The following is a 47,615-nucleotide window of genomic DNA, read 5'->3' as shown; positions in this document are numbered from 1 at the left end:
CGTATGCGCTGAAAGGTGCACGTACGGTTCGGGGAGGAGAAGCAGGGAAATAGTGCGACTACGTCCTGCTTCTTACTCTACTTCGATTGGCGCGGCTTCGCCTACCTGGTTGCCATCATCGATTGGTACAGTCGCAAAGTGTTGAGCTGGCGGCTTAGTAACAGTCTGGATGCCAAGAGGTTGCCCTGAGGCATAAGGATGGATCTGTTGTATGGGGTTCTATTAACGCACATTATTATCGTAATAAAGAGGGCAGAATTCTTGGCGTCGAAGGGATGATCAGGGATGTTACAGAGTTCAAAGAATCCCGCTTACAGATACATATTATGTCCAAGGCATTACAGCAATCTGCAGATATGGTCTTGATCACAGATTGTGAGGGCGTAGTGGAATATATTAACCCTGCCTTTGAAAAGATAACGGGTTACAGTATCGATGAGGTGATTGGTGGTTCGCCTGGAATTTTGAAATCAGGTAAACAGGATTCTGATTTTTACTGTAAGGTGTGGGACACCATTCTGTCAGGTGAGGTGTTCAGTGATGTTTTTGTCAATAGAAAAAAGAATGGTGAACTTTATTGATGATGTCGTTGATAACTCTGATGCTGCGGCAATTACTACCGCTATTATTGTTATGGGGCATAGTCTGAATATGCATATTATTGCAGAAGGTGTCGAGACCCGGCAACAACTGGATTTTCTTCATTCAAATAATTGTTACCATGTGCAGGGTTATTTATTCAGTCGTCCTTTACCCGCAGAAGAAGTAACCGCTTTGTTATTGGAACAGGCTGTGGGGCAGACCTAAGGTCAGTTCCCTTAAATTTGTCCTCGGTTTGGCCCTATATTAATACCAATGGAGAGTCGCATCTTGTCGCTTCTGTTTTCACTAACAGCGTGAGGTAGTGATGGACTAAAAAAAATAGCATTGCCCTCAATCGGGGTAATCTTTTGTTGGTTTTTTCCGTCTTCAAGAATTAATTGTCCTGATTGTTTCGGCACCTGAAGATAATAGGCGCAGGATAATAATTCATCATCATCGTCATGGCGATGCAGGGTTGTGGTATGTCCAGGCTGCATTTCATTAAACCAGAAACCGATTTTTAGTTGTTCAATGTTGATGTTCAGGATTTCTGCGGCATAATGTTTGACCTGTAACAGGACTGGTTTCAGTGTCGGGATTCTATCGAGTGGGACATAGATGTTTTCATAGCGACCATCAAACAGGTGGGTTTTTTTAATCGCTGTATCGTCCCGTATACTCAGATAATCGGCAATAATAACCGGGTTGATATCAGTTGCATTGGTGAAGGATGCGATCCAGTGCTGGTTGAATTTTTGGACGGGCATTATTGCGGTCTCTTGAGTTTCGGGTTCCCACGCAGGAGCATGGGAACCAGGTTACGCTCTTGCATTTAATCTCGTTCCCACGCTCCTGCATGGGAATGCAATATCGGAACAGTTAGGCTCCCGGCGGCTCTCGTTCCCACGCTCCTGCGTGGGAACGCATACATTATAACTCCTGATGCCGAAAAAGGCTGTTCAAGACCGGCTGTTGCGGTTGTCCTCTGTGCTTGACGGGAGTCTGTTGTTTAAAGGCCTGCCATAGCACCTGACCTTGCCAGTGAAGGTCTTCTCGATTATACAGGGATTTTTCCAGTGTATAAATCTGTTCTGCCAATGCGTTATTACAACAAGAGGCAAGTTGTCCCAGGTTGTTGATATTTTGATCCGACCACTGTTGTCTGCCCCAGTCAATCAGGGCTGCACTTGCCTGCTTGTTATCGTCTGTCTGGCAGGCCTGTTTGAGTTGTTTTATTGATGAGCCCTGTTGTTCAGGTTTTGATGTTGGTACAGGATTATTAGATTGTTGATGTCCTCGTCGCCACAGGATCAGGGTGCCTAGCCAGAGCAGGGCGAATAACAGAGTAAGCCAGGGCCACCAGGCTGCCTTGAGCGGGTTTTTGAGGGCGGGCTGTGACGGGGTGTCTGGTTTTTTTTGTGCCAGCACTTGTTCAGGTTCTGTCATTATGGGTGTGACTTGACCCATGTTTGTGTCACTTGCAGTTATCTGTAATGCTCTTGTCGGGATACGTGCTGTTTCCTGTCGATCAGTGCTGGTATTCCACCAGATGATTTCAATGGCTGGTAGCTGGATAGTGCCGGTTTTATTGGCAATTAGAGCTAGTTTTTGTTGTCGTGATGCGTGTATTCCATCGTAGCCGGGTTCATCATTCAATACTGCCTGATCGGGGTATTGTTTGAGATCGGCGGATACCTTGTATTCAATGACAGGTATCTGGGCAGAGCTTAGGCCAGCGACCTCGATGGTCAGAGTCTGGGTGATGGGCTCACCTGTTTTGAGTTGTATGATATCCCCTGACCAGGCCTCTTGCAGACTAAGGTCACTGGCGGGTAGCCAGTGCTTGCCCTTGAATCGGGTGGGTACAGGTTTTACCTCAACATTGATGCCCCTGGAACGGATACGCTTAATCTTTGTTTTTTGCTGGAGGTTGGCAAAAGGAGAGAAACGACGATTACGACTTTGTGTCACTAGTCGTGCATCAAAAAGTAATGGTTGAATATCAATAGTACCGCTTTGTTGCGGGTAGATACTATAACGTCGTTCGATGACATTGTAGTGTCGTCCCCGCTGTGTCACTTGATATTGCCGGTCATCTCCCAGGCGTTGAATGACGGCATCGGTATGACTGAGTACGGGTTCTGACAGGGTACTGCCATTTGCAATAGTGATGCCGGCACTACGATTCTGGAATATTTTGATGATATAAATAATCTGCTGTTGCACATAGACGCTATTATTATCAACCGCAACCTGCATGAATATATCGGCTGTTGTATTCACGCTGTTATTGATGGATCGGGTTTTAGTAATGAGAACCGCTATGGCCTGGCTATGTTCTATACCGGCATGGATGACAGGGATGAACAGTTGACCGCTGTGCTTTGCTATCAAGGTCAGCTGCCATTGTATGGAGCGTGTGGTTCGTCCATTGATCATCTGAATACTATTACTCTGTTGGCGGTTGAGGATGTCAAAATCTTTTTCCAGCACAGAAAAATCGGGTTGCCCATCAAGACTTTGATCGCTACTCAATGTGAGAGTGAAGGATTCATTGATCGATAAGGTAGTGCGGTCGATAGTGCTGGTGAGTGTGGCCTGTGCAGAAAATGTAAAGAGGAACAGGGTCATTAGCAGTAATCGTATATAAGATTTATTTACCATGATCGTTTTTCATCGCCCTGTTGTTTTTGTTGCTGGTATTGATAAAGGAATTTTCTACGCCATAGACCAGCTGGGTCATCCGGGATGCGGCGTAACCATTGTTCAGTCGCCTGTTTTGATTCATCGTGCTCACTGCTGGTCTCGGTCAGCTTGTTTTCCTGTCTCCTTTCTTTCTGCTCGCTATCTTCCTCGCTGGATTGATCTGATTCTTGTTGTGTTTGATCGGGTTCTGATTCGTTATCCTTTTGATTATCGGATGATTCTGAGCGCTTATTCTGATCCTTTTGTACCGGCTTGTCACCGTCAGGTTGACGCTCCTGATCTGAATCCTGTTGTTCGCCGGATTGTTCATCAGAACCTTCGCCAGCGTCCTGCTTATCCTTCTTGCCCTGTTTTTTCTGTTCTTCCTGTTGTTGCATCTGTTTCTTTAATAACTCACGATTATAGAGGGCATCGGGCATCTCCGGTTGTTTTTTGAGGGCCTCATCGTAGGCCTGTATTGCCTCGGGTAGGCGCTCCAGTTGCGCCAGTGCGTTACCTCGGTTGTATAGGTCCTCGGCACTATCCAACCCCTTCAGTGCCTCAAGGCTGGCTTCATAATCTTTCGCCTTATAGTATGCACTGGCACGCCATTGCGGGTTCTGAAATTGTTGTGCAGCCTGTTCTGGCTGACCTGCATCGAGTAATCTTTGTGCCTGTTGATCCTCGCGTAACCATAGTTGATCCCAGTCGATGGCCTGTGCTGGTTGTGGTTGTGCGATACCTGCGACAATCAATATGACCAGATAACCCCGGCGGAATATCAGTAGAGACAACAGAATAACAGGGAGTAGTAACCAGGGGCCCTGTTCCTGCCATTGATCACTCTTGATGGATTCAGCCTGTTGTTCCTGCTGGGGTTGTTGATGGTTATCTATAGCGACAAGCAGACGGTTGATATCGCTATCATTGGCAGTAATCTCGCTGAAGATGCCATTGCCTTGTTGGCTAATTCGGGTGAGTTGCCCTGGATTCATTACTGGAATCACAATGCTACCCTGGGCATCCTTGAGAAAGCCGCCTCCAGTTTGTGGTATCGGTGCACCTTGTTGACTACCGACACCCAGGATTAATAATTGATGCCCCTGCTTGCGGAGTAACTTCAGTTGCTGATCCAGTTCCGGGTTATCGACAGCATCAATGCCATCGGTAATTAATAGAATGCTGCCTTGATGGACGGCGGCCTGTTGTAACAGCTTTATCGCCTGCGCCAGGGCACGATCCGCCCTTGACCCCTGGCTAGGCATGAGTTCACTATCAAGCCCGCTCAGTTGGCTGGTAATGGTGTGGGTATCCTCGGTGAGTGGGGTTACAACAAATGAGGTGCCTGCATAGACGATCAGAGCAGTATTCCCCTCCTTGCGGCGATCAAGAATATCTCTGAGTTTAAGACGTGCCCGCTCAAGGCGGCTGGGTTTAATGTCGCTAGCATGCATCGACCAGGATAGATCAAGGATGACGACCAACGCTGATTGTTCACGGAATACCGGTTGTTCCAGTTGTGTCCAGACCGGGCCTGCCAGTGCCGTAACAAGCAAAAGTCCACTGATAAGAAAGGCTATAGGTGACCATAAACTTTTTTCCTTTTTACTGTCGGTTAACAGATAAGGCATCAGCGCAGGGTCAATCACCTGTTGCCATGAACGGCTCTGTAACTGTTGTTTAAGCAATAGCCAGAACAGCCCTGCCAATGGTAACAGTGCCCAGAACCAGTAAGGGCGCAGGAAGTGAAATTGTTGCAGGAACTCATTCATTGACGATATCCTCTGGAATATCGAATGAGTAACAAAATACTGCTGATTAACAGTGCAGCAGCCAACGGCCAGTAGAAGATGCTCTGTTGAGGACGGTAGGTCTTTTGTTCTTTGCTAACAGGTTCAATCTCATCGAGTAGATCATAAATCTGATTGAGATCATCGGTATCACGGGCACGAAAATAACGTCCTCCGGTAGACTCGGCAATCTTGCGCAGGGTGGTTTCGTCCAGGTCACGTGATGGGTTAATACGCTGCCTACCAAAAAATGAGCGCACTATCATTTCATCGGCACCAATGCCAATGGTATAGATCTTCAGACCTGATTCAGCGGCCAGTTCAGCGGCCTTGAGCGGGGTCACCTCACCAGCAGTATTGGCACCATCAGTGAGCAGGACAAGAACTTGATTATTGATATCTTCAGCGCGTAGATGTTTAACCGCCAGACCGATGGCATCACCAATAGCGGTCTCCTGACCTGCTAGACCAATAACAGCCTCATCCAGTAAGGCACGTACCGTGGTGCGATCAAAGGTAAGTGGTGTCTGCAGATAGGCATTACGACCAAACAGAATCAGGCCCAGACGATCACCAATACGACGCTTAATAAATTCACCAGCGACCATTTGAGTGGCCTGTAGCCGATTAATGGCCTGCCCCTGATAAATAAAGTCTTCAACCTCCATGCTGCCGGAGAGGTCGACTGCTAACATTAGGTCGCGACCACTGACAGGGAGCTCAATAGGGTCTCCGACCCATACCGGACGTGCTGCTGCCAGTAGTAGTAATGCCCATGCGATCCAGATCAGTAACAGCCGGCTACGAGAAGAAATATGTGCTGTATTTTCAGGGCCAGTATTACTGTGAAACAAATCTGCGTCAGGGACTCGCAAGGCGGCTTCATTATTATTTGCAGCAGCGGGTAGCCAGCGATAAAGAATCACTGGGATTGGCAGTAATAACAGTAACCAGGGCCATTGGAACTCGATCATTATTACTCTCCCTGTACCTGTTGTAACCAGCGTTGGCATAGCGCTAGCAGGACATGAGTGTCTGTTACAGTGGTCTGCTGGTAGGGGGCCGTGATTAACAGTCGCCCCTCGCCCTGTTGAAAGGGTTTTTCTTGGTCCATAGTCTGATCAAGGAATTGCAACCATGCCTCTCCGGTTAATCCAGCTACCTCCTGTTGTGGAAAACGCGTGATGGCAACACGGCGTAGCAGTATGGATATTCTGCTAATTATCTCAGTCTGTCGTTGTGGATCATCCTGTAATACCTGTATCTCACGCCATTCCTGTAATGCGCTTTGACGCCAGCGGTTTTTTATTCGCCGGGAGTAAATAAGACGTAGAACAATAATTAAAATCAACAGGCCTGCCAGCAGTAGCCACCAACCAATAGCGGGTGGCCACCAGCCGATGGCATCAGGTAGATGAATATCACGTAACGGATCGGCTGGCATCATCAACCCCGGAAATACCGACTTAGTATCGTTGCTGGATTATCACTGGTAGTCATCGGCAGTAGATGAACACCAGGACGTTTGGCAAAGCGTTTGAGAGTTTGTAGCCGTTGTTCAAAGTGTTGCTGGTGAGCCTTACGTTGAGTATCGGAGCTTGTATCAAGCATAAGCTCTTGCCCCGCTTGCTGGATTCGATATTGTCCTGCAGGAGGGAGCTGTTGTTCAATCGGGTCGTAGATAAAGATCAGTATTAATTCATTGTGTCTGGATAACTGGGCAATCTGGGCGTGATTCTTTTCTTGTAGATGTGAAAAGTCACTAATTATAAAGATCAGGCTGCCGGATGAGGCAACCCGTCGTATCCGTGTCAGTGCCTCGGTTAGGGCGTTGGCAGATTGTTCTGACGAGGTTGTTCCATCTTGCCAGGCGGGGTGTTCGGCTAATTGTTTGAGTAGATGGATAAGTGCCGGTTTACCATTGCCAGGACGAAATTCCTGATGTTGATGATTGCTGAATAACAGACCACCAACACGATCACCACTATGTTCTGCGCTCCATCCTAATAAAGCCGCCGAGACACAGGCGCGCACTGATTTAAAGGCACCCTGGGTGGCAAACATCATATTGTCGCGTAGATCAACACAGAGTAGTACGGATCGTTCACGTTCTTCACAAAAGAGTTTGGTGTGTGGTTTACCGGTACGGGCAGTGACGCGCCACTCGATGCTGCGGATATCATCGCCTGGTTGATAGGGGCGTACCTCATCAAATTCCATGCCGCGCCCACGCAGGTGGGAGCGATAACTACCGCTCTGTAAGGAACGTATTTTTGATACTCCGAGTTGTATGCGTTCGGCATCATGGTGCATGCCAATCAATTGATCGGTAGAAATATGGGTCAGCCCTTCACCATTGTCAGTTGTTGTTTGTGGCGCTGAACCTGAAGATTTAAACCAGCGTTGAAACATCAGGGTACCGGGATGTGCTGGATCAGGTGGGCAATGCATTGATCGGTATCAATACCATCCGCCTCGGCCTCGTAGCTTAGCAGTATGCGGTGACGTAGGACATCGTAGGCAAGGGCTTGTATATCTTCCGGTGTAACAAAGTCGCGTCCTGCCAGCCAGGCATGGGCTCTGGCGCAACGATCCAGTGCAATGGTAGCTCTAGGACTAGCTCCCCATTGTATCCAGCGCGCCAGCTCGTCGTGATAGGGTGCCGGGTTACGAGTGGTGAGTACGATCTCGATGAGATAGCGTTCGAGATTATCTTCCATGTGTATGTTTAATACCTCCTTGCGGGCATCAAACAGGGTTTTCTGGTTCAGCTGGGTAAGGGCTTCGTTATTTGCGCTACTGATACCCAATGCCTCATTACGTGCCAGATGCAGGATAGCCTGTTCGGTCTCTGCCTGGGGATAATCAATCTTGACGTGTAGCAGGAAGCGATCCAGTTGTGCCTCGGGTAAGGGGTAGGTGCCCTCCTGTTCAATCGGGTTCTGTGTCGCCATGACCAGGAATAGATCGGGTAAGTGATAGGTCTTGCTACCCACGGTAATCTGGCGTTCACCCATGGCCTCAAGCAGGGCGGATTGTACCTTGGCAGGTGCTCGGTTAATCTCATCAGCAAGGATCAGGTTATGAAACAGAGGACCTTTCTGAAACTGAAATGAACTGTCCTGGGGACGAAATATATCCGTACCGGTAAGATCAGCAGGTAACAGGTCGGGGGTGAATTGTATGCGGTGAAAATCACCCTCGATACCCTCGCTCAGTGCCTTGATTGATCGTGTTTTAGCCAGACCGGGAGCGCCTTCTACTAATAGATGACCATCCGCCAGTAGTGCAATCATTAAACGATCAATAAGGTATTCCTGCCCCAGGATCTGTTGAGCGACCTGTTGCTTGAGTGTCAGGATGGCCTGTCGTGCCGGGGTGTCAATCATAATACCTGTTGCCTGTTGCTATTAAGTTGGAGTAGAGACTTGTTATTTTAATAAAAGTTCATGCCGAGTGGTAGTGATTACTGATTTGTATGCATTCCCACGCAGGAGCATGGGAACGGGATATAGTCTTTCCTGGTTCCCATGCTCCTGCGTGGGAACCTCTGCTTGAAGCTATCAAGGCCTGATTATCTCGGTAATATCATGTTGCTCATTTATCTTCAGCACCAGATCTGCCGTTTTTGGAAGTGTTTTCATGCAATGACGGCTAATGCGTTCATAATGCATCATAAATCGCTGAATTTCCTGGTCAGACATGATGCGTGATGAAGGGCTATCATTTGCCGTCCTGAGTTTCTGTTCTTGCAACATGCGCCACTCAATACTTTGAAAAAAACCGGGTATCTGTAAGTAGACCTGTTGATCAATATAACTGAATAATTCAGCATAGGATCCTGCTAATTGCTGATTGATGAATTGACGCCAGCTATGGTCAGGGTCTTCGTCTTGCTCCAGGGTGTTTATCGGTTGTATCAGGTTGGCTTCATCCTCAGCGGTAGCGCCTACACACCAACCCTCGAATAGAATAATATCAATATTGCCACGCAGTTGAGTCCATTGATCTCTATGGTATAGATCATCTATTGCCTTGTTGAAGCGAGGTATTAGCAGAGATGTATTCTGTGCCTGTTTTAATTGTTCAAGGATCTGTATGCCAAGTCGGGTGTCGTGGGTTCCGGGTACCCCGCGGGTCTGTAACAGGGGATGAATATCTCTTGCCAGTTGTTTTCGTTCGGTATGTGTCTTGTAGAGATCATCAATCGACAGTATCAGGGTGCGTTGTGAAAACCCCTGTTCAAGTAACGATGCCAGAATATGACAGAGTGTACTCTTGCCTGATCCTTGGGCACCATTGATGCCAATAATAAGGCATCCATTCTTTTTTTGTGCCAGACACCAGGACGCTAATGGTAGATAGATAGTCTCCAGCATCTGTTCCAGTTCAGGACTTGTTTCTATTGTCTGTTCAATGAGGGCGGCATGATAGATCGGGCGTAGTCTCTCCAGTTTATCCTGAAGACCATCGTTTTTCTGTATCAGGGCTTTTTTTTGTTGTCGGTTAAGGGCCTTTATCGCCAATTCTCTTTTTAATGCAGCTGATTTACTATCCACTGTTTCCTGATATAACAGTGTCACCGGGCGGCGTGATCGAGTGTATTTTGCCGCTAGGCGGTTATTGTTATTGTGTTCCTCAAAACGTCGATTAACATCTGTGGTGATGCCGGTATAAAAACTGTGATCGGCGCATTGCAGGATATAGACGTACCATTCGACAGACATTAAGAGAGCCTATTGATCCAGATGACCTTCAATCTTTTTGATGGCAACGCCGACATCATCCAGCAGTTTTGCCAGTTGCTGGCGCAAGAAGATATTTTCGATATTCATTTGCATATGTGAAGCAAGTTTTTCCAGGATCTCGCAGTCATCATGGGTGAATTCAGACCCCGGTTGTTTATTTAATACCTGAATGGCTCCTGTTACGGTGTTTTCTGAACTGCCTTTTACCGGGACGCAGAGTGCATTATGTGTCACAAATCCGGTTTGTATATCTATCCACTCATGCACCCCTGCACGTTGATTCATATTATGCTCAAACAGGGGGCTTGCGCTTGAGATAACGCGTCCGACCATGGAGTCATCAAGATGGACGCTAACCGCACGCTCCTCCAATCCAGTTCCGCATTGTAACCAGATATCATTGGCTTCTGGATCCAGGATAAAGATGCTACAGCGCTCACAATCCAGTACCCGTGGGATGAGTTCGATAAAGAATTCCAACAGGGGCTTGTTACCGGTGTTCTTCCAGGTGTCATCAATCTTTTTTTGCCGGCTGCGTAGATCATCCAGGCGTTCCATTAAAGAGTTTGTGCTCATATAAAATCCCTGATTGTCTAGCAGCATCCACCAGCGGTTGGTTTGATTGCCTCAATAGTCGCAGAGACGACATAATCCGTTACATTATGATCGGGTGCCCAATCACGAATAAATTCTTTGGATTCATCTTTCGGTTCAATACGGATAGCGGTAAAACCGGCAGTAGCCATGATGGCCTTGAGATCTTCAATCAGTGAGGCATTACCCATACAACCGGCAATGAGTGCGGCATCTTCACGCATCTCCTGGGGTAATTCGACGGTGGCAACGACATCAGAGATGGCCAGTCTGCCACCGGGTCTTAATGCACGAAAGGCATCCCTGAATACCTGTGCCTTATCAGGTGACAGGTTGATGACACAGTTGGAGATGATGACATCAATGCTGGCATCGGCAACAGGCAGGTATTCGATCTCACCAAGACGGAATTCCACATTGGCATACTGTCCTTTGATGGCATTATTGCGTGCCTTGCTGAGCATGTCAGGCGTCATATCGACACCAATTACCTTGCCTTCGCTACCAACCTCATGGGCTGCCAGGAAGCAATCAAAACCACCACCCGCACCAAGATCCAGTACCACCTCGCCGGGTTTGAGTGAGGCAATGGCACGTGGATTACCACAGCCCAGCCCCATGTCCGCGCCACCGGGTACCTTATCCAGATCTTCTTCACTGTAACCCAGGCGGGTTGAGATCAGTGTATTGATAGCCGCATCATCAGAAACGCCACAACAACTGGATTCGATGCCACAACATTCATCATTGTTTTCAGCACGGGCTACATCAGCATAGGCATCACGTACCGACTGGCGATGTTCATCATGACTGGATTGGTCTTTACAGGAATCACTCATTGTTTATATCTCTTTAGGGAATCTCCGTTGTAAATATATCATTTTTACACGTGGAATGCGCACTACGGTGCGACACTATGTCACATTCACGGATTATGAACAATCAAGTATTCTTTTGCCATTGGCTGGTATTGGGAGTCAATGGAATATTACTTGATCCTTCAGATGAACTCACAGGATGTGAGGGAGAGGGGATGACAACAGAATAAAGGGTAGTTTATATGAAAATATCTGGATTAAATACGCTATTTTCAACAACGATAATTATGCTTGCTATGGGGAATACAGCTTATGCAGAAGGAATCAATCTGGGGGATATCACGGTTACCGGGACACGTGAAGAGGCACTAAAGGCAGAGATCCCTGCATCAATAGGTTCTGTTACTGAAAGACAGATTGAAGAGCTTCGACCCTCACATCCCTCTGAGATCATGAATCAGATCCCTGGCGTCCATGTGAACGTTACCGGTGGTGAAGGTCATATGACAGCCATTCGTCAGCCAATAACAACCAAGGCACTTTATCTTTACCTGGAAGATGGTATTCCGACGCGTTCAACCGGATTTTTTAATCATAATGCATTTTATGAGGTCAATGTGCCTCAGTCAGGTGGTGTCGAGGTCTTTAAAGGTCCGGGCACCTCGCTCTATGGTAGTGATGCCATCGGTGGTGTGATCAATGTTATGACGCGTTCTGCACCCGCTGAGGCTGAAGCTGAAGCAAATCTGGAGCTGGGTGAATTCGGTTGGCGCAGGTTGTTATTGAGTGGTGGTAATAGTTGGGATGATGAAGGTGTGCGTGTTGATCTGAATATTACGCATACTGATGGTTGGCGTGAGGGTACCAGCTATGATCGTCAGAGCGAAACATTACGTTGGGATCATTTTTTTGATAATGGTGCATCATTGAAGACTTTGATTTCCAGCTCAAATATTGATCAGAATACGGCAGGTTCTTCCAGGTTATTGAAGAATGACTATGAAACAAATCCTACTCTTAACTATACGCCAATCTCGTTTCGTAAGGTGACAGCGCTGCGTGCATCGGTAGCTTATGAAAAAGAGGATGTTGATTCATTGCTGAGTATTACACCCTATGTTCGTGATAACACCATGGAGTTGTTGCCAAACTGGTCGCTGAGTTATGATCCTGTAACCTATAAAACAGATAACCGTTCTATCGGTATGTTAGTAAAATATCGTCAGGACTTTAAACCGAACCGAACCCGCCTGGTGCTGGGGGCTGATATAGACCATAGTCCTGGTAGGCGTCTTGAGAAGGAGATTAGTCCAACCAGGGTGGGTAATGTCTATACGTCCTATACTGTGGTTGGTGATATCTATGATTATGATGTGACCTATCAGGGCGTCTCTCCCTATGTTCATGTAGAGACATCACTGAGTGAACGTATTCGTCTGACAGGTGGTTTGCGCTATGACATGATGAGTTATGATTATGATAACAAGCTTTCTGTATTAACAGGTGATCCTCATAATCGTCCGGCAGATATCAAGGTGGACTTTAGTCATCTCAGTCCCAAGCTGGGTATAACCTATCGCTTTAATCCGGGTATTAATGCTTATGCCTCTTACCGACACGCCTTTCGAGCACCTTCGGAGGGACAGTTATTCCGTCAGGGTAAGGCGGTGAGTACTGTCGATCTGAAACCAATCAAGGTGGATAGTTATGAGTTGGGTGTGCGTGGCAACCTGGGGCAGGTAGCAAGCTATGAGTTTGCTGTATATCGTATGATAAAAGAAGATGATATTCTGACCTACCAATATTCTGATGGGACACGTGAAACACTTAATGCTGGTGAGACATCACATCGCGGTATTGAGTTGGGGCTTGGTACGAAGTTTGCCGAGTATATCAGTCTGGATGTTGCCTACAGTTATGCTATTCATCAATATGAAAAATGGGTGCCAAAGGGCACAGTTGATTATAGTGGTAATGAAATGGAATCTGCACCTCGAACCGTTGCTAATACACGTCTTGCTTATCGCCCCCCGATACTGAATGGTGGTCGTATAGAACTGGAGTGGACGCATCTGGGTGAATACTGGATGGATGCAAATAATACCACTAAATATCCTGGGCATGATGTCTTTAATCTGCGTGCTAACTATCATCTGGGTAATGGCCTGGAGTTTTATGCTCGAGTTGTTAATCTGAGCGATAAACGATATGCAACAGCCGCTTCATATAAGGCGGCTGCCTGGGGTAATCCAGAAAAGTTTGAATATGCACCTGGTATGCCGCGAACAGTCTATGCCGGTATGAATTACAGGTTTTAATTATGTTGGATAGATTGATTAAGAGCTTTGTTATATTGGTATTATTTATAGTAGTGAGCGGTTGTTCTTTGCATACGCTTAATACCGATCGTAAGGAGGTTGGTGCCAGAGATCCCTGTGCAGGTGTAAAGATATTGCCATCACTGCAATGTGCTATGACGGTCACAGCAGCCTTTGATTATCAGGGAAGATTGTGGTTGGTATGGTCTTATGCCGGGCATGTCTATGTTAATCATTCAGATGATGATGGTCAGACACTCAGTAGACCAGTGGTCGTCAATCGGGTTCCTGAAGCAATCTCGGCAGGAGGGGAGAATCGGCCTAAAATCGTACTGGCAGACAAGGGGGATATCTATGTTTCCTGGGTCACCCCGCTGGCAAATCGATTTAGTGGACATGTCCGCTTTGCTCGATCTATTGACCAGGGGGAACATTTTTCCGAACCCATTATAGTCAATGATAATCTTGATATAACAGGTCACCGCTTTGAGGCTCTGGCCGTTAATAACAGGGGTGATATTTATATCGCCTGGCTTGATAAGCGTGATCGGCTCAGGGCAGAGCAGGAAGGACGTCGCTATACCGGTGCAGCACTTTATTACACGATGTCTGATGACGGGGGTAAAAGTTTTATACCCAACAGGAAGGTGATGGATCATACCTGTGAGTGTTGTCGAGTGGTAATGGCCTTTGATTCAGATCAGCTACCAGTAGTGATGTGGCGTCATATTTATGGTGATAATATCCGTGATCATGCCTTAACAAAATTTATTGATCGGGTGACTGCCGGTGTTCCAGAGCGGGTCAGTTATGACCAGTGGCAGATTGATGCCTGCCCCCATCATGGCCCTGCCATCTCGATTGCAGCAGATGGTATTTATCATCTAGCCTGGTTTAATAATGCACCACAACGACATGGCCTGTTTTATGCGCACTCTGAGGATAAGGGACGTCACTTTTCGAAGGCTGTGAGTATTGGTAATTATGATAATAGTGCCGCTCATGCAGATGTGTTGAGTCAGGGCGATCAGGTTTATATTACCTGGAGAGAATTTAACGGGGAACAGAGTCAGCTCTTTGTGATGATTTCAGTCGATGGTGGCTGGGAATGGTCAATTCCGCGCAGGCTGGCAGAGACCACAATGGCAAGTGATGTCCCCTTTCTGTTGGATAAAGAGGGTCAGGTTTATGTGTCATGGCATATTTCAGGACAGGCTTATCGTCTGTTAGCACTGGATGCTGAGTAGCATAATGGCAATGGGAAATCAGATTCGTTGTAGAAGAACCATGCTGGCAGCTTTGCTCTGTATATTTTTATCACTGCCGGTAATATCAGGGACACAGGATCAATTGCGTCATTTTGTGTCGGGTAGTTATTCAGATATTGTATTACGCTATCAGAACTCCTCTTTTATACTGGTATTCTGGTCAATTGATTGTCCACCCTGTTATGAAGAATTAACGATGTTAGGTGGATTGTACAAGCAGTATCCTGTGTTACCGGTAGTGCTGGTATCAACCGATGGTCTGGATGTTCGTACAGAGGTTGAAGTATTGATATCGGAGAAGGGATTGACCGGGCTGGAGTCCTGGATTTTTACCGATAGTCTTTCAGAACGACTCCGATTTGAGGTTGATAAATACTGGTATGGTGAATTACCACGCAGTTATTTCTTTTCAAAAAATCAGCCGAGGCATGCTGTAAGTGGACGTTTATCACATGCCTATCTGATGAAGTGGCTGAATGAAAATAATATGCTACATCGGTAGGTCGTAAATAGCCTATAATCAGGCAGATGAAATTACACAGCAAGTCAATTGACGAGTGAATACAGGCGCTCATATCCGGCAGACCCTCAGTCTCTCCATCCCCTTGATTTTTGGTCAATTAGCCATGCTTTCGATGGGCTTTGTCGATACCGTTATGGTGGGTCGTCTGGGCGCGTTGGAATTGTCTGCCGTGGGTATTGGTGGGGCAGTGTGGCTAACCCTGGCGCTATTTGTGATCGGGGTATTAATGATGTTACCCCCGACAATTTCTCATCTGATCGGTGAAGATCGTCGTGACAAGGTGGGTTATGTTGTTCATCAGGCCTTTTATATTGCCCTGGTGCTCGGTATCTTGCTGACCCTGGCTCTACGTTCCTGCGAACCGGTATTGAATGTCCTGAATATTGCCCCCGATATTATCGAAGTAACGATGCGTTATTTACGGGCAACCTCCTGGGGGGCACCGGCCTTTACCGTGTTTTTGATGTTGCGGATGACCAGTGAGGGTCTGGCGATGACGCGTACCAGTATGGCCTTTGGCATACTGGGCTTGCTGATTAATATTCCGAGCAACTATATCCTGATCTTTGGTCATCTGGGTTTTCCACAACTGGGGGCAGAAGGTGCTGGTTTTGCGACCAGTGTGGTGCAGTGGGTACAGTTGATCGCCTTGTATCTGTGGGGGCGGATTGCCTTCCGTGGTACCCGGATATATGAATCTCTGGCATTACCTGATTGGTCTAGAATAGGTGAGTTATTACATCTTGGGTTGCCGATTGGTATCGCTGTTTTTATCGAAGGGAGTCTGTTTGGCATGGTTGCTTTGTTACTGGGTTCGTTTGGTATTAATGTTGTCGCAGCTCATCAGGTGGCAATCAATTTTTCGGGTCTGTTATTTATGGTGCCCTTAGGTATTAGCACGGTGGTTACCATTCGTGTCGGAGAGGCCTATGGTCGTGGTGATCAGCAAGGCATCCGTGATGCTGCCAGGGCAGGGTTTATTATTGTGCTGTGTACTCAGATACTATCAGCTTCATTAATCCTGTTGTTTGCTGATAATATTGCTTCACTTTATACCGACGATCTTGTGGTTATTAATATCGCACTACAGTTTCTGTTTCTGGCGGCTGTATTTCAGATCCCGGACGGTATTCAGGTGGTTTCAGCAGGGGCATTAAGAGGGCTGAAGGACACGCGTATTCCTATGGTTTATACCATCATTGCTTATTGGCTTATCGGTATCCCCGGCGGGTATTTGCTAGGTATCACATTCGCCTATGGTGCTGAAGGTATTTGGTGGGGACTCATCCTTGGTTTAACGGTTGCTGCCGTGTTATTGTATCGGCGTTTCAGGCACAGACAGCAAGCACTTTGATCAAACCGCCTGACCGGCACAATAGCCGGATGCCCAGGCCCATTGCAGGTTGTATCCCCCCAGCCAGCCAGTGACATCAATGACCTCACCAATAAAATAGAGCCCTGGTTGTTTTTTTGCCTCGAAGGTTCTGGAGGATAACTCATGGGTATCAATACCGCCCAGGGTGACTTCGGCCTTGCTGTAGCCGGTGGTGCCTGAGGGCATGATCTGCCAGTGTTGGAAGCTATTAATAATCTTTTGTATCTCGGTTTTTTGATATTGACGGATGGGTTTATTCTCCAGATAAAGTGATATTAACCATTCCACCAGGCGTTTGCTGAGCAGGGTGCTCATCAGGGTCTTGAGTTCAGTATTGGGTTTATCCTGTTGCCATTGTTCAATTTGTTGTTGCAGATCGGTATCGGGTAACAGATTGATCTCGATGTGATCTCCTGGGGTCCAGTAGTTGGAGATTTGCAGGATAGCGGGGCCACTGAGTCCTTTGTGAGTGAATAGCACTGCCTCACGAAAGAATTGTGTTTTGTGGCTGACACTGGCATCGACCGAGATCCCTGACAGGCTAGCATAATTGTTCAGCTCGCTGCTGTTTAAGGTGAGTGATACCAGGCCGGGACGCAGAGCAGTGCAAGCAATACCAAATTGTTCGGCAATTCGATGACCGATATCAGTCGCGCCCATCTTCGGGATTGATAGACCACCACTGGCGATGACTAATGAATTAGCACAATAGTGATTGTTTTGTGTCTGTATCTGGAATGATTCATTCTTGTGTACCGATTGAATGTCTTGTTCGGTGTGGATATCAACCCCGGCGAGGCTACATTCATCCAGTAACAGGTCAACGATGACGCTGGCCTTGTCACGGCAGAATAGTTGCCCATGGGCGCGTTCTTCATAGCGGATTTGGTATTTGTCGATCAGGTTAAGAAAGTCATATTGACTAAAACGGCTGAGGGCTGATTTACAGAAATGGGCGTTGCCCGAGATATAGTTCTCGGCATCAACCCACAGGTTGGTGAAATTACAACGACCACCACCCGCAATCAGGATCTTCTTACCGACCTTTTCAGCATGATCGAGCACCAGCACCTTGCGGCCACGCTGCCCGGCACTGATGGCACACATGAGACCTGCCGCGCCAGCACCGATGATGACGACATCATATTGTTGCTCAACAGTCGCGCTGCTCACAATGTGCCTCTTCGAACTCCAATGTGGAATGATCTATTGCATAGCGTTGTAACAGATCGGTTTTTATTGCACCCTTTATTTCGTTTATTTGATCAAATCGTTCAATGACGATATGTGCCTCCAGCGCATTACGCTGTTCATCCAGTTGCCAGATGTGAACATGATGAATATTTAATACGCCGTTAATATTCTCTATGTGAGTAATGACATCATCAATAACAATGTTTTTGGGTGTGCCTTGCATCAGGATATGAATCGTCTCGGGTAATAGTGTCGAGGCCTGGTAGAGTACATAGCCAGCAATCAGCAGGGTGATTAAGGTATCCACCCAATACCATTGGTACAGCAAGATCAGGCTACCGGCAATAATAACACCCACCGAAGCGAGTGCATCAGAGACATTATGCAGAAAGGCGGCACGGATGTTCATACTGCCTTTTGACATGCTGAAGGTTAATATGGCGGTGGCAATATCAATAATCAGTGCCACAGCGGCAACGATTATTACGATCCAGCCTTCGATAATCTGTGGCTCGTGGATACGCCACAGAGCTTCATAGATCAGATAGAGTCCAATGATGACCAGGGTGACTAGATTAATCAGTGTGGCAATTATCTCGGCACGTTTATAACCAAAGGTCTTGAAGTGATCCGCTGGTCTTCGGCTGATCTTACGTGCAGCCCAGGCAATCCATAACGAGGCGGCATCACTGAAGTTGTGCAGTGCATCAGCAATTAGCGACAGGCTACCCGACATAAGACCACCAATAATCTGAGCCAGGGTTAGTAGCATATTGATGGCAATGGCGAGACCTAAACGGCGGTCGCCAACTGAGGCATCAATATTATGGTGGTGATGATCGGACACGGGTTGTATTCTCTGATTAATAAAAAATATTGAACCACAGGGGACGTGGAGGAGCACAGAGGTTTTTATGTTTTTTTTGTATCCATTATTTTCTCTGTGTACCTCTGTGCCCCCTGTGGTTTATGTTTTTGGCTTAATTTAGTTCCCACGCAGGAGCATGGGAACTAGATAGCTCGTTCTCGTTCCCATGCTCCTGCGTGGGAATGCATACATCCAAAGATGACTTGTTATTTCTCTATTATTTGTTTGGAAAACATCGGATAAAGCACCGGTAACACAAACAGGGTGAGTAGTGTTGAAGAGAATAGCCCACCAACAACTACGGTGGCAAGGGGTCGCTGTACCTCGGAACCGACACCGGTTGCCAATAACATCGGGATGAGCCCTAATGCAGCGATGAAGGCGGTCATCAATACTGGGCGCAGGCGTGACAGTGCTCCTGTGAATATAGCGCTATAGACCTCGACACCATCTTCAACACGCTGATTGATGGCATTCACCATCACTACTCCGTTTAATACCGCGACACCAAACAGGGCAATAAAGCCGATTGATCCGGGTACTGAGAGATATTGACCTGAGAAAAACAGGGCAGCAATACCACCAATCAGGGCGAGGGGGACATTGAGCATAATCAACAAGGCCTGACCCACGGAGTTAAAAGCGAAGTACAGGAGCAGGAAGATGAGACCGAGAGATAATGGAACAACAATCATTAGACGTGCCTGTGCGCGTTGCTGATTTTCAAATTGTCCACCAAAGACTATGGTATAGCCTGCCGGCAAATCAATTTCATCATCAATCCGTTGTTGTAGTTCAGCCACCAGGCCACCCATATCCCTGCCCTCGACATTGGTCTGAATAACCACTCGGCGTTGTACATCATCACGTCGAATTTGTGGTGGGCCGGACTCAATGGCAACCTCTGCGATATCACCGACACGTACCCAGGCACCATTGGGCGCCTGCAATATCAGATTGCGAATGGTATCTACATTATCACGATATTCCTTAGCCAGACGCACATAGATATCATAGCGTTCATTGCCGTTGATGACCTGTCCGGCAGCACGACCACCAATGGCGTCGGCGACCAGATCCATGACCTGGGCAACGGGTATGCCGTAGCGTGCCAGTTTGTCACGATCAGGGCGGATGGCGAGTTGTGCTTCGCCACCAATCTGTTCCATCGCAACACCACGGGTTCCTTCGATCTTCTTCACCAGGGTCTCGATCTCGCTGCCTTTCTTTGCCAGCATGTCGAGGTCTGAGCCAAATAGCTTGATTGCTAGTTGCGCACGAACACCGGAGAGTAACTCATCAACACGGGTTGCAATCGGCTGTGAGAATGAGAATAACAGACCGGGGTGTTCCGACATCTTCGCCTCCATCAGTTTTTGCAGTGCCTGACGGTTAGTCGCGCTGGTCCATTCATCGACGGGTTTTAAGCCAACGAAGATCTCAACATTAGATACTGGTTCCGGGTCACCACCAATCTCGGGTCTACCGATTCGACTGGTGGCATAGATGACCTCGGGAAAAGTGAGTAGTGCACCTTCCAGTTTCCCTGCAACCTCCAGTGAGGTCGCCAGACTGGATGAGGGGGCGAGGGTGATGCGGATATTCAGGGTGCCTTCCTCTAGTTCAGGAACAAATTCGGTGCCGAGGAAAGGTACCAGTGCCAGTGAGCCAAGAAACAGGCTGACAGCAATGCCGACGACGATTTTACGCTTGTTCTGAGCCCAGGGCAGTGTCTTGCGGTAGAACGACTCCAGCGGTGGCATGACGTAGCCATGTTTATGTTCCACACCCTTTTTAAATAGGTAAGTAGCGAGTGCGGGCACCACAATCAGGGCGACCAGCAACGAGGCCAGCATGGCGAGCACAATGGATATTGCCATGGGCTGGAAGAGCTTGCCTTCAACACCCTCAAGACTGAACAGAGGTGCAAACACGATGATAATGATCAGCACGGCAAAGAATACCGGTCGCCCAACCTCACACGCGGCTTCCTTGATGCGTAGCGCGATACCGTGGCTATCATGCGCTGAGTCATAGGGGTGTTCGACACCCTGTTGTTGCCTTTGTTGTTCACCATGGCGGGCATCGGCATGGGTGAGATGACTAAAGATATGTTCCATCATCACCACAGAACCATCGACCATCATGCCGATAGCAATTGCCAATCCACCCAGTGACATCAAGTTGGCAGAGATACCCCAATGTGCCATGGCGATGAGCGCCATGCCAATCGAGATTGGCACCGAGATCAGTACCAGAAAGGTCGCGCGGACATTAACCAGAAACAACATCAGGACAATAATAATCAGCACAAAGGCCTCCAGTAATGCCTTGGATACGGTCTCTACTGCCTGGTCAACCAGACTAGCCTGATCATAAAAAGGTTCCAGTGTAACGCCGTCTGGTAGAGCGGTTTGTATTGCGCCTAGACGAGACTTAATGCCTTCAATGGTTGCCTTGGTGTTGGCACCCAGACGTTTAAGCACGACACCGGCAACGACCTCGCCCAGTGGTTCTGGATTGCCTTCGGCATCACGGCGGGTTATAGAGACAGCACCTTGTCGGATCTCAGGGCCAAAGCTGACCTGAGCGACATCCTTAACACTGACCACGACACCATCCTCGTCTTTTAACGGGATGTTACTGATGTCGCGCAGACCATCGTTACCACTGCGTACCCAACCTACACCACGCACCACCAGTTGCTCGGCACCACGATCCATATACCAGCCACCGGCATTGCGATTATTATCCTCAATTGCCAAGGCAACATCATTGCCAGTCAACTTGTATGCCAGCAGACGTTGTGGATCGAGTTGTACCTGATACTGGCGCACTTCACCACCAAAGGACAATACCTCGGTGACACCACCAACAGGCATCAATAATAGTTTAACAATCCAGTCGTTATAACTACGCAGAGTAATGGCATCATATTTTTGCGGGTCATCAGCACGTAAGATGTACTGATAGACCTGTCCTAATCCTGAGCTGTTAGGCCCAATTCCCGGAGTACCGATGCCATCAGGGATTTCTTCGCGCGCTGTTTGCAGACGTTCAAATACCAGTTGTCGTGCAAAATAGATATCAGTGCCTTCATTGAATACTACGGTAATCACGGATAGACCAGTCTTGGATATTGAACGAACCTCTTCTACATCAGGCAGTGCATACATCACCGCCTCAATAGGAAAGGTAATCAGTTGCTCAACTTCTTCAGCCGCCAGACCGCGTGCTTCGGTATTGATCTGTACCTGTACGTTGGTGACATCGGGGAAGGCATCCAGGTTGAGTTTCGGCAAGATTAGAACACCACCAACAGTGATGGCAATCAAGGCAAGCACAACCAGCAGACGGTTCTTAACGGACCAGCTAATAATAGAATTTAACATAGGTGCATTCCTTAATGGTTATGAACGGAGAAGCCACTTTTTGCCAGTTCAGACTGGACAAAAAATGCACCCTGGGTAACGACACGAGTACCCACCGGGACACCCTCAATCACGGCCATACCATTAATGATGGTTTTGACCTCGACTTCAACACCATTAAATTCCCCCGGTTTATCCTGTTCAACCATGATTTGCCAGTCACCATCCGGGCTTCGCACTACGGCGGTCTCAGGTATGGCAAGGGCGGATTGATGTCGGCTGCTTTGTAGACGAACTTCGACAAACTCTCCCGGATGTAAACGATCATCCGGGTTGGCAACAGTAATCCGTGCAGCAATGGTGCGCGTATCTTCATCCAGGTTATGATGTAACTGGGTTATTTTCCCTGTTAACCAGCCATCGGCAGTCTGTATACGGGCAATGCTGCCTTGATTAACTTGTGATAACTGTTGGGGTGTGAGGCGTGCCTCAATCCATAATGAACTTTCATCAGAGAGGATCATTAAGACATAACCCGGTTCAATAACAGCCCCTTCGATAAAGTCATCCTGTACTACTGTTCCAGCACGGGATGCCAGTAATTGAAACTCACCATTGGCTTTCGAGGCATCGGCTGATTTGAGCAGATTACTAATCTCCTGTCGGGTCATGCCAAATGCAGCGACCTTGGCGTAGGCCAGTTGATGGGCAACACGCGCCCCGGTGTAACGACGGTCAGATATAACCTTGGCTCCCAGTTTCTGAACACGCTGCCACTCCCTGTCGGCAACCATTAATGCGCCCTGGGCATCGGCCATTTCTACACTGGATAAAGTAACCAGAACCTGTTTACTGTTAACACGTTCACCGAGAGTGACATGACGTTTAATCACCTGTGCAGTGATGCGTGAGGTAACCTTGGTGGTGCGGTAGGCATTGAGTCTAACCTCACCCGGTGCCTGTATCTCAGCGGCAAGATCACGCTCTCGCAACGCCTCGACAACAATGCCGGCCATCTTTAGTTGTGTGTCACTGAGCTTAATGCCGCCGTCTTCATCACCACCATGCTCATCACCATGTTCAGCAGGTGATGTTTCCTGATGTTTTTCAGTGTCATGATCATGTCCTGTCTCGGCCTTGGCAGGGATGGATAAGACGGATAGGATCAGTATAAATAAAGGAATTTTTAAAAATGTTTTCATAGGAATATCTCCGAGACCATTGATGGTCTCTCTAAAAAAAATTAGTGCTGAATATCAGTGCTAGAAGTGCGCTCATCAATTTCAAGCCATTGGAAAATACTGGCACTGGCCATGAGCCAGTTGGACCAGTTGTGCCACAGGCGACCGCGTAATTCAATACCGGCACTTTGTGTGTCCAGAGTTTGTTTGAGCTGAATCAGATAGTCGGTAGAACTTAATTCACCGACTTGCCAAAGTTGCTTTAACAAATCAATGCGTCGTTTGATCGAGCTGGTTCCACGTTGCTGCCAGTTTGTCCACGTGTTGCGTGTCAGGATATAGCGTTGTCGAGCCGTGAGGATTCGATTTTTCAGATCCAGCCAGGTGGAACGAGCATCAAACTCGGTCTGTGTCAGTTGCGCATGAGCCTCTGTGACCTCAGCCTGATAGGTGTTGCGTACAAATAGGGGTAGCGACAGGGTCAGACCGGTAAGGGTATTATTGTCCTCACGTCCAGCTCTTATGCCGATGGTAGGGTCGGGCTTTGCCTCGCGTTGACGTAAACTAACCAGGGCACGTGCGGCATTAATCTGAGCTTGTTTAGCCTGGAATACGGGATGCGTCTTGATTAGATCCTCAATATCCAGTCTATCGCTCTGTATGACGGGTAGTGTCTGTGGTAGACCTGGCCAGACACGGGGGGCAGGTCGATCACCTAACAGGCTGAACAAGGCTTGTTCTGCATCACTCAATCGGGCAGCAAGTTCAGAGGATTCAAGATCAGCCTCTAGTGCGGCCAGTTTTGCCAGATCCAGTTCTACCTGATTCAGATCTCCGGCCTGTAAACGCTGTTCGGCAATGTCGACAAATTGTTGCATCAGTTGCAGGCTTTGTTGTCCCAGTCTATTGAGCGTATCTGCCGTATTATATTCGCTCAGCGCATTGAGTAGATTCCTCGCCAGTTGTTGACGCAGGCTGTTAGCATCGGCAGCATTGGCGTTATAGGTTTGTTGTGCCGTTTTGGCGCGCGCCCCACGCTTGTCACTCCAGTCGATGGTTTGACTAATACCCAGACTGGTCGTGTTGATATCGGTGCGTTCTGTATCAAATTCCAGTTCCGGGTTATAGAGTGCCTGATCCGCTGCCTGATAGCGGGCAGATGATGCCTTCAGTGCGGCATCCATAGAACGTATGCGTGGATGATTGTCGATGACCTGGGCTACAAAATTAGCCAGAGGTGCAACGGATGTTTCGGTACTTATAGCGGGTACCGGGATGAATAGCATGCAGCCTGATAGTAAGGCTACTATTGAAAATCGTTTGTACATAGACTTGATCCTTTGAATAATAAAAAATACCATAACGTACACACTAATGACGTATGGTTTTTTATGATATTTAAGAATCAGGCGTTGGGTGGTGGCGTCGGTGGTGACTGGGTATGGGTGCGATAATACGGTGTTAACAGCGCAAGATATGAATATCCCGATGGGCTGTATGAGATATGGGATTGTTCTATTAGACCTGTTAGATGACTCAGGCTATGACAGCAATGATCGCAACTATCGCTATTGCTATGGCTATCGGGAGAGGATGATGGATCCTGCGACCACTGTGATGATGCGTGACCAAAATAGATCTCGGCATCGGTATCCGCTGCCCATGAAAGGTTGGCGAATAAAGTGCTGGCAAGCAATAATAAAGTGATCAATTTACGCATTGTCTTCATTGTCGCATTAATAGCATCTGAATTCAATCCACTCTCCTGTAGTAATTTCGGTATACTGCTGATATCGGTAAATATATTGAGCGATTTATTTTGAAATCTGACAATAATGATAAGCGTTTCCGGGCGTTGGTTGAAGCCACCAGTGACTGGATCTGGGAAGTCGATGCTAATGCAGTTTATACCTACTCCAATCCCAAGGTTCGGGAACTGCTGGGCTATGAGCCCGAGGACATTATTGGTAAAACCCCGTTTGATCTGATGCCCACTGATGAGGCAGAACGCGTGTCGGCTAAATTTAGCGAGATTGTACAGGCACAGCGAGCCTTTAGTAACACTGAAAATATTAATAGGCATCGTGATGGCCATGAGGTCATATTGGAGACCAGTGGTGTTCCCGTATTCGATGAGCAAGGTCAGTTTTGCGGTTATCGGGGTGTTGATCGTGATATCACTGCACGCAAGCAAACTGAGGCTACATTGCAAGCCAATGAAAATCACTACCGTTGGCTGGTTGAATCAGCTCAGGCGTTGCCCTGGGAAATGGATATATCAACCCTGCGCTTTACCTATGTAGGCCCGCAGGCTGAAGCGATGTTGGGTTATTCACAGGCAGAGTGGTATGAAGAAGGGTTCTGGTTGAAATACATGCATCCGGATGATCGTGAATGGGCACCACGCTTCTGTCAGGAATCAATCGGTAGAAGGGAAAATCATGATTTTGAATATCGTATATATGCCAAAGACGGACGTCTGCTATGGATACGTGACAGTGTTAATGTCATTGATAATATTGATATCATTGACGGGGCAGTAAGATCGACTATATTGCGCGGGTTTATGTTCGATGTCACAGATCAGAAACAAAAGGAAGATGCCCTGGCATTAAGTCAACAACGGTTACTTGAATCACAACAGATTGCACAACTAGGACATTGGGACTGGGATATTATTAATAATACCTTGTTCTGGTCGGATGAACATTATCGTCTCTGTGGTGTTGCACCCGGGACGATTACACCTGGTTATGAAGTCTTTCTTGATTTCATTCATCCTGATGACAGGGATAAATGGGTGGCAACAGTTAATGATGCCTTCAGTAAGAATAACTATAACATGGATCATCGTATTGTATTGGCAAACGGTGAGGTGCGTTATGTTCATGGACAGGGACAGGTCTATTACGATGATACAAATCAGCCGTTGCGTATGATCGGTACTATTCAGGATATTTCGGAAAGAAAATATCTTGAAAATGCGCTTACGGCTATCACTCATCTCTCTTCATCTATGAATATTGTAGAATACTGCCGTTCATGTGTAGAAAATATTGTTCGTATCTATAATACGCCTTATGCCTTTATTGGTATTTTTTCTGATGACTCGAAGCAACGTATAAAAACCCAGGCCGTATGGGCGAATGGTCAATTTGTCGATAATTTCGAATATGAATTAAAAGGCACGCCCTGTGCCGATGTCCTTGATAGAAAGGCTGAGTTGATCGCCAGGGATGCCGCCAGATTGTATCCGGAAGATACGATGTTGGTTGATATGAGTGTGGAAAGTTATTTTGGCGCACCGATGATCTCGGCTTCGGGTCATAAGATGGGTATTATCGCTGTTCTGGATATTAATCCGATGGAGATTATCTCCTGGACAGAGCCGGTGCTGGATTTATTTGCTCAGCGTATTGCTTCATATATTGAAGGCAAACAGGCGAGTGAAAAGATTGCCAGCTCTGAGGCGGAGTTGCGTAATATCTTTCATAATATGCAAGATACCTTTTATCGTACAGATAATGAAGGCAGGGTTATTAAGATTTCAGACTCTGTTGAACAATTACTCGGTTATAAAATAGATGATCTGATCGGTATGAAGATTGGTGATTTTTATATAGACCCTGACAGGCGACAGGTGTTTCTTGAACAACTGGATAAAGGCAATGGCTCCGTTCAGGATTTTAGTGCCGGTTTGAGACGTAAAGATGGTTCGGTGGCATGGGTTGCTACTAATGCGCAATATTATAAGGATTCCTCTGGGAATATTCTTGGTGTCGAAGGCGTAACCCGGGATATGTGTCAGCATTATGAGGCTGAATTGCAGATGCGAAAGATGTCCAGCGCGCTGGAACAGACTGCTGATCTGGTGATGGTTACAGATGCCCAGGGTCGAGTGGAATACGTCAACCCCTCTTTCGAAAGGACAACAGGTTATCGTCGCGAAGATGTTCTTGGCAAGACCCCTCAGTTTCTGAAATCAGGTAAACAAAGCGAGAGTTTTTACCGAAATTTATGGGACACTATTTTGTCGGGGGAGGTGTTCTTTGATGTTATGGTTAACTGTAAGAAGAGTGGTGATCTCTATTACGAGGAAAAAAGTATTACCCCGATAAGAAATGATCAGGGTGAGATTACCAGTTTTGTTGCGACCGGTCGTGATATCACCGAACGCATGGAGAATGAAGAGCGGCTGAGCTTTATGGCGCATCATGATGCACTCACCAAATTGCCCAATCGTATTTTATTTATGGATCGCTTGAAACAATCTCTGGCTCATGCCCGACGTTATACAAAAAAAGTAGCTGTTTTATTTATTGATCTTGATCGCTTTAAAAACATTAATGATACCCTGGGGCATGAGACGGGTGACCTTATGTTGACACAAGTTGCTGATCGCCTGAGGAAAAATATTCGGCAGGAAGATACCATTGCGCGTCTGGGTGGTGATGAGTTTGCTGTCTTGCTGACCGATATTGAAACCGAACAGTGTGCCACCGTGTTGGCAAAAAAGATCTTGCAGAGTCTGGAGGCCCCGCTGGAACTGAATCAGCGCGAATTATTTATTAGTGCCAGTATTGGCGTGAGTCTGTTTCCCAATGATGGCGAAGATGCCGGGACATTGTTGAAAAACGCGGATATTGCCATGTATCGAGCCAAGGATCTGGGCAAGAATAATCATCAGTTTTATTCAACAGATATGAGTGCGCGGGCATTCCAGTCTCTGACTATGGAAAGTAGTCTGCGTCATGCACTGGAACGAGAGGAATTTGTACTGTTCTATCAGCCACAGGTTGATATTGAAAGCAACAGGATTGTTGGCGTAGAGGCATTGATACGCTGGCAACATCCCGATCTTGGTCTGGTCGCACCGAATGATTTTATATCTCTGCTGGAGGAAACGGGGCTTATTATTCCGGTAGGCTATTGGGTTATTGCTTCAGCCTGCCGACAAATGAAGCTATGGCATGAAATGGGCTTTCCAGAATTGATGATGTCGATCAATATTTCAAGTCGACAATTTAATGCCACGGATTTTATCAAGACAGTGGAAGGGATTATTAATGATATTGCTTGCTCACCTGAAATGATAGAGATGGAGATTACCGAGAGTGTATTGATGGAGAATCAGAGCAATACCATTACTGCATTGGAGATGTTGGAGGCAATCGGTTTTAAGATAGCGATTGATGACTTCGGAACAGGCTATTCATCACTCAGTTATTTACGCCGTTTTAATATTGATACCTTGAAGGTTGATCGTTCTTTTGTACGCGATGTTATTGACGATGCGGATGATGCCGCCATTACTTCGGCGATTATCGCTATGGCTCAAAGCCTGAAACTCAAGGTTATTGCCGAAGGTGTTGAGACACAACAACAACTGGATTTTCTTAAGAAATGTCAATGCACGCTTATTCAAGGTTATCTGTTTAGTCGACCATTACCTGCTGATGGGCTGACAGAATTATTGCAGGCGCAAGAGAAGTAAGCGATGACATCTATTGGTACTCCTTTATCAAAAACGGCAACGCGTGTCCTGTTATGTGGCGGTGGAGAGCTCGGTAAAGAACTTGTTATCGAACTGCAACGCTATGGGGTTGAGGTGATTGTGGTGGATCGTTATGCCAATGCGCCAGCGATGCAGCTGGCACATCGTAGCCATGTTATCTCAATGCAGGATGCAGTGGCATTGCGAGCAGTGATTGAGCAGGAGCAACCGGATTATATCGTCCCCGAGATTGAGGCAATAGCCACAAGTACCCTGGTTGATCTGGAACAGGAAGGTTTTAACGTGATACCGACTGCGCGTGCGGCACAGTTAACGATGAACCGTGAAGGGATACGGTGTTTGGCAGCAGAGGATCTAGGTATAAAGACCTCACCTTATCGTTTTGCCGATGATCGGGCTGCCTTTGATCAGGCGGTTATTGATATTGGTATTCCCTGTGTAGTCAAACCGATTATGAGTTCATCCGGCAAGGGACAAAGCACCATTCGTAGTGAGACGGATATTGATCAAGCCTGGACGTATGCACAAGAGGGTGGGCGTACCGGGGCAGGGCGAGTGATTGTTGAAGGTTTTGTTGAATTTGATTATGAAATCACTCAACTAACAGTGCGTCATATTGGTGGTACCCATTTCTGTGAACCCATTGGCCATATTCAGGTGGATGGTGATTACCGTAGTTCCTGGCAACCTCAGGCGATGACAGAACAGGCGCTGGCAATGGCAAGAGAGATTGCACATAAGGTAACGGATGCGCTGGGTGGCTATGGTGTTTTTGGTGTAGAGTTGTTTATCCGTGGTGATGAGGTGATTTTTAGCGAAGTTTCTCCTCGTCCGCATGATACCGGTATGGTGACTATGATCTCACAGGATCTCTCCCAGTTTGCCCTGCATGCCCGTGCCATACTGGGTTTACCCATTCCTGCTATTCGACAGCTTGGCCCCTCAGCATCCAGTGTTATTCTTGCCGAGGGTGTGTCTACGCAACCTGTATTTGGCAATCTACAAAAAGCCCTGGAACAGCCGGATACTCAATTACGCCTGTTTGGAAAACCGGAAGTGCAAGGGCAACGGCGCATGGGCGTGGTGCTGGCGCGTGCAGATTCGATTGAGGCGGCGGTTGAGAAGGCAGAGATGGCCTCGGCTGCGGTGGGCATTAAATAATAATCCCTCCGTCCCCATTTTATTCGTTCCCGCGCTCCTCCGTGGGAATGAGAAAGCATGAAAAAGCGCATCAAATGATGTATATTTAGATGTGTCTTAATCAAAATAAGGAGGCGTATTATGCGCACAACACTAAATATAGATGATGATTTGCTGGCAGAAGCGCAGCGGGTGAGCCATTTAACCGAGAAAGTGGCGCTGGTGCGTGAAGGTTTACATGCCCTGATTGAGCGGGAAAGTGCTCGCCGTCTGGCCAAACTGGGGGGCACTGAGCCGGAGCTGGATTCCATTAGTCGCCGTCAATCTAACAGGAAATAATCTCGCATGATTCTGGTGGATACATCGGTGTGGATTGATCATCTGCGCCATCATGACGATACGCTGGCGGCTTTATTGAATAATAGCCAGGTGTTAATGCACCCGTATATTTCAGGGGAACTGGCCTGTGGCAACCTGACAAACCGTGTTGAGCTGCTGCATTTGCTGGCTGCACTCCCCCAGATTACAACCGCGCTGGATACAGAAGTGCATTTTTTTATCGAGCAGCGCTTATTAATGGGTAAGGGCATTGGTTATATTGATACGCATTTATTGGCTGCGGTTGCATTGGACGGAACGGCAAACATCTGGACACGGGATAAGCGACTACATCAGGTGGCCGAAAGCCTTTCCCTGAGCTGGAATACTCAAATATGAACACCATGAATCGAAACCAAGCCGAACAATTACTGCAAACCGCGTTGGGAAATCCTGCGGCACAGTTTCGTGAGGGCCAGTGGGAAGCGATAGCTGCGCTGATTAATCAACAGCAAAAACTATTGGTGGTGCAGCGTACCGGCTGGGGGAAAAGTTCGGTTTACTTTATCAGTACTCGAGTTTTCCGCGACAATGAACTCCAGCAATACAGCCGATTGGCAAGCGGTAACTGAGCGTGTTTTGAACATACTGCGCCAGTTGCCTGCCAATACACCGGTATTGGGCACAACTGCCACTGCCAATAACCGTGTGGTAGAAGATATTCAACAGCAGTTGGGTAATATCCAGGTTCAACGTGGATCTCTTGGGCGAGATAGTCTTGGCCTGCAAGCCCTGGTTTTACCCGACCAGGCTTCGCGTTTGGCCTGGCTGGCACAGGTGATTCCAGGCTTGCAAGGGACTGGTATTGTCTACACCCTGACGGTGCGGGATGCCGAACAGGTCGCTAATTGGTTAACGCAAAACGGTATTGATGCCAAAGCCTATCATGGCAGTGTTCAGGCAGATGATTTTGATAACAGTCATTCCTATCGCCTGTATCTTGAAGAATTATTGTTGAATAATCAGCTAAAAGTATTGGTTGCAACAACTGCCCTGGGTATGGGCTACGATAAACCTGACCTGAGCTTTGTTATTCACTATCAGGCACCCGGTTCTATTGTTGCCTACTACCAGCAAGTTGGTCGTGCCGGGAGAGGTATCGACCATGCGCTGGGTGTGTTGATGTCGGGGGTGGAAGATGGGGATATTCATAATTTTTTCCGTGAGTCGGCCTTTCCCTCTGAAGCCCATGTGAATGAAATTCTGGTGCTTTTAGCACAGTGTGATGGTCTATCGCTTCGTGCTATCGAAGAGCAGACGAACCTTCGTCATGGGCAAATAGAAAAGGTTTTAAAACTACTCAGCGTAGAAAACCCGGCACCGGTTATTAAAGTGGGCAGTCAGTGGCGTAGAACAGCGGTTCCTTATGTGATGGATCATGCCCGCATTGCGCACCTGACCGGCCAGCGTGAACAGGAGTGGGCTGAGGTGCAAGCCTACATAGCGGATGCCGGCTGTAAAATGAGCTACTTACGCCGTGCGCTGGATGATTCAGCACCAACTCCCTGTGGAAAGTGTTCTTCCTGCCTTGGCCAGTTGCTGATTAATATTGAGGTGAATGCTCTGCTCGTTCATCGTGCTGCGAGTTTTTTGAAGCAAGCTGAAATAGTTATCTCCCCTAGAAAACAAGTTGCACCATCGAATGCTGAAACTGAAAGGGCCTTTCCTGCTTACCAGTTTCCTCGTCTTTTAGGCAAATTGGTGGCTCAAGACGGACGTGTACTATCACGCTGGGGAGATGCTGGTTGGGGTAAGGTTGTCGCGGATGGTAAGCATGCTAATTACTTTGGTGATGATTTAGTTGAAGCCATGGCTGAGATGATTCAACAGCGCTGGCAACCCGGCCCTTCGCCAACATGGGTATGTTGTGTGCCGTCACGTAATCACCCAGACTTGGTACCTGATTTTGCCAAACGTCTTGCCAACAGATTAGGGCTGCCATTTTTGGATGCGGTGGAAAAAGTTAAAGATAATCAACCGCAAAAAGGTCAGCAAAATAGTTTTCACCAGTGTCACAATCTGGATGGTGTCTTTGCTGTAAAGCAACTTCATAAAGACCAGCCCGTGTTGTTCGTTGACGATATTGTTGATTCAGGCTGGACGCTTACTGTATTGGCCGCATTATTACAACAGGCAGGGAGCGGTGTGGTATTTCCAGTTACCCTGGCCTCAACATCGGTAAAGGGTTCATGAATTTATCAGCAACCGCACAGGCCACTTTACTGTTGACCTGTTATTTCAGTAAGGCGAGTAACGAAAAGGCTAAACCACTCACGAATGTGGAATGGGGTCGCTTTGCGTTATGGTTAAAAGATAAAAATATAACACCTGCAGAATTATTGGTTTCTGACCCGAAGCCATTGTTAATGGGGTGGTATGATGCTCAGATCGGTGAGAAGCGCATCCTGGCTTTATTGAGCCGAGGTCATAGCCTGGCGTTAGCTATTGAAAAATGGCACAGGGCGGGACTCTGGGTAGTGACGCGCTCTGATCCTGAGTATCCCAAACGATTGAAATCCCGACTACAAACAAATTCTCCTCCGGTGTTATTCGGTTGTGGCAACAAGGCTTTGCTGAATGGGGGGGGTATCGCGGTGGTTGGCTCACGTAATGCCAGTGATGCTGACTTATTGTTTACTAAACAGCTTGGCGCTAAAGCGGCAGCTCAAGGTATAGGAATTGTTTCAGGCGGTGCTAGAGGTGTCGATGAAACAGCAATGCAGGGTGCAATGCAGGCGGGGGGGAATGTGATTGGCATTATGGCTGATAGTCTTCTAAGAGCCGCGACAGGCGTTAAATGGCGAAAAGGTTTAATGGCTGGAAATACAGTCCTTGTATCGCCCTTCTATCCTGAAGCAGGATTTAATGCGGGGAATGCTATGGCGCGGAATAAGTATATTTACTGCATGGCGGATACGTCATTTGTGGTTCATTCCGGCAAAAAAGGCGGTACATTGAATGGCGCAGAAGAAAATCTGAAGAAACAATGGGTGCCGCTCTGGGTAAAGCCAACACAAGACAAAGAAGCCGCCAATGAAATGCTGGTAAAAAAAGGTGGACGTTGGAGTGACTCGGATATTCAGCACCTCGATATAGCTTCGCTGTTAGCCGCTGCGGAACAATCCTACGCATCCTTACAAACAGATAAACAAGAAGATTTATTCTCCATTCGGGTTCAGGAGCTTGAGATTGAAACCAATTATGTTCAAACATTAGATGCAGTAAAAGAGGTTGAAGAGCCAGTTAAAGATCATGGTTTAGAGACTGTTGACACCCCCGTTGATTTTTACCAACTATTTATCAAGGAACTATCACAATATGCGATTGAACCGATAAGTGGTGCGGACTTGCCTGAAAAAATGGGTTTGCACAAGACGCAAGTCACTGACTGGCTAAAGCGAGCGATTGATGATGGTTATATTAAGAAGCTATATCGCCCGGTTCGTTATCAATACATCAAGAACCGGGCTTAAAGGGGAATCGTTATGGCAATGACAGAAGAGACCCTTGTGCAGGAAGTAACAGCCGATTACCTGCTGAATGACCCCCATTAGTGCGGCCCTATTGCTATTGCTGCTGGTACGGGTAATTTATGTTTGTTTTATCTGTATTTTAGTCCTATAATATCCCGTACGGGATATTATTTGGGTGGCGTAATGAGGCAGTATACGGTTTTTCAGACACCGGATGAGCTTGGGAAACTGGCGCGTCTTGGGCGAGAGTCACAAGGCTTGGCATTGCGTGTCGCTGCACCACAGGCCAAGGTAGGCCCTAGGTTCCTGTCTGAGTTTGAGCGTGGGAAGCCAACGGCAGAGTTTGCCAAGGTAATGGCTGCGGTGCATATTGCAGGTCTGGATTTAGCAGTGGTTGAACGTCCCATAACTGATGGGGTTGATGGTGATCAGTCTGGTTATTATTCAAGGTCTTTAGATACAGAGTTTCCATACGACTGGTCGAATAGTCAGATGGAGGAAGGCGTTTTTATTCGCAAGGTGCTTAAGGCTGCTCGCTTTAATGATGTATTGAAGATAGTATCCTATTTTGGTTTTGACAAGGTGAGCAATGAGTTGTCCTGTTTACAAGATACAGTGGTCAGTAGCAAGATGGTTTCAATGCTACTGCGTATACAGAAGGGATTCTTATTAGCTTGTTGTCAGCGTCATGACCCTGCATTATAGTCTCTTGCGCCCTGAAGCCAATGCGCTCCTGGATGTGCTTGGACGGGCATCAGAAATGGAAGGGTTAACCCTTGTTGGCGGTCCTGCTTTAGCCTTACAGATCGGCCACCGTACCAGTCTTGATTTTGATTTTGCCCAATTTGGCGGTGTCCTTTCCGGTTTTTTAATCGACCAGTTGATCTCGCGTCTGAAGCGAGAAGGGCATCAGACTCAGATGATCACCAGCCCGGATATGATTTCTCGCTTCAAGATTAATTACGGTATGAATTTACTTGATCATGCACGTGATTACGTCATTGATGGTGTTAAGGTCACATTTTTTGTTCATGGGAAGAATAATGAACAAGAGGCCTTTTACCAATCGACAGAAAAGGTGTGTAAAGTGGGTATGAGTTTTGATGTTCTGGGCATTGAGGGACTGAAGGTGGCTAAGACGCTTGTACTTGCTGATAGGGTTCGGTCGCGGGATCTGTATGACCTTTATATATTAATGCGCGATTATGATTATTCGTTGGAGAATTTATTCACTACAGTCAAAACACTGGGTAGTGTAGATGATCCAGAATATTATAAGTCCATCATGCGTGGTGAGATCCCTTTAGACAAGGATGATGAAGGGCTTGATGCGGTCAATCTGGTAGCAAATTACAATCAGATATACGGTTACTTTAGTCATGAGATAGATGAATATGAGACAACATTTGCACGCGATTATTTTTTATGAAAACACCTGAACTACTGGCCCCTGCGGGCACTATGCGTAACCTGAAATATGCCATTGCCTATGGCGCGGATGCGGTTTATGCGGGTATTCCGCGTTATTCCCTGCGTGTGCGTAACAATGATTTCTCTAGTCTGGAACAGCTTGAACAAGGTATGGCTCATGTTCATGCGGCGGGTAAGGCCTTTTTTCTGGCAAGTAATCTATTACCGCATGAGACCAAGGTTAAGACCTACATAAGGGATATGGAGCCGGTGATTGCACTTAAGCCGGATGCCCTGATTATGGCGGATCCGGGTTTGATTATGATGGTGCGTGAGCGTTGGCCTGAACAGATTATTCATCTCTCGGTGCAGGCCAATACCATGAATAGTGCAGCAGTGAAATTTTGGCAGAGTATCGGTATTTCACGCATTATTTTGTCGCGCGAGTTATCACTGGATGAGGTCGAAGTGATTCGTAATGAATGCCCGGATATGGAGCTGGAGGTCTTTGTGCATGGTGCCTTGTGTATGGCGTATTCCGGGCGGTGTTTGTTATCCGGTTATATGAATCATCGGGATGCCAATCAGGGTTCCTGTACTAATGCCTGTCGTTGGGATTACAAGGTAAAGGATGACAACAGTGAAGAGGTGAAGATTTCGATGTCGGAGTGTGGCAATGCGCCGCGTCATCCGGATGCGGATAAACCTTATCTGCTGGAAGAGGAAAAACGTCCGGGTGAGATGATGCCGATTGAAGAGGATGAGCACGGCACTTATATTATGAACTCAAAGGATTTGCGTGCGATTGAGCATGTCGAACGTTTGGTGAAGATGGGTGTGGATAGTTTGAAGATAGAAGGACGTACCAAATCACATTATTATGTTGCCCGTACCGCCCAGATCTATCGGCGTGCGATTGATGATGCGGTGGCTGGCCGCCCGTTTGATCCAAACAGTCTGGGTGAACTGGAAAACCTTGCCAACCGGGGTTACACCGATGGTTTCTTTGAGCGTCATCATACCCATGAATACCAAAATTATATTGATAATTATTCGGGTAGTCGTAAGCAACAGTTTGTCGGCGAGATTATATCCTATAATAATGATAGTGGCTGGGCCGATATTGAAGTCAAGAACAAGTTTGTCGTGGGTGATTCCATTGAGTTGATTACCGCACAGGGTAATCAACAGATTACCCTGGGTGAGATGCAGGATCTCAAAGGTGGCTTGATGAATGAGGCACCCGGTGGCGGCTATCAGGTCAGGATTCCATTACCACAAGGTATCGATTATGATCTGGCATTGTTGGCTCGGAATCTGTAAAACCGGGGACAGACCCCGGTTTTAATCTGGGTTTTCAATAAATGAGGTTTTCATGAAGGCATTTCTGGAATGGCGAGATGAGTGGTCTCTGGGGATCGAACTCATAGATAAACAACACCGTCAGCTTGTGGTGATATTTAATAAAATAGCTGTGTTGTCTATTGTAAAGGATGATCAGATAGATTCGGCACAGCGACTAACCCAACTGTATGAACAGTTAGATATTTTCTATGAGAAAATCAAAGAGCATTTTAGTGATGAAGAGGACTTAATGCTTAAGGTCAATTATCCAGGGCATGCTGAACATGCACGCAATCATTTGATGTTGCGTGTGGAATTGAAGCAGCAGATTAAACATATTGAAGAGGAAAAAGGTAATGTTGATATGGAAACCCTGGCTTCATTAAAAATCTGGTTTATCTCACATATCATCAGTGATGATAAGGAGTTTGCTGATTTTTTCTTAAGCAATATTGGTGCGTAGATTGGTGTGTAATACACACCCTACCCAAACATCATTGGTAGGGTGCGCATTGCGCACCAGCTCCAGCTCCAGCTCAGGCTAACTCATCATCGGCGATATGATAGGTTGGATCTTCCATCATATTAACCTCAACCAGATCACCCGCCTTATGTAAGAGTTCCCTACATTCAGGGCTTAGGTGACGTAGATGGAGTTTCTTTCCTGCGGCAATATAACGCTCTGCCAGGGTATCAATAATCTCAATGGCTGAGTGATCAACAACCCGCGAATTCTGAAATTCAATAATGACATCATCAGGATCCTGCTCAGGGTGGAACAGCTCCAGAAAATTCTTGGCTGAGCCAAAAAACAAAGGGCCGCTGAGTTCATAAATACGCGAACCATTTTCATCATTGTAACCATGAACACTGATGTGTTTGGCATGTTCCCAGGAAAATACCAGTGCCGATACGATGACCCCGACAATAACAGCAATAGCCAGATCAGTGGCTACCGTGACCCCCGATACCAGGATTAGAACAAAGGCATCCGAGCGTGGGATCTTGTTGATAATACGCAGACTGGACCACTCGAAGGTGCCCACAACAACGATGAACATGACACCAATCAAGGCCGCCATCGGGATCATCTCAATCAAGGGTGAAGCAAACAGGATGAAAGACAGTAGGAACAGAGCTGCCGAGATACCGGACAGACGTTGACGACCACCAGAATTTACATTAATCATACTCTGACCAATCATGGCACAACCACCCATGCCACCAAATAAGCCGGTTGCTGTGTTGGCGATACCCTGACCAATACATTCCCGATTACCACGACCACGGGTATTGGTGAGTTCGTCAATCAGGCTCAGGGTTAGCAGAGATTCAATCAGGCCGATGGCCGCCAGGATGATGGCATAGGGCAAGATGATAAACAGGGTCTCCATCGTTAGGGGAACCTCAGGGATATGAAATTGAGGGAAGCCACCTTCAATAGAGGCCATATCACCTACTGTCTTGGTATCAATGTTCATGAAAATCACTAGCAGACTGACGGTGAGAATAGCGGCCAATGAAGAGGGGAAACGAGTGGTTAATTTTGGTAGGTAATGAATAATAGCCATCGTCATTGCAATCAGACCTAACAATATCCACAGTGCTTCACCTTGCATCCATTGATTGACACCGTATTCATCAGTGATCTGAAAACCATTTAATTGAGCAAGAAAGATGACAATAGCGAGACCATTGACGAAACCGAGCATGACCGGATGTGGCACGATACGAATATATTTGCCCAGATGCAATAATCCGGCAGAGATCTGGATGAGTCCTGTCAGTACCACGGTAGCAAAAAGGTATTCGACACCATGCTCTGCAACCAGTGCCACCATGACCACCGCCATGGCACCGGTTGCCCCGGAGATCATACCAGGGCGACCACCAAAGATGGCTGCCAGCAGACCCACCATGAAGGCGGCATATAGGCCAACCAGTGGCTCCACGCCAGCAACAAAGGCAAAGGCAACAGCCTCGGGAACCAGTGCCAGTGCAACGGTTAGGCCAGATAAAATCTCATTTTGAAAACAGGCGCGATTGACGCAACCAAGCTGAAACATAGCATGTGCTCTTTATATGGAATCATGGAAAGGCGCGTATTCTACCAGAAAACTTAAGATTTTTCTTACAAAATAAAGAGCGATATGATGATTGTTCAAGCGACTCTTGTTGGTTAAGTTATACCAGGCAGGGAGAAGCTTGTGACGAGAATTATGCAAAGGAATGCATTATGTACAAGGATGTTTTTTATTTTGTTCATTATTCTTTAATGATGGGTTTAATGATCTTTACGGTTGATCTATCGGCTTATGTCGAGGTGCCTATGCTGAAAACAAAGGATTATTATTCACATAGCAATTATTGGCCGTCTATCGGTTGTTTTGAGTCAAGGGGGGAGGCTGTGAGTGCCTACAAGGCTTATGATCTATCCTTAAGTGGGTTATGTGATATCAGCGATGATGGGTCGACCGGTTTTTCTGCCTCCTCTCGTTCAGCAACAATTTTTAACTTCATAGATTTCTCGTATTCATGTAAGGCCTGGGAGTCGTTGGGGATAAGCTTTGATGATGTGTGGGGGAAATTACGCATACAAGAGATAGCCTATGATGCAAGCTATTTTACTTATATGGGCAATCGTCCAGATGACCCTGGTTGCGATATAGTTAAGTCTTCAGTCGTTCATAACTTTATAAAGGTTAATTGGTCTTATTGTCCACCCGGTTCTGAGTGGGGGATGGATGAGGCGAGGCGTAGTCTTTGTAAACAGCAGTATTATTTGTTAGCAAAAGATGTATTAGAACCTGCGGGAGAGAGTCTGGGTCGTTGCCCGAAAGGGAGCGGGTTTATCGGTAACCCGGTTAATCCAGCTAGCGGGAATAAATTTCATCAAGAAACGATCAGGATGAGTTATGGCCCTGCTGCAATGTCGTTTAATCTTTTTTATAATAAGATGGATGATGTTGATCGTGGTCTTGGGCAAGGTTGGAGGCATTCCTTTTCCTCGTCAATAGCACTCGCCTCCAGCACTGAACAAGAACGCTTTCCCGCAAAAAATGATCTTAAGTTTGATACCGCAGAGGCGGCCTGTATTAATGGTTGGGGTCAGATCAAGGCCGGTTACTCATTAGCCTGGGCTACTGAATCGTCAGCAGTCTTACTGGATAATGGGCGTTGTCAGATACGCTATGGTATTAGTGACAAGGTTTGGGGTGATTTCCCTGTGCGTATGGCAACAACGGGTTTGCCTTATGAAGTAGCGGCTGCCGGTGCAAGGGTAGTATTGACACGGGCTGATGGTAAGCAAGTGCTGTTTCATCAACAACCGGATGATGAATGGGTCAATGATACCGGTTTTATTGGCAAACTTATGGCACAGGTGAGTGCTGCGGGTAATCTGATGGGTTGGGTGCTTTATCGAGAGAATGATAGTCGTGAATATTATGATTATTTCGGGCGTTTGATCCTCATTGTGGATATTAAAGGAAATTATCAGTCACTGAATTATTCGGCTAATGGTCAGTTATTGCGGGTAGAGAACAACCTGGGGTTTTTCATGGTGATCAGCTATGACCAACAGGGACGACCCTCCATGATTCAGGACAAGACGCAACGTGCCTGGTCATTTGAATATGATGCAATTAATAATCTGCAATTTTTACGCTATCCTGATGCTACGGTGAAACAATATCATTATGAGAATAATTTGTTTCCGAGTGCCCTGACCGGTATTACCGATCAACGTGATCTTCGTTTTTCCTGGTATGACTATGATTCGGTGGGTCGGGTTATATCGAGCTATCATGCACAAAATGCTGATCGTATTGATATTGAATACCGTGCTGATGGTGTGCGTTATGTGACTAATGCAAGGGGCTATCGCAGTGAATATGGTACGGAACGGCGTAACGGTATCTTTGTTGTTAATCATATCGAAGGACAGGCCTGTCAGTCCTGTGATGGGACAGTCAGGGATTATGACTATGATGTAAGTAATAATATTGTGGGTATTCGTGATGGGCGTGGTGTGTTGCTAACTCGGGGTGGGTTTGATGCGCATGGTAATCCCGGTTATCAAATTGAGGCGGCAGGTTCTGCTCAGTCACGGCGTACAGATTATCAATATGATAGACGTTTCTTTCAGCGGCTAGGCATGCGCTCGGAGCCATCGGTTAATCAGCTGGATTCATCAGCGCGTCGGGTGCTGCAATATGATTATGATGACTATGCCAATCTCCTGGCATGGGGCGTAACAGGTTTTACCCCGCAGGGAGAAATCGTTCAACGCCATTATAGTGCGCAATATCAGGGGCCTTTGCATCAGGTCAGTCAACGCGATGGGGCACGTACAGATGTTACAGATATACGCTATTTTGAATATTATCCGGACGATGAGATTGTCGGGAATAACCGGGCGCGTCTACGTCGGGTAATTGCCGAGGATGGGATGTTGCTGAGGGATGACATTCAATATACCGCATCAGGTCAGTTGTTATCCGAAAAACGGACGAATGGCCTGGCACTGGAATATCGTTATTCATTATTAAGCGACCGTCTTGAGTTATTGATAGAAAGAACGGCAGGTAATATGCGTAAGACTCGTTGGCGTTATCTGGCTACAGGTGAGGTTAAATCGATTGAATTTTCCTATGAGAGTCCATCACAGAGCAGTATTTATTTTAGCTATGATGATGCCCGACGATTGACAGGGTTAAGTAATGATGCCGGAGAGCGTATTGATTATGTGTTGGATGAAGAAGGTAATCGCACTGTATTGACGGTTAATGATTCTGATGGAAGGCAATGGAAACAGTTATCGTATGCCTATAATCGGGTTAATCAGGTGCTACAGCGTACACAGGAGAATGAGATAAAATCCTTTTCATATGATTCACTTGGCTTACTTGAAAAAACGATTGATGGGAATAATCTGGAACGTGTATATCGTTATGATTTGCTACAACAGTTAGTAGGTGAAACGATCCTAGCAGGGGATGATCGGCTAATCCCTTATGCAGAGCGTGAGTATCGCTATGATGTTGGTAGCAGACGGACGTTGTCAACGCCTGAACGACAGGTTATGACTACACGGGTTTATGATGATCTGGGTAATCTGCTGGAGGATAAATCAGCTGATAAAGGTGATCATTTATGGCGATATGATGAGGCGGGTAATCGTGTGCTGGGAATGGATGTGCAAGGTGATGAGATTACTTATTTATATGATGTGCGTAATCGTCTGATACAGGTTGATGCCATGGGTATTAGTGACGACATTGTTTATATCTATGATGAGTGTGAAAATGGGCAGGGTCGTTTGTGTCGCATTGTTCAGGCAGGGAATAGTCTGTTTTATCAGTATGATTCCCTGGGTCGGGTGAGTCAGTACCAAGGCCTTTATTACTATTACGATGATGCCGATCGCTTGATTAAATCAGTCTATCCTTCCGGGCTTATCGTTTTTTATAGCTATGATATGAGTGGGCAGGTTAGCTCGGTATCAGTTGATCGGGGTGCGGGTCAGGAAGTTCTGGCTTATTCGATTCAGCATATCCCCTACGGTGGTATTCGTCAGGTTAAATATGGCAATGGTCTATTGATGCAACGTGATTATGATAGGGCCTATCGAGTGGTATCTGAGCAATTATCAAGCGTGTATAACAAACAGTATGATCGCTATGATGCGAACGGTCATATTTTAGTTCAATCGAACTTGTTGCAGGGAACCATCGATGAATATCAATATGATGGATTGAGTCGGTTACTATCAGAGCAGACCCGCCTGGGTCAGCGTGTCTATGGCTATGATCAATCGGGGAATCGTTTAACCGTTAAAGATGGGTTAGGAGAGTCTGTTCAATCGCTTGCGTATGCAAACGATAGCAATCATCTGCTTTTTATTGATGGTATTGCGGTTAGTTATGATGCCTATGGTAATCAGTTGAATAATACGCAGTATGATTTTTTGTATAACGCTCATGCCCAGTTGCGTGAGGTGTATCAGGCCGGTGGTCTGATCGTTGAATATGCCTATAACGCTATGGGGCAGCGTGTTAAAAAGACCCTGTCTGGGGCTGATGGTTATCAATATTTTTATGATCCGGCTGGCCATCTGGTAGCAGAGGCTGATTTATGGGGACGGGTATTGCGTGAATATATCTATGTGGGTGATCGCCTGTTGGCGCAGTATCAGGTTGATAGCGATGCCAATGGTCTGGATGATGTAAATGAACAAACAGTGATGGTATTTGCCGATAATGACCATGATAGTGTTTCAAATAATGATGAATGGTTTGTTATTGGCTCCGATGTTAATCAGGAAGATAGCGACCAGGACGGGTTTAATGACGGTCTGGAGATTGATCAGGGCACCAATCCATTAGCGGGTAATCAATATCCCGGTGATGGTGATATGAATGGTAATGCCAGTATTGATGTGGGTGATTATCTGTTGCTGGTCGATATTATTATGAGTGATCGTGTGCCGGACAAAAGCGATTATCTGCATGCTGATATCAACCTCGATGGGGTGATTGATCTACAGGATATGCTGTTATTAACAACACGCCTGCTGGATCTGTCCAGAGTTAAGGATTGGGTGTCATCATCACTTTCATGGTTGATGCCAGACAGCGTTCATGCCGCAACAAATTCTTATGGCTCGATTTATTATATCCATACCAATCATATTGGTGCCCCGCTTGTGTTGACGGATGAACAGGCCAACGTAGTATCACGGATAGATTATTGGGCTTTTGGAGAAGCTATTGTCAATGATTTTTCGGTGAATGCACCCATCTGTAATTTGCGTTATCCGGGGCAGTATTTTGATGCGGAGACCGCTCTGCACTATAACCATTATCGTTATTATGAACCTGAATCAGGTCGCTATTTGACAGCTGATCCGCGCGGCCAATCGCTTGATTTTTCTGATCCCATGCGACAAGTTGCAACTATGACAGGGATTGCAATACCTGCAAGTAAAGGTATTGCTTATTTAAACCATAGTTATAACTATGTTGATAATAATCCGCTTATGCATATCGACCCTACAGGAGAGGTTGATCCTGTTACGGGAGTTATTCTTCTTTGGAGCTTCCTTTATGTGTCTGAGGCGGGGGATTTGATTAGTGATGATAATGGGAATGTATGGGATGGTTATACCTCCCAAGATGGCGGAAAATGTTCTCTCCCGTGGCCATTAGGACCTATTGGTGATTCATGTTTTTCAGGGCGATGTCAGAAGCATGATGTTTGTTACGATAATAATTCCTGTAATTTATCATCATGGATATCTTCTGGTTTGGGTGGTTCCAAGTCTTGTAATAAATGCAATAGTGGTTTTTTTCAGTAGACCATTATCTAAGTGAATATTGCTTCATTGTTATCATGTTAATTATTTTTTGGTTTAGGTGGCCCTATGTATGGTGAGATCGAGATATGAATCACTCTCCTCTAACTGAGACACGCCGTGAATACATCCGTGTAGGCTCCATGCCCGCGTCCATGCGGGCAACGGTCTCTGTTAGAGGAGAGCAATGCATCCCTCTTGAGTTAGTGAGATGGTAATGAAGGCGTTTGTTGTTTTTATATTAGCTATTAGTATTTTCGGATGCAAAGAGTCAAGTTTTACATTGTCATTGGGTTCTCGGCTTCCCGGTTGGTTTCATGTTAACAGTAATGTTTCTCGTGAGGAGTTGAAGTTAACTATGGACTATTACCTTAATCCATGGGAAGCGGAAGTGATTTTTACATTATATGGGAAGGATGGGAATGAATTATCTAAATTACGATCTGATATTTCCAGGATACCGCTTAAATTGAAAAATTCACCAACAGGGTACCCTAAGCATTATCCTATGTATCAAGTAATTACAATTAATGGAATTACTGAGATAATTGAACACAGAAAAATGGAGTCTGTTTTTTATATTACGGATGCCCCAGCGGTGTGGAAGGCGTTGGGTGTGGTGCAGGAGTAATATGGTTCTTCAAGTAAAAAGCAATGGATCATCATGGCTGTTGTGCCTGGGCTGTTATCTATTCGCAGGTCTGATCTATCTCTGGCCGCAATATACCTGGCAGCTTGAATATCGATTGTTTTATCTGCTTGTCTTGCTGTTATTGTGATTTGCGTGTTTTAGTTATGTGATTTATCAACAGGGTTGGAAACAGCGGTGGTTTTGGTATTGTCTACCCTCATTTATATTATTATTGTTACCCTGGTTGGAGGGGTTTTTAGCTGTGATTTTGTGGTCTATTTCCGGGTTTAGTTAATCAATATAATAATATGATATTCATCGAAAAAATATGCCTGGTAAGTTCGAGACATGAATCACGCTTCTCTACCAGAGACACGCCGTGAATACATCCGTGTAGGCTCCATGCCCGCGTCCATGCGGGCAAGGGTCTCTGATAGAGAAGCGCAATCCCTGTCTCTTGAGTTAACAGAGCAGTAATGAGTAGTTATATGAAAATATTATCAAGGATAGTTATTGTATATTTGGCATTGATTTTAACGGGGTGTCTTGAATCAAGCTTTGATTTATCGGATGAATCAAGGCTGCCACGATGGTTTTCAATTCCTGAAGGAGTATCCCGGAGTGATGTGAAGGTAACGCTTGATTACTATACAGATGGTGAGGCTGTTTTTAATTTTTTGGCTCTTCAGGAAAAAACATTTATCCGAGAAAAACTATCGGGTGATACATTGAAAAATGGGCCGCTTAAATTGAAAAATCCACCAGCAGGGTATCCTAAGCATTATCCCATGTATCAAGTAATTACAATTAATGGAATTACCGAGATAATTGAACACAGAAAAATGGAGTCTGTTTTTTATATTACGGATGACCCAGCGGTATGGAAGACGTTGGGAGTAGAGCAGAGATAATAATGGACATTTATTGTTTTTAGTTGTTAACGATGCAATAGTGCTTTTTAACTTTAGCGGGATAAAGAGACAATTATGTTAAAGCATTTTTTTACATTAGCGGTTTTAATTGTTGTTTTATCCTGTAACTTATCAGGATGTGTGGAAGCAAGGTTTGAACTCAGCTCTGAAAGTAGACTGCCAAAATGGTTTGATATACCAGAAGGTATGTCACGAGATGAACTTAGGGTAACAGTTGATTACTATATTAAATCTAGTGGCGGAGAAGCGGTTTTTAAATTGTATGGTGATAATGGTACGAGGCTTAAAAAAGTAAAAGGAGAAATGGGCATTTATCCTCTCCAGCTTAAAAATCCACCGGAAGGTTCACCGGAAAATTATCCGATGTATGAGATTGTTATTGTTGATGGTGTAACTGATGTTATTGAGCATCGAGAGAGAAGTAATATTTTTCATATGACTAACGAACCGGCTATTTTGGAAGAATTTGGCATCCGTCAATAAATTTTTTTTATTAAGATTGATGTTATCAGTTTTTTTAATCAATCTTTCCGGGTGTCTTGAATCAAGTTTTGAGCTTGCAGATGAATCGAGATTACCGCGGTGGTTTCATTTATCACAAGACACCATGCGATCAGAGTTATCTGTGAAGATGGACTTGTATAGTACTTTTAGTGGTGGAAAAGCAGTGTTTGCGTTAAATAAGTCAGGAAAAATATTAAGCATTAAAGAATATACGGTGACAACAGAGGATCAACCTGGAATTAGAACTATGTGGTTGAAAGATCAACTTGAAGGATTTCCAAGGGGCTATCCACGATATAAAGTTGTAACAATAAATGAAATAACAGATGTTATTGAATTGAGAAAAATGGAGCCTGTTTTTTATATGACTGATGATCCAGTGGTATGGAAGGCGTTGGGTGTGACGCAGCAGTAATGTTTTCTGGACATTATGCTTGATTTTGATTAAATTGATTAAATTAATCGTTTTAATCAAAATTAGATAGGTGTTTTATGGATGTTTTAAATGCGAGTGATGCTAAGCGTGAATTTGGTGAGATGTTATTAAAGGTTCAAAAGACACCGGTGAGGATAAATAAAAATGGCAAACCTGTTGCTGTTGTATTATCTATTGCGGAGTATGAACAATTGGCGTTGTTACGTGAAGCACAGTTGAAATTAGCGATTGAGGAGGGGATTGCTGATATCGAAACGGGGCGTATTACTGATGGTGCTGCGATATTTAAAAGGTTACGCGATCAAATTTCTTAATGTCAGTATATATGCAATATACATTAACACGAAAAGCAGAATCTGACCTGGAAGGAATTATAGATTTTGGTGTAAGTCGTTGGGGGGTATCTCAAACACTCAAGTATTTGGATCAACTTCAGAAATGCATACAAATGCTGGCTGAAAACTCTTCCATTGGAATAAAACGCGATACGTTATCAGCAGGCCTTTTTAGTTTCCCTTATGAAAGTCATATTTTGTATTACATACAAGCATCGAATGGTGTGACTATAATCAGAATTTTGCATGGTAGTATGGATGCAATGAAACATATGTGATATATGCGTTCTAAGGAAATTATTCAGGTGATTTCTGTAAAAAATCAGATAAAACCGTTAAGTTATTTTTACACTTTTGCCCATTATTTAACGCTTGATTCTTTTCTTAAAATCATAACTCATTAATAATAAATGCATTTATTTTTTTGGCATCAATGTTGCTTACTTTCTTATGTGTAAGTTTATAGTATATTTTTTCAAGATGTAGAAGTTAAGGAGTAAAGCGATGAAAAAAGGAATCTTATTTGTTATAGCACTGGGGCTTGCCCCTTTATCCCAAGCGGATGATAGTGTTGCTTCACCTTACAATCAGGCTATTGCCTTTGATTCCGAGGTTGTTGTATCACAGGTATCATTACCACCATTATCAAAACCTGTACCACCTATTATTTGGTCATTTGGTTTAGGCATGGTTGGTTTACTGGCACTGGCTAAATGCCGAAAATCTGTATAGTTTTACGTAGGACATCATATTTGGGGGTAGCTGTTAAGCTACCTTTTTTTTGCCTGTTGTTCTGGTGACCCTGGAAGGTAAGATATTGACTAATGGTCATGACTTTACTCCTTAAC

At 46.0% G+C, this 47,615-nt stretch carries 41 protein-coding genes and 2 pseudogenes; 26 read left to right on the top strand and 17 right to left on the bottom strand.

Going from position 1 to position 47,615, the window contains the following annotated elements; all coding sequences use genetic code 11:
* Positions 1 to 185 precede the first annotated feature (185 nt).
* The 3 genes and pseudogenes from GXP22_07990 to GXP22_07980 all read left to right on the top strand — a co-directional run bounded on the left by GXP22_07990 (position 186) and on the right by GXP22_07980 (position 807).
* Positions 186 to 311: pseudogene (locus GXP22_07990) on the top strand (PAS domain S-box protein).
* 15 nt (positions 312 to 326) lie between these two features.
* On the top strand, positions 327 to 581 hold the full coding sequence (locus tag GXP22_07985; protein ID NOX09408.1) for a PAS domain S-box protein: 255 nt from the start codon (positions 327 to 329) through the stop codon (positions 579 to 581).
* Positions 541 to 807 carry an EAL domain-containing protein gene (locus tag GXP22_07980; GenBank protein ID NOX09407.1) on the top strand — a complete coding sequence of 89 codons (267 nt, stop codon included), beginning with the start codon at positions 541 to 543 and terminating at the stop codon, positions 805 to 807. Before GXP22_07985 ends, GXP22_07980 begins: the two co-directional genes overlap by 41 nt.
* Positions 808 to 818: 11 nt before the next feature.
* Here GXP22_07980 and GXP22_07975 read toward each other — a convergent pair whose 3' ends face one another.
* The 10 genes from GXP22_07975 to GXP22_07930 all read right to left on the bottom strand — a co-directional run bounded on the left by GXP22_07975 (position 819) and on the right by GXP22_07930 (position 11,238).
* Positions 819 to 1,349: a hypothetical protein gene (locus GXP22_07975; GenBank protein ID NOX09406.1), complete on the bottom strand. Its 531-nt coding sequence runs from the start codon at positions 1,347 to 1,349 to the stop codon at positions 819 to 821.
* Between the two features lie 163 nt (positions 1,350 to 1,512).
* The gene (locus tag GXP22_07970) at positions 1,513 to 3,246 is read right to left on the bottom strand and encodes a protein BatD (GenBank protein NOX09405.1); all 1,734 of its coding nucleotides are present in this window, start codon (positions 3,244 to 3,246) and stop codon (positions 1,513 to 1,515) included.
* The gene (locus GXP22_07965; GenBank protein NOX09404.1) at positions 3,240 to 5,039 is read right to left on the bottom strand and encodes a VWA domain-containing protein; all 1,800 of its coding nucleotides are present in this window, start codon (positions 5,037 to 5,039) and stop codon (positions 3,240 to 3,242) included. Before GXP22_07965 ends, GXP22_07970 begins: the two co-directional genes overlap by 7 nt.
* A complete protein-coding gene (locus GXP22_07960; protein NOX09403.1) occupies positions 5,036 to 6,031 on the bottom strand; it encodes a VWA domain-containing protein in 996 nt (331 codons plus the stop codon). Before GXP22_07960 ends, GXP22_07965 begins: the two co-directional genes overlap by 4 nt.
* A 2-nt stretch (positions 6,032 to 6,033) precedes the next feature.
* On the bottom strand, positions 6,034 to 6,504 hold the full coding sequence (locus GXP22_07955; GenBank protein ID NOX09402.1) for a DUF4381 domain-containing protein: 471 nt from the start codon (positions 6,502 to 6,504) through the stop codon (positions 6,034 to 6,036).
* On the bottom strand, positions 6,504 to 7,508 hold the full coding sequence (locus GXP22_07950) for a DUF58 domain-containing protein (protein NOX09401.1): 1,005 nt from the start codon (positions 7,506 to 7,508) through the stop codon (positions 6,504 to 6,506). Before GXP22_07950 ends, GXP22_07955 begins: the two co-directional genes overlap by 1 nt.
* Positions 7,469 to 8,446, bottom strand: coding sequence for a MoxR family ATPase (locus GXP22_07945; protein ID NOX09400.1), 978 nt, complete (start codon positions 8,444 to 8,446; stop codon positions 7,469 to 7,471). Before GXP22_07945 ends, GXP22_07950 begins: the two co-directional genes overlap by 40 nt.
* Positions 8,447 to 8,620: 174 nt before the next feature.
* Complete coding sequence (locus GXP22_07940; GenBank protein ID NOX09399.1) at positions 8,621 to 9,784, bottom strand: GIY-YIG nuclease family protein; 1,164 nt, start codon at positions 9,782 to 9,784, stop codon at positions 8,621 to 8,623.
* A 9-nt stretch (positions 9,785 to 9,793) separates the two neighbouring features.
* Positions 9,794 to 10,381 carry a GAF domain-containing protein gene (locus GXP22_07935; protein ID NOX09398.1) on the bottom strand — a complete coding sequence of 196 codons (588 nt, stop codon included), beginning with the start codon at positions 10,379 to 10,381 and terminating at the stop codon, positions 9,794 to 9,796.
* A gap of 17 nt (positions 10,382 to 10,398) precedes the next feature.
* On the bottom strand, positions 10,399 to 11,238 hold the full coding sequence (locus GXP22_07930) for an arsenite methyltransferase (GenBank protein ID NOX09397.1): 840 nt from the start codon (positions 11,236 to 11,238) through the stop codon (positions 10,399 to 10,401).
* A 266-nt stretch (positions 11,239 to 11,504) separates the two neighbouring features.
* Between GXP22_07930 and GXP22_07925 the strand changes: the two genes are divergently transcribed.
* The 4 genes from GXP22_07925 to GXP22_07910 are packed head-to-tail and all read left to right on the top strand — an operon-like array spanning position 11,505 to position 16,680.
* A complete protein-coding gene (locus GXP22_07925; protein NOX09396.1) occupies positions 11,505 to 13,535 on the top strand; it encodes a TonB-dependent receptor in 2,031 nt (676 codons plus the stop codon).
* A gap of 2 nt (positions 13,536 to 13,537) precedes the next feature.
* Positions 13,538 to 14,782: an exo-alpha-sialidase gene (locus GXP22_07920; protein ID NOX09395.1), complete on the top strand. Its 1,245-nt coding sequence runs from the start codon at positions 13,538 to 13,540 to the stop codon at positions 14,780 to 14,782.
* A 4-nt stretch (positions 14,783 to 14,786) separates the two neighbouring features.
* A complete protein-coding gene (locus GXP22_07915; protein ID NOX09394.1) occupies positions 14,787 to 15,305 on the top strand; it encodes a TlpA family protein disulfide reductase in 519 nt (172 codons plus the stop codon).
* A gap of 55 nt (positions 15,306 to 15,360) precedes the next feature.
* A complete protein-coding gene (locus GXP22_07910; GenBank protein ID NOX09393.1) occupies positions 15,361 to 16,680 on the top strand; it encodes an MATE family efflux transporter in 1,320 nt (439 codons plus the stop codon).
* Here GXP22_07910 and GXP22_07905 read toward each other — a convergent pair whose 3' ends face one another.
* The 6 genes from GXP22_07905 to GXP22_07880 form a co-directional block, all read right to left on the bottom strand.
* Positions 16,681 to 17,808: an NAD(P)/FAD-dependent oxidoreductase gene (locus GXP22_07905; protein NOX09392.1), complete on the bottom strand. Its 1,128-nt coding sequence runs from the start codon at positions 17,806 to 17,808 to the stop codon at positions 16,681 to 16,683.
* A 46-nt stretch (positions 17,809 to 17,854) separates the two neighbouring features.
* Positions 17,855 to 18,742, bottom strand: a complete 888-nt coding sequence (locus GXP22_07900; GenBank protein NOX09391.1) for a cation transporter — start codon at positions 18,740 to 18,742, stop codon at positions 17,855 to 17,857.
* A gap of 227 nt (positions 18,743 to 18,969) precedes the next feature.
* Positions 18,970 to 22,155: an efflux RND transporter permease subunit gene (locus tag GXP22_07895; GenBank protein NOX09390.1), complete on the bottom strand. Its 3,186-nt coding sequence runs from the start codon at positions 22,153 to 22,155 to the stop codon at positions 18,970 to 18,972.
* An 11-nt stretch (positions 22,156 to 22,166) separates the two neighbouring features.
* Positions 22,167 to 23,150 (bottom strand): efflux RND transporter periplasmic adaptor subunit, encoded by a 984-nt coding sequence (locus GXP22_07890; GenBank protein NOX09389.1) that lies wholly within the window; start codon positions 23,148 to 23,150, stop codon positions 22,167 to 22,169.
* Between the two features lie 227 nt (positions 23,151 to 23,377).
* Positions 23,378 to 24,643, bottom strand: a complete 1,266-nt coding sequence (locus GXP22_07885) for a TolC family protein (protein NOX09388.1) — start codon at positions 24,641 to 24,643, stop codon at positions 23,378 to 23,380.
* 77 nt (positions 24,644 to 24,720) lie between these two features.
* The gene (locus tag GXP22_07880; protein NOX09387.1) at positions 24,721 to 25,071 is read right to left on the bottom strand and encodes a hypothetical protein; all 351 of its coding nucleotides are present in this window, start codon (positions 25,069 to 25,071) and stop codon (positions 24,721 to 24,723) included.
* A 63-nt stretch (positions 25,072 to 25,134) separates the two neighbouring features.
* On the opposite strand from GXP22_07880, the gene GXP22_07875 reads away from it, so the two are divergent.
* The 10 genes and pseudogenes from GXP22_07875 to GXP22_07830 all read left to right on the top strand — a co-directional run bounded on the left by GXP22_07875 (position 25,135) and on the right by GXP22_07830 (position 37,038).
* Positions 25,135 to 28,809 (top strand): PAS domain S-box protein, encoded by a 3,675-nt coding sequence (locus GXP22_07875; protein NOX09386.1) that lies wholly within the window; start codon positions 25,135 to 25,137, stop codon positions 28,807 to 28,809.
* Positions 28,810 to 28,812: 3 nt separating this feature from the next.
* A complete protein-coding gene (gene purT / locus GXP22_07870) occupies positions 28,813 to 29,991 on the top strand; it encodes a formate-dependent phosphoribosylglycinamide formyltransferase (GenBank protein NOX09385.1) in 1,179 nt (392 codons plus the stop codon).
* 120 nt (positions 29,992 to 30,111) lie between these two features.
* A complete protein-coding gene (locus GXP22_07865) occupies positions 30,112 to 30,309 on the top strand; it encodes a type II toxin-antitoxin system VapB family antitoxin (protein ID NOX09384.1) in 198 nt (65 codons plus the stop codon).
* 6 nt (positions 30,310 to 30,315) lie between these two features.
* Positions 30,316 to 30,687: a type II toxin-antitoxin system VapC family toxin gene (locus tag GXP22_07860; GenBank protein ID NOX09383.1), complete on the top strand. Its 372-nt coding sequence runs from the start codon at positions 30,316 to 30,318 to the stop codon at positions 30,685 to 30,687.
* 5 nt (positions 30,688 to 30,692) lie between these two features.
* Positions 30,693 to 32,541: pseudogene (locus GXP22_07855) on the top strand (ATP-dependent DNA helicase RecG).
* Positions 32,538 to 33,821, top strand: coding sequence for a DNA-processing protein DprA (locus GXP22_07850; GenBank protein ID NOX09382.1), 1,284 nt, complete (start codon positions 32,538 to 32,540; stop codon positions 33,819 to 33,821). Before GXP22_07855 ends, GXP22_07850 begins: the two are co-directional and overlap by 4 nt.
* Before the next feature lie 183 nt (positions 33,822 to 34,004).
* Complete coding sequence (locus GXP22_07845; protein ID NOX09381.1) at positions 34,005 to 34,526, top strand: hypothetical protein; 522 nt, start codon at positions 34,005 to 34,007, stop codon at positions 34,524 to 34,526.
* On the top strand, positions 34,510 to 35,250 hold the full coding sequence (locus GXP22_07840; protein NOX09380.1) for a hypothetical protein: 741 nt from the start codon (positions 34,510 to 34,512) through the stop codon (positions 35,248 to 35,250). Before GXP22_07845 ends, GXP22_07840 begins: the two co-directional genes overlap by 17 nt.
* The gene (locus GXP22_07835; protein ID NOX09379.1) at positions 35,247 to 36,554 is read left to right on the top strand and encodes a tRNA 5-hydroxyuridine modification protein YegQ; all 1,308 of its coding nucleotides are present in this window, start codon (positions 35,247 to 35,249) and stop codon (positions 36,552 to 36,554) included. The genes GXP22_07840 and GXP22_07835 overlap by 4 nt, the downstream gene beginning before the upstream one ends.
* Positions 36,555 to 36,606: 52 nt before the next feature.
* Complete coding sequence (locus GXP22_07830; GenBank protein ID NOX09378.1) at positions 36,607 to 37,038, top strand: hypothetical protein; 432 nt, start codon at positions 36,607 to 36,609, stop codon at positions 37,036 to 37,038.
* Between the two features lie 73 nt (positions 37,039 to 37,111).
* On the opposite strand, the gene GXP22_07825 is transcribed toward GXP22_07830, so the two are convergent.
* A complete protein-coding gene (locus GXP22_07825; GenBank protein ID NOX09377.1) occupies positions 37,112 to 38,641 on the bottom strand; it encodes a SulP family inorganic anion transporter in 1,530 nt (509 codons plus the stop codon).
* A gap of 170 nt (positions 38,642 to 38,811) precedes the next feature.
* Between GXP22_07825 and GXP22_07820 the strand changes: the two genes are divergently transcribed.
* From GXP22_07820 to GXP22_07780, 9 genes are all read left to right on the top strand, one after another.
* The gene (locus tag GXP22_07820) at positions 38,812 to 43,932 is read left to right on the top strand and encodes a hypothetical protein (GenBank protein ID NOX09376.1); all 5,121 of its coding nucleotides are present in this window, start codon (positions 38,812 to 38,814) and stop codon (positions 43,930 to 43,932) included.
* 214 nt (positions 43,933 to 44,146) lie between these two features.
* Entirely contained in the window at positions 44,147 to 44,560 is a 414-nt protein-coding gene (locus GXP22_07815) for a hypothetical protein (GenBank protein NOX09375.1), read from the top strand.
* A gap of 1 nt (position 44,561) precedes the next feature.
* Positions 44,562 to 44,708, top strand: a complete 147-nt coding sequence (locus tag GXP22_07810) for a hypothetical protein (protein ID NOX09374.1) — start codon at positions 44,562 to 44,564, stop codon at positions 44,706 to 44,708.
* 340 nt (positions 44,709 to 45,048) lie between these two features.
* Positions 45,049 to 45,471 carry a hypothetical protein gene (locus GXP22_07805; protein NOX09373.1) on the top strand — a complete coding sequence of 141 codons (423 nt, stop codon included), beginning with the start codon at positions 45,049 to 45,051 and terminating at the stop codon, positions 45,469 to 45,471.
* Positions 45,472 to 45,546: 75 nt separating this feature from the next.
* Positions 45,547 to 45,975 (top strand): hypothetical protein, encoded by a 429-nt coding sequence (locus GXP22_07800; GenBank protein ID NOX09372.1) that lies wholly within the window; start codon positions 45,547 to 45,549, stop codon positions 45,973 to 45,975.
* Between the two features lie 142 nt (positions 45,976 to 46,117).
* Positions 46,118 to 46,411, top strand: a complete 294-nt coding sequence (locus tag GXP22_07795) for a hypothetical protein (protein NOX09371.1) — start codon at positions 46,118 to 46,120, stop codon at positions 46,409 to 46,411.
* Positions 46,412 to 46,488: 77 nt separating this feature from the next.
* Positions 46,489 to 46,746, top strand: coding sequence for a type II toxin-antitoxin system Phd/YefM family antitoxin (locus tag GXP22_07790; GenBank protein ID NOX09370.1), 258 nt, complete (start codon positions 46,489 to 46,491; stop codon positions 46,744 to 46,746).
* Between the two features lie 11 nt (positions 46,747 to 46,757).
* On the top strand, positions 46,758 to 47,045 hold the full coding sequence (locus GXP22_07785) for a type II toxin-antitoxin system RelE/ParE family toxin (protein ID NOX09369.1): 288 nt from the start codon (positions 46,758 to 46,760) through the stop codon (positions 47,043 to 47,045).
* Between the two features lie 226 nt (positions 47,046 to 47,271).
* On the top strand, positions 47,272 to 47,499 hold the full coding sequence (locus GXP22_07780) for a hypothetical protein (protein NOX09368.1): 228 nt from the start codon (positions 47,272 to 47,274) through the stop codon (positions 47,497 to 47,499).
* Positions 47,500 to 47,615: the final 116 nt, after the last annotated feature.

The organism is Gammaproteobacteria bacterium, from assembly GCA_013151035.1.
Lineage (GTDB): Bacteria > Pseudomonadota > Gammaproteobacteria > JAADJB01 > JAADJB01 > JAADJB01.
Note: the sequence above shows the minus strand (reverse complement) of the source record. Positions and strands in the feature narration are given on the sequence as shown.

Coding starts and splice junctions, on each gene's coding strand:
- GXP22_07985 (NOX09408.1), top strand. CDS start 327: ATGTCCAAGGCATTACAGCAATCTGCAGATATGGTCTTGATCACAGAT.
- GXP22_07980 (NOX09407.1), top strand. CDS start 541: ATGTTTTTGTCAATAGAAAAAAGAATGGTGAACTTTATTGATGATGTC.
- GXP22_07975 (NOX09406.1), bottom strand. CDS start 1,349: ATGCCCGTCCAAAAATTCAACCAGCACTGGATCGCATCCTTCACCAAT.
- GXP22_07970 (NOX09405.1), bottom strand. CDS start 3,246: ATGGTAAATAAATCTTATATACGATTACTGCTAATGACCCTGTTCCTC.
- GXP22_07965 (NOX09404.1), bottom strand. CDS start 5,039: ATGAATGAGTTCCTGCAACAATTTCACTTCCTGCGCCCTTACTGGTTC.
- GXP22_07960 (NOX09403.1), bottom strand. CDS start 6,031: ATGATCGAGTTCCAATGGCCCTGGTTACTGTTATTACTGCCAATCCCA.
- GXP22_07955 (NOX09402.1), bottom strand. CDS start 6,504: ATGATGCCAGCCGATCCGTTACGTGATATTCATCTACCTGATGCCATC.
- GXP22_07950 (NOX09401.1), bottom strand. CDS start 7,508: ATGCATTGCCCACCTGATCCAGCACATCCCGGTACCCTGATGTTTCAA.
- GXP22_07945 (NOX09400.1), bottom strand. CDS start 8,446: ATGATTGACACCCCGGCACGACAGGCCATCCTGACACTCAAGCAACAG.
- GXP22_07940 (NOX09399.1), bottom strand. CDS start 9,784: ATGTCTGTCGAATGGTACGTCTATATCCTGCAATGCGCCGATCACAGT.
- GXP22_07935 (NOX09398.1), bottom strand. CDS start 10,381: ATGAGCACAAACTCTTTAATGGAACGCCTGGATGATCTACGCAGCCGG.
- GXP22_07930 (NOX09397.1), bottom strand. CDS start 11,238: ATGAGTGATTCCTGTAAAGACCAATCCAGTCATGATGAACATCGCCAG.
- GXP22_07925 (NOX09396.1), top strand. CDS start 11,505: ATGCTTGCTATGGGGAATACAGCTTATGCAGAAGGAATCAATCTGGGG.
- GXP22_07920 (NOX09395.1), top strand. CDS start 13,538: ATGTTGGATAGATTGATTAAGAGCTTTGTTATATTGGTATTATTTATA.
- GXP22_07915 (NOX09394.1), top strand. CDS start 14,787: ATGGCAATGGGAAATCAGATTCGTTGTAGAAGAACCATGCTGGCAGCT.
- GXP22_07905 (NOX09392.1), bottom strand. CDS start 17,808: ATGTGTGCCATCAGTGCCGGGCAGCGTGGCCGCAAGGTGCTGGTGCTC.
- GXP22_07895 (NOX09390.1), bottom strand. CDS start 22,155: ATGTTAAATTCTATTATTAGCTGGTCCGTTAAGAACCGTCTGCTGGTT.
- GXP22_07890 (NOX09389.1), bottom strand. CDS start 23,150: ATGGCCGGCATTGTTGTCGAGGCGTTGCGAGAGCGTGATCTTGCCGCT.
- GXP22_07885 (NOX09388.1), bottom strand. CDS start 24,643: ATGTACAAACGATTTTCAATAGTAGCCTTACTATCAGGCTGCATGCTA.
- purT (NOX09385.1), top strand. CDS start 28,813: ATGACATCTATTGGTACTCCTTTATCAAAAACGGCAACGCGTGTCCTG.
- GXP22_07865 (NOX09384.1), top strand. CDS start 30,112: ATGCGCACAACACTAAATATAGATGATGATTTGCTGGCAGAAGCGCAG.
- GXP22_07860 (NOX09383.1), top strand. CDS start 30,316: ATGATTCTGGTGGATACATCGGTGTGGATTGATCATCTGCGCCATCAT.
- GXP22_07850 (NOX09382.1), top strand. CDS start 32,538: ATGAATTTATCAGCAACCGCACAGGCCACTTTACTGTTGACCTGTTAT.
- GXP22_07845 (NOX09381.1), top strand. CDS start 34,005: ATGAGGCAGTATACGGTTTTTCAGACACCGGATGAGCTTGGGAAACTG.
- GXP22_07840 (NOX09380.1), top strand. CDS start 34,510: ATGACCCTGCATTATAGTCTCTTGCGCCCTGAAGCCAATGCGCTCCTG.
- GXP22_07835 (NOX09379.1), top strand. CDS start 35,247: ATGAAAACACCTGAACTACTGGCCCCTGCGGGCACTATGCGTAACCTG.
- GXP22_07830 (NOX09378.1), top strand. CDS start 36,607: ATGAAGGCATTTCTGGAATGGCGAGATGAGTGGTCTCTGGGGATCGAA.
- GXP22_07825 (NOX09377.1), bottom strand. CDS start 38,641: ATGTTTCAGCTTGGTTGCGTCAATCGCGCCTGTTTTCAAAATGAGATT.
- GXP22_07820 (NOX09376.1), top strand. CDS start 38,812: ATGTACAAGGATGTTTTTTATTTTGTTCATTATTCTTTAATGATGGGT.
- GXP22_07815 (NOX09375.1), top strand. CDS start 44,147: ATGAAGGCGTTTGTTGTTTTTATATTAGCTATTAGTATTTTCGGATGC.
- GXP22_07810 (NOX09374.1), top strand. CDS start 44,562: ATGGTTCTTCAAGTAAAAAGCAATGGATCATCATGGCTGTTGTGCCTG.
- GXP22_07805 (NOX09373.1), top strand. CDS start 45,049: ATGAAAATATTATCAAGGATAGTTATTGTATATTTGGCATTGATTTTA.
- GXP22_07800 (NOX09372.1), top strand. CDS start 45,547: ATGTTAAAGCATTTTTTTACATTAGCGGTTTTAATTGTTGTTTTATCC.
- GXP22_07790 (NOX09370.1), top strand. CDS start 46,489: ATGGATGTTTTAAATGCGAGTGATGCTAAGCGTGAATTTGGTGAGATG.
- GXP22_07785 (NOX09369.1), top strand. CDS start 46,758: ATGCAATATACATTAACACGAAAAGCAGAATCTGACCTGGAAGGAATT.
- GXP22_07780 (NOX09368.1), top strand. CDS start 47,272: ATGAAAAAAGGAATCTTATTTGTTATAGCACTGGGGCTTGCCCCTTTA.